Annotated in this window: 49 protein-coding genes and 1 pseudogene (2 of these 50 cut by a window edge); 38 read left to right on the top strand and 12 right to left on the bottom strand. The window is 65.7% G+C overall.

Annotated features, from left to right (window positions below; translation table 11 throughout):
• The 3 genes from FK527_RS05890 to FK527_RS05880 form a co-directional block, all read right to left on the bottom strand.
• On the bottom strand, positions 1–152 hold the 5' end (the start) of the coding sequence (locus FK527_RS05890) for a transglutaminase family protein (RefSeq protein WP_246072685.1). 1123 nt of this gene lie to the left of the window's left edge; the window shows 152 of its 1275 coding nt (coding positions 1–152); it begins with the start codon at positions 150–152; its stop codon lies beyond the left edge, outside the window.
• Between the two features lie 5 nt (positions 153–157).
• Complete coding sequence (locus tag FK527_RS05885; protein ID WP_144731011.1) at positions 158–2791, bottom strand: circularly permuted type 2 ATP-grasp protein; 2634 nt, start codon at positions 2789–2791, stop codon at positions 158–160.
• 241 nt (positions 2792–3032) lie between these two features.
• Positions 3033–6551, bottom strand: a complete 3519-nt coding sequence (locus FK527_RS05880) for a transglutaminase family protein (RefSeq protein ID WP_144731009.1) — start codon at positions 6549–6551, stop codon at positions 3033–3035.
• Between the two features lie 400 nt (positions 6552–6951).
• Between FK527_RS05880 and trpE the strand changes: the two genes are divergently transcribed.
• From trpE to FK527_RS05850, 8 genes and pseudogenes are all read left to right on the top strand, one after another.
• Positions 6952–8460 carry an anthranilate synthase component I gene (gene trpE, locus FK527_RS05875; RefSeq protein WP_144731008.1) on the top strand — a complete coding sequence of 503 codons (1509 nt, stop codon included), beginning with the start codon at positions 6952–6954 and terminating at the stop codon, positions 8458–8460.
• Positions 8388–8729, top strand: a pseudogene (locus FK527_RS17485) (chorismate mutase); the annotation flags it as partial. The gene trpE and the pseudogene FK527_RS17485, both read left to right, overlap by 73 nt.
• A gap of 87 nt (positions 8730–8816) precedes the next feature.
• On the top strand, positions 8817–9407 hold the full coding sequence (locus FK527_RS17480; RefSeq protein WP_246072689.1) for an anthranilate synthase component II: 591 nt from the start codon (positions 8817–8819) through the stop codon (positions 9405–9407).
• Positions 9408–9437: 30 nt separating this feature from the next.
• A complete protein-coding gene (locus tag FK527_RS05865) occupies positions 9438–10166 on the top strand; it encodes a LysE family translocator (RefSeq protein WP_144731004.1) in 729 nt (242 codons plus the stop codon).
• Between the two features lie 37 nt (positions 10167–10203).
• Positions 10204–11232 (top strand): anthranilate phosphoribosyltransferase, encoded by a 1029-nt coding sequence (gene trpD, locus FK527_RS05860; protein WP_144731002.1) that lies wholly within the window; start codon positions 10204–10206, stop codon positions 11230–11232.
• Between the two features lie 232 nt (positions 11233–11464).
• Positions 11465–11617, top strand: a complete 153-nt coding sequence (locus tag FK527_RS17225; protein ID WP_186298392.1) for a hypothetical protein — start codon at positions 11465–11467, stop codon at positions 11615–11617.
• Positions 11610–12422: an indole-3-glycerol phosphate synthase TrpC gene (gene trpC / locus FK527_RS05855; RefSeq protein ID WP_144731000.1), complete on the top strand. Its 813-nt coding sequence runs from the start codon at positions 11610–11612 to the stop codon at positions 12420–12422. Before FK527_RS17225 ends, trpC begins: the two co-directional genes overlap by 8 nt.
• Positions 12423–12497: 75 nt before the next feature.
• The gene (locus FK527_RS05850; RefSeq protein WP_144730998.1) at positions 12498–13226 is read left to right on the top strand and encodes a uracil-DNA glycosylase; all 729 of its coding nucleotides are present in this window, start codon (positions 12498–12500) and stop codon (positions 13224–13226) included.
• 161 nt (positions 13227–13387) lie between these two features.
• Here FK527_RS05850 and FK527_RS05845 read toward each other — a convergent pair whose 3' ends face one another.
• From FK527_RS05845 to rpoH, 3 genes are all read right to left on the bottom strand, one after another.
• Positions 13388–13756 (bottom strand): HepT-like ribonuclease domain-containing protein, encoded by a 369-nt coding sequence (locus FK527_RS05845; RefSeq protein WP_144730996.1) that lies wholly within the window; start codon positions 13754–13756, stop codon positions 13388–13390.
• Positions 13753–14043: a nucleotidyltransferase family protein gene (locus FK527_RS05840; protein WP_144730994.1), complete on the bottom strand. Its 291-nt coding sequence runs from the start codon at positions 14041–14043 to the stop codon at positions 13753–13755. Before FK527_RS05840 ends, FK527_RS05845 begins: the two co-directional genes overlap by 4 nt.
• Before the next feature lie 164 nt (positions 14044–14207).
• Entirely contained in the window at positions 14208–15140 is a 933-nt protein-coding gene (rpoH, locus tag FK527_RS05835; protein WP_144730992.1) for an RNA polymerase sigma factor RpoH, read from the bottom strand.
• Positions 15141–15700: 560 nt separating this feature from the next.
• On the opposite strand from rpoH, the gene FK527_RS05830 reads away from it, so the two are divergent.
• Together FK527_RS05830 and FK527_RS05825 are read left to right on the top strand one after the other, a co-directional pair.
• Positions 15701–16189, top strand: coding sequence for a flavin reductase family protein (locus FK527_RS05830; RefSeq protein WP_281287818.1), 489 nt, complete (start codon positions 15701–15703; stop codon positions 16187–16189).
• 12 nt (positions 16190–16201) lie between these two features.
• Positions 16202–16639, top strand: coding sequence for a DUF1810 domain-containing protein (locus tag FK527_RS05825; RefSeq protein WP_144730988.1), 438 nt, complete (start codon positions 16202–16204; stop codon positions 16637–16639).
• A gap of 72 nt (positions 16640–16711) precedes the next feature.
• On the opposite strand, the gene ftsY is transcribed toward FK527_RS05825, so the two are convergent.
• Positions 16712–18025, bottom strand: coding sequence for a signal recognition particle-docking protein FtsY (gene ftsY, locus FK527_RS05820; protein ID WP_144730986.1), 1314 nt, complete (start codon positions 18023–18025; stop codon positions 16712–16714).
• A 52-nt stretch (positions 18026–18077) separates the two neighbouring features.
• Here ftsY and FK527_RS05815 point away from each other — a divergent pair, with 52 nt between their 5' ends.
• From FK527_RS05815 to coaD, 4 genes are all read left to right on the top strand, one after another.
• On the top strand, positions 18078–19577 hold the full coding sequence (locus FK527_RS05815) for a M16 family metallopeptidase (RefSeq protein WP_144730984.1): 1500 nt from the start codon (positions 18078–18080) through the stop codon (positions 19575–19577).
• 34 nt (positions 19578–19611) lie between these two features.
• The gene (locus FK527_RS05810) at positions 19612–20973 is read left to right on the top strand and encodes a M16 family metallopeptidase (protein ID WP_144730982.1); all 1362 of its coding nucleotides are present in this window, start codon (positions 19612–19614) and stop codon (positions 20971–20973) included.
• Positions 20865–21608, top strand: a complete 744-nt coding sequence (rsmD, locus tag FK527_RS05805) for a 16S rRNA (guanine(966)-N(2))-methyltransferase RsmD (protein WP_425460412.1) — start codon at positions 20865–20867, stop codon at positions 21606–21608. Before FK527_RS05810 ends, rsmD begins: the two co-directional genes overlap by 109 nt.
• Before the next feature lie 142 nt (positions 21609–21750).
• Positions 21751–22251 (top strand): pantetheine-phosphate adenylyltransferase, encoded by a 501-nt coding sequence (gene coaD, locus FK527_RS05800; protein WP_144730978.1) that lies wholly within the window; start codon positions 21751–21753, stop codon positions 22249–22251.
• A 21-nt stretch (positions 22252–22272) separates the two neighbouring features.
• Here coaD and lptM read toward each other — a convergent pair whose 3' ends face one another.
• The gene (gene lptM / locus FK527_RS05795) at positions 22273–22548 is read right to left on the bottom strand and encodes an LPS translocon maturation chaperone LptM (protein WP_144730976.1); all 276 of its coding nucleotides are present in this window, start codon (positions 22546–22548) and stop codon (positions 22273–22275) included.
• A gap of 12 nt (positions 22549–22560) precedes the next feature.
• On the opposite strand from lptM, the gene cyaY reads away from it, so the two are divergent.
• The gene (cyaY, locus tag FK527_RS05790) at positions 22561–22890 is read left to right on the top strand and encodes an iron donor protein CyaY (protein WP_144730975.1); all 330 of its coding nucleotides are present in this window, start codon (positions 22561–22563) and stop codon (positions 22888–22890) included.
• A gap of 61 nt (positions 22891–22951) precedes the next feature.
• On the opposite strand, the gene FK527_RS05785 is transcribed toward cyaY, so the two are convergent.
• Positions 22952–25357, bottom strand: a complete 2406-nt coding sequence (locus tag FK527_RS05785) for a penicillin-binding protein 1A (protein ID WP_144730973.1) — start codon at positions 25355–25357, stop codon at positions 22952–22954.
• A gap of 293 nt (positions 25358–25650) precedes the next feature.
• Between FK527_RS05785 and FK527_RS05780 the strand changes: the two genes are divergently transcribed.
• The 9 genes from FK527_RS05780 to FK527_RS05740 all read left to right on the top strand — a co-directional run bounded on the left by FK527_RS05780 (position 25651) and on the right by FK527_RS05740 (position 34769).
• Complete coding sequence (locus tag FK527_RS05780; RefSeq protein WP_144730971.1) at positions 25651–26730, top strand: pilus assembly protein PilM; 1080 nt, start codon at positions 25651–25653, stop codon at positions 26728–26730.
• Positions 26727–27347, top strand: a complete 621-nt coding sequence (locus tag FK527_RS05775) for a PilN domain-containing protein (protein ID WP_144730969.1) — start codon at positions 26727–26729, stop codon at positions 27345–27347. Before FK527_RS05780 ends, FK527_RS05775 begins: the two co-directional genes overlap by 4 nt.
• A gap of 3 nt (positions 27348–27350) precedes the next feature.
• On the top strand, positions 27351–28019 hold the full coding sequence (locus tag FK527_RS05770; protein WP_144730967.1) for a type IV pilus inner membrane component PilO: 669 nt from the start codon (positions 27351–27353) through the stop codon (positions 28017–28019).
• Positions 28016–28558 (top strand): pilus assembly protein PilP, encoded by a 543-nt coding sequence (locus tag FK527_RS05765; protein WP_144730965.1) that lies wholly within the window; start codon positions 28016–28018, stop codon positions 28556–28558. The genes FK527_RS05770 and FK527_RS05765 overlap by 4 nt, the downstream gene beginning before the upstream one ends.
• Complete coding sequence (locus FK527_RS05760) at positions 28555–30681, top strand: type IV pilus secretin PilQ (protein WP_144730964.1); 2127 nt, start codon at positions 28555–28557, stop codon at positions 30679–30681. Before FK527_RS05765 ends, FK527_RS05760 begins: the two co-directional genes overlap by 4 nt.
• A 13-nt stretch (positions 30682–30694) precedes the next feature.
• Positions 30695–31264, top strand: coding sequence for a shikimate kinase (locus FK527_RS05755; RefSeq protein ID WP_144730962.1), 570 nt, complete (start codon positions 30695–30697; stop codon positions 31262–31264).
• A gap of 173 nt (positions 31265–31437) precedes the next feature.
• Entirely contained in the window at positions 31438–32520 is a 1083-nt protein-coding gene (gene aroB / locus FK527_RS05750; protein ID WP_246072683.1) for a 3-dehydroquinate synthase, read from the top strand.
• Positions 32521–32592: 72 nt separating this feature from the next.
• Entirely contained in the window at positions 32593–33771 is a 1179-nt protein-coding gene (locus FK527_RS05745) for a deoxyguanosinetriphosphate triphosphohydrolase (RefSeq protein WP_144731112.1), read from the top strand.
• Positions 33772–33857: 86 nt separating this feature from the next.
• The gene (locus tag FK527_RS05740; RefSeq protein WP_144730958.1) at positions 33858–34769 is read left to right on the top strand and encodes a class I SAM-dependent methyltransferase; all 912 of its coding nucleotides are present in this window, start codon (positions 33858–33860) and stop codon (positions 34767–34769) included.
• A gap of 69 nt (positions 34770–34838) precedes the next feature.
• Here the strand turns inward: FK527_RS05740 and FK527_RS05735 are convergent, their stop codons facing one another.
• Positions 34839–35951, bottom strand: coding sequence for an S-(hydroxymethyl)glutathione dehydrogenase/class III alcohol dehydrogenase (locus FK527_RS05735; RefSeq protein WP_144730956.1), 1113 nt, complete (start codon positions 35949–35951; stop codon positions 34839–34841).
• Positions 35952–36086: 135 nt separating this feature from the next.
• Between FK527_RS05735 and FK527_RS05730 the strand changes: the two genes are divergently transcribed.
• The 3 genes from FK527_RS05730 to FK527_RS05720 all read left to right on the top strand — a co-directional run bounded on the left by FK527_RS05730 (position 36087) and on the right by FK527_RS05720 (position 43237).
• Complete coding sequence (locus tag FK527_RS05730; protein ID WP_144730954.1) at positions 36087–36824, top strand: transposase; 738 nt, start codon at positions 36087–36089, stop codon at positions 36822–36824.
• A gap of 142 nt (positions 36825–36966) precedes the next feature.
• The gene (locus tag FK527_RS05725) at positions 36967–41697 is read left to right on the top strand and encodes a glutamate synthase-related protein (protein WP_144730952.1); all 4731 of its coding nucleotides are present in this window, start codon (positions 36967–36969) and stop codon (positions 41695–41697) included.
• Between the two features lie 61 nt (positions 41698–41758).
• Positions 41759–43237, top strand: coding sequence for a glutamate synthase subunit beta (locus FK527_RS05720; protein ID WP_144730950.1), 1479 nt, complete (start codon positions 41759–41761; stop codon positions 43235–43237).
• A gap of 492 nt (positions 43238–43729) precedes the next feature.
• Here the strand turns inward: FK527_RS05720 and FK527_RS05715 are convergent, their stop codons facing one another.
• Both FK527_RS05715 and FK527_RS05710 read right to left on the bottom strand, forming a co-directional pair.
• Positions 43730–44257, bottom strand: a complete 528-nt coding sequence (locus FK527_RS05715; protein ID WP_144730948.1) for an RES family NAD+ phosphorylase — start codon at positions 44255–44257, stop codon at positions 43730–43732.
• The gene (locus tag FK527_RS05710) at positions 44254–44622 is read right to left on the bottom strand and encodes a DNA-binding protein (RefSeq protein WP_144730946.1); all 369 of its coding nucleotides are present in this window, start codon (positions 44620–44622) and stop codon (positions 44254–44256) included. The genes FK527_RS05715 and FK527_RS05710 overlap by 4 nt, the downstream gene beginning before the upstream one ends.
• Before the next feature lie 218 nt (positions 44623–44840).
• Here FK527_RS05710 and FK527_RS05705 point away from each other — a divergent pair, with 218 nt between their 5' ends.
• The 11 genes from FK527_RS05705 to FK527_RS05655 all read left to right on the top strand — a co-directional run.
• The gene (locus FK527_RS05705) at positions 44841–48803 is read left to right on the top strand and encodes a DUF3683 domain-containing protein (RefSeq protein ID WP_144730944.1); all 3963 of its coding nucleotides are present in this window, start codon (positions 44841–44843) and stop codon (positions 48801–48803) included.
• Positions 48800–49261 (top strand): HIT family protein, encoded by a 462-nt coding sequence (locus tag FK527_RS05700; protein WP_144730942.1) that lies wholly within the window; start codon positions 48800–48802, stop codon positions 49259–49261. Before FK527_RS05705 ends, FK527_RS05700 begins: the two co-directional genes overlap by 4 nt.
• Before the next feature lie 188 nt (positions 49262–49449).
• Positions 49450–50181 carry a bifunctional demethylmenaquinone methyltransferase/2-methoxy-6-polyprenyl-1,4-benzoquinol methylase UbiE gene (ubiE, locus tag FK527_RS05695; RefSeq protein ID WP_144730940.1) on the top strand — a complete coding sequence of 244 codons (732 nt, stop codon included), beginning with the start codon at positions 49450–49452 and terminating at the stop codon, positions 50179–50181.
• Between the two features lie 56 nt (positions 50182–50237).
• Complete coding sequence (locus tag FK527_RS05690) at positions 50238–51233, top strand: Tim44 domain-containing protein (RefSeq protein WP_144730938.1); 996 nt, start codon at positions 50238–50240, stop codon at positions 51231–51233.
• 62 nt (positions 51234–51295) lie between these two features.
• Entirely contained in the window at positions 51296–51850 is a 555-nt protein-coding gene (locus FK527_RS05685; protein ID WP_144730936.1) for a hypothetical protein, read from the top strand.
• Positions 51847–53412 (top strand): ubiquinone biosynthesis regulatory protein kinase UbiB, encoded by a 1566-nt coding sequence (ubiB, locus tag FK527_RS05680; RefSeq protein ID WP_144730934.1) that lies wholly within the window; start codon positions 51847–51849, stop codon positions 53410–53412. Before FK527_RS05685 ends, ubiB begins: the two co-directional genes overlap by 4 nt.
• 92 nt (positions 53413–53504) lie before the next feature.
• A complete protein-coding gene (locus FK527_RS05675; RefSeq protein ID WP_144730932.1) occupies positions 53505–53837 on the top strand; it encodes an FmdB family zinc ribbon protein in 333 nt (110 codons plus the stop codon).
• A gap of 10 nt (positions 53838–53847) precedes the next feature.
• On the top strand, positions 53848–54471 hold the full coding sequence (locus tag FK527_RS05670) for a DUF502 domain-containing protein (RefSeq protein ID WP_144730930.1): 624 nt from the start codon (positions 53848–53850) through the stop codon (positions 54469–54471).
• Between the two features lie 58 nt (positions 54472–54529).
• Positions 54530–56332: an aspartate--tRNA ligase gene (gene aspS, locus FK527_RS05665; RefSeq protein ID WP_144730928.1), complete on the top strand. Its 1803-nt coding sequence runs from the start codon at positions 54530–54532 to the stop codon at positions 56330–56332.
• 74 nt (positions 56333–56406) lie between these two features.
• A complete protein-coding gene (locus tag FK527_RS05660) occupies positions 56407–56688 on the top strand; it encodes a type II toxin-antitoxin system Phd/YefM family antitoxin (protein ID WP_144730926.1) in 282 nt (93 codons plus the stop codon).
• Positions 56689–56702: 14 nt separating this feature from the next.
• Positions 56703–56921: the 5' portion of a CcdB family protein gene (locus tag FK527_RS05655; protein ID WP_144730925.1), read on the top strand. The gene runs 99 nt beyond the window's last position; only the first 219 of its 318 coding nucleotides appear in the window; its start codon is at positions 56703–56705; the stop codon falls past the right edge of the window.

The following is a 56921-nucleotide window of genomic DNA, read 5'->3' as shown; positions in this document are numbered from 1 at the left end:
GTGATGCGCAGGGTGTGGGAGAGCACCTGCTGCACGGCGGTATCGACGGGGCTCAGGTGCAGCATGTGCTGCGCGTGATCCACCGGGCCTTGGTAGCGGTAGCAGGTGCGGTGCAGGATGCGCAGCAGCATGGGGCGGGGCGATGGATGCATCGGTGTCAGATTTCGAGGCTCTGGCTCGGGCGGTCGGCGTGGCTGAAGTGCAGGCGCGTGATCTCGTCGGAGAGTGTGCCCGCGGCGCCGATGCAGTCGGCCAGCAGCGTGTGCAGCGCGCCAAAGTTGCGTTCGCTGCCGGGCTGCGCGAGCGTGGCGAGCTGCCAGGTCTCGGGCTGCGGCAGCGCGAGCGCCAGGGCTGTGTCCGCGGGCGAGGTGTTTTCGGCGAGGCGCAGCAGGCGCGCGCGCAGCGAGTGCAGCACCCAGGCGAGCGAGCGCGGGTTGTCGCGGTCGAGCACGAGCAGGTCCAGCAGCGCGGCCATGTCGCGGCGCTGCTGGTAGCGTGCGTGGAAGGTGATGGTGCTGTCGAACAGCGCCACCATGGCCTCGAAGCCGTCGATGTCCTGCAGGCTGCGTTGCTCCAGCCCGAGCATGAGCGCGCGCGCCAGGGTGACGAGGCGCTCGATGTGCCGGCCTATGGAGAGCAGGCGCCAGCCGCTGTCGCGCACCATGCGGTCGGTCTGCGCGCCGGTGATGGCGGCGAGCAGCTCGCTCGCGTTCTGCAGGGCCACGAGCGCCTCGGCGGTGGCGTATTCGGCGTTGCCCGAGAGCGCGGCGCAGTCGCGCGCGAAGTCGCCCTCGGTGCGCTTGATGAGGTTCCAGTGCTCTTGCGACAGGCGCTCGCGCACCTGCGCGGCGGCGGATTTGAGCGCGCGCAGGTTGAAGCCCACGCTGTACGACTGCTCGGCCAGCGGCGTGCCCGGCGCGGGCGCGAGTGCGGCGATCAGGCTGCGCGTGAACACGCGCGGCGACTGCTCGGCGCCGGGCACGTCGGGCAGCACCAGCGCGTTTTCGCGTGCCAGCGCCGAGAGCCAGGCGACGAGCGGGCGCGCGCCGGGCTCGTCGCCCGAGAGCTGGCGCAGCATGATCTGGGCCATGCGCACGCTGCTTTCGGCGCGCTCGGTGTAGCGCCCGAGCCAGAACAGGTTTTCTGCCGCGCGGCTGGTCACGGGGCGCTTGGGCTGCGCCTGCGTGGGCACGCCCGTGGCGGGGTTGAGCATGGTGGTGCGGTCCACCGCGCCGTCGGTGAGCACCCAGCAGTCGGCGCTGCTGCCGCCGCGCTGCATGGCCGCGACGAGCTCGCCGCGCGGCGCGAGCCGCACCAGCCCGCCGGGCAGTACGCGCCACGACTGCGGCCCGTCGGCGAGCGCGAACACGCGCAGGATGGCCGAGCGCGGCACCAGGCCGTCCGGCGTCCAGGTGGGCGTTTGCGACAGCGGCAGCCAGGCCTGCACCGTGTAGTCTTCGGGGTGGCGCGCGATGCGGCCCGCCCACTCGTTCAGCGCGCGCTCGTCGAGGCTGCGGCCCATCACCGTGTCCATGCGCGTGTTCGGGTAGGTGGGGCGGATCACGCTCGTGGGCAAAAGCGGCAGCACCTCGCGCAGCGCGGCTTCTTCGCCGCACCACCAGGTAGCGAGCGACGGCAGGCGCAGCGGCTCGCCCAGCAGGTGTTCGCTGATGGCGGGCAAAAAGCCCAGCAGCGCGCTCGACTCGAGCGGCGCCGAGCCCGGCATGTTGGCCATGAGCAGATTCCCCGCGCGCAGCACCTGCAGCAGGCCGGGCACGCCGAGCGTGGAGTCGGCGCGCAGCTCCAGCGGGTCCAGCCATTCGTCGTCGAGGCGCTTGATGAGCGCGTGCACGGGCTCCAGGCCCTGCAGCGTCTTGAGGTACAGGCGCTGGTCGCGCACCGTGAGGTCGCTGCCCTCGACGAGCGTGAGGCCCAGGTAGCGCGCGAGGTAGGCGTGCTCGAAGTAGGTCTCGTTGTACGGGCCGGGCGTGAGCAGCGCGATGCGCGCGTTCTCGCCTTCGGGCAGCCTGCGCTGCAGGCCCTCCATGAGCGCGCGGTAGCTCGCGGCGAGGCGCTGCACCTTCATGCCCGCGAAGGCGTGCGGAAACTGGCGCGAGACGGCGATGCGGTTTTCGAGCAGATAGCCCAGCCCCGAGGGCGCCTGCGTGCGCTGGCCCACCACCGACCAGCGCCCGTCGGGGCCGTGTGCGAGGTCGAGCGCCACGATGGGCAGCCAGGTGTCGCCGGGCGGGCGCACGTCCAGCATGGGGCGCAGGTAGCCGGGGTGGCCCTGCACCAGCGCGGCGGGCAGCAGCGCGCGCTGCAGCAGCGTGCGCGGGCCGTACAGGTCGGCCATCATGGCGTCGAGCAGGCGCGCGCGCTGGCGCACCCCGGCCTCGATCTGCGCCCAGTCCTGCGGACTCACGATCAGCGGCAGCAAGTCCAGCGCCCAGGGCCGCTGCAGGCCCGCAGAGGCGTCGGCATAGACGTTGTAGGTCACGCCGTTGTCGCGCAGCTGGCGCTGCAGGTTGTCGTTGCTGCGCGCGAGGTCGTCCTTGCCCAAATAGGCAAAAAAGCGCGCCCAGGCCGGGTTCAGGCTGCGCGCGGGCGGCGCCGTAGCGGCATCGGCGGCATCGGGGCCGTCGGTGGCGGCGGGCGTGGTAGGCGCGGTGGGCGCGGCGGGCGTGGTGGCGCCGAACAGTTCGTCGAAGTGGCCTGGCGCGGCCGGGGCGCTGCGCAGCGGCAGCGCCGCGGGATCGAGGCCGGGCAGGGTGGAGACAGAGGCGGACATGGGGCCCGAGTATGCCCGCTGGGTGCCCGCATTCGCGCCGCGGCTGGCGCTGGTCAGGTGGGTCAAAGCAGCTTGGGGTGGGCCGTTTGCCGGGGGCGGGCCGTCTGCAGTTTTGGCCGCCGGCCCGCCCGCTGCCGCAGATGCTTTCGAATCAGTAGCTGCTTGCGCAGGTGCAGAGACGTCTGACGGGTCTTTTGGCATGTAAAAAACGGCGGCGCGGTGGGGTGGGCGAGCTGCGCGCTCAGGTGCGTCGCAAGTCCAGCGTGAACGGGAACTCGCGGTTTACCGCGGCCGGCGCGGCGTCGAGCTTGCCCGGCGTGTGCCCCATCTGGAAAAAGCGCGCGAGGCGCCGGCTCTCGGCCTCGTAGGCGTTGACGGGGAAGTTGTCGTAGCTGCGCCCGCCCGGGTGCGTGACGTGGTACTGGCAGCCGCCGAGCGAGCGCTGCATCCAGCGATCGACGATGTCGAACGTGAGCGGCGCGTGCACGCCTATGGTGGGGTGCAGCGCCGAGGGCGGCGCCCAGGCTTTGTAGCGCACGCCGGCCACGTATTCGCCCACGGTGCCGGTGGGCTGCAGCGGCAGCGTCTGGCCGTTGCAGGTGACCACGTAGCGGCTGTCGTTGTAGCCGCTCACGTGCACCTCGAGCCGCTCGAGCGACGAATCGACGTAGCGCACGGTGCCGCCGGGGGCGCCTTCCTCGCCCATGACGTGCCAGGGTTCGAGCGCGTTGCGCAGCGTGAGCTCTATGCCGCGCGCGCGCACCTGCCCGATGAGCGGGAAGCGGAACTCGAAGTGCGGCGCGAACCACGCCATGTCGAACGCGTAGCCGAACTCGGCGAGCTCGCTGAGCACGTCCTCGAAGTCCATGCGCACGAAGGTCGGCAGCATGAAGCGGTCGTGCAGCTCGGTGCCCCAGCGCGTGAGCGTGCCGCTGTAGGGCTGCTGCCAAAAGCGCGCGACCAGGGCGCGCAGCAGCAGTTGCTGCGCGATGCTCATGCGCGCGTGCGGCGGCATCTCGAAGGCGCGCAGCTCCAAGAGCCCCAGGCGCCCCGTGGCAGAGTCGGGCGAATACAGCTTGTCTATGCAAAACTCGCTGCGGTGCGTGTTGCCCGTGACGTCGATGAGGATGTTGCGCAGCGTGCGATCGACCAGCCACGGCGGCATCTCCTGCCCGTGCAGGGCGCGGCTGCGCGCGATTTCGCGCAGCGCGATTTCGAGCTCGTAGAGCTGGTCGTTGCGCGCCTCGTCCACACGCGGGGCCTGGCTCGTGGGGCCTATGAACAGGCCGCTGAACAGGTACGACAGCGAGGGGTGGTTGTGCCAGTACGCCACCAAGCTGCCCAGCAGCTCGGGGCGGCGCAAAAAGGGCGAGTCGGCGGGCGTGGCGCCGCCGAGCACGAAGTGGTTGCCCCCGCCGGTGCCGGTGTGGCGCCCGTCGGTCATGAACTTTTCGGCGCACAGGCGCGTCTCGTGCGCCGCGGCGTAGAGGAATTCGGTGTGCTCGACGAGCTCGGCCCAGTCGTGCGCGGGGTGGATGTTGACCTCGATCACGCCGGGGTCGGGCGTGACCTGCAGCATCTTCAGGCGTGGGTCGCGCGGCGGCGGGTAGCCTTCGAGGATGATCTTCACGCCCAGCGCCTGCGCCGTGGCTTCGACGGCGGCGAGCAGGTCCAGGTAGTCCTCGAGCCGCGCAATCGGCGGCATGAACACGTACAGGTGCTGGCTTTTGCCGCCTTGCGTGCGCTCGGCCAGCGGGCCGTTGGCGCGCTGCGGGTCGCGCGCCTCCACGCACAGCGCAGTGCGCGTGAGCCACGCGGCCGATTCGCCCAGGCGCGGCATGCGTGTGTCGAGCACGCCGGGGGCGACGGCGGGCGGCAGGCCGCTGCCGGTGCCTTCCGCTTGCCCTTCAGCCGGCGCGCCCGCATCCACGCCCTGCACGGCCACCGTGCCGCCCTCGGCAAAGCCGCCGCCGATCTGGTGCGGCGCAATACCGTGCTCTGGCCCAGCGTGGCCGGGGCTTTGCGTGCGCAGCGGCACGGACGCAGGCAGCGGCGCGCGCGGGGCGAACGGGTCTTGTTCGATGAGGTGGGGGTAGTCGGCCTGCGCCACCCAGGGCAGCGAGTCGAGCGGCAGGCGCCAGCCCATGGGCGAGTCGCCAGGCACGAGGTACATGCGCTCGTCGCGCAAAAACCATGGCCCGCTGGCCCAGCGCGTGCGCGTGGCCTTGCCGTCCTCGGCCAGCAGGGCGGGCGCGTAGGGCTGCAGCGGCAGCACGTAGCCCACCACGGCGTCCAGCCCCTGGCTGAACAGGCGGCGCAGGCGCGCGCGCTCCAGCGGGTCGTCGAGCTTGCTGTCGAACGGGTCCACGTTCACGGGCAGGCGCCGTTCACGCCACAGGTAGTACCAGGTGTCTTCGTAGCCGGGTGTGATCCAGTTCGTGCCGATGCGCAGCTGCTCGGCCAGCGTGGCGATGAAGCGCTGCGCGTCTTCGTGCGTGTAGTGCGCGCTCTCGCGCTCGTCGGCCAGCAGCGCCGGGTCGTGCCAGCAGGCTTGGCCGTCGGCGCGCCAGAACACCGACAGCGCCCAGCGCGGCAGCTGCTCGCCCGGGTACCACTTGCCCTGTCCCATGTGGATGAAGCCGCCCGAGCCGTAGTGCGCACGCAGCCGCCCCAGCAGCTCGGTGGCGTAGCCGCGCTTGGTCGGGCCCAGCGCGTCGGTGTTCCATTCGGGCGCGTCGCGGTCGCTCGTGGCCACGAAGGTGGGCTCGCCGCCCTGCGTGAGGCGCACGTCGTGGTGTTGCAGATCGGCGTCCACCCGCTCGCCCAGCGCCAGGATATGCGCCCATTGCTCCTCGGTGTAGGGCTTGGTGACGCGCGGCGACTCGTGCACGCGCGTGACCTGCATGTGGTGGCTGAACGTCACCTCACACTCGTCCACCAGGCCCTCCACGGGCGCGGCGCTCGAGGGCTGCGGCGTGCAGGCCAGCGGAATATGCCCCTCGCCCGCGAGCAGGCCCGAGGTCGGGTCCAGCCCTATCCAGCCCGCGCCGGGCAGAAACACCTCGCACCAGGCGTGCAGGTCGGTAAAGTCTTTTTCGGGGCCGCTCGGGCCGTCGATGGCCTTGACGTCGGGCGCGAGCTGGATCAGATAGCCCGAGACGAAGCGCGCCGCGAGCCCCAGGTGGCGCAGCAGCTGCACCAGCAGCCAGGCGCTGTCGCGGCACGAGCCGCGCGCCAGCTGCAGCGTGGTTTCAGGGCTTTGCACGCCCGGCTCCATGCGGATGGTATAGGCCACGTCGGCGTGCAGGCGCTGGTTGAGCTCGACCAAAAAGTCTATGGTGCGGCGGGGCTTGAGGTCTGTGCGCGCAAGATAGTCGGCAAACAGCGGCGTGAGCGGCTCCTTGGCCAGGTAGGGCGCGAGTTCGAGTGCCAGCGCGCTTTCGTAGCGAAACGGAAACTGCTCGGCGTAGGGCTCGAGAAAAAAGTCGAAGGGGTTATAGACCGCCATTTCCGCGACCAGATCGATGGTGATCTTGAACTCGGTCGTGGGCTCGGGAAACACCAGGCGCGCCTGGTAGTTGGCAAACGGGTCTTGCTGCCAGTTGATGAAATGCTTGGGCGGCTCCACGCGCTGCGAATAGGCGAGGATTTTGGTGCGGCTGTGCGGCGCGGGGCGCAGGCGCACGACCTGCGGGCCCAGCTGCACAGGGCGGTCGTAGCGGTAGTGCGTGATGTGGTTCAGGGCGACGTGGATGGCCATGGGGGCGTCTTTCGCAGAAAGTGAGAATTGCTCGCTCTAAGCCTAGCAAGTCCTGCGCCAAACGCCGATGACAAAACAGCGCCCGTGGGCGCGAAACCACGCGCGGCCCACGCCCGCTCAAGCACGCTTGCATTGGGGGCCGGTGCGCCAAGCCGCTTTGCTACACTTTGCGCCCATGTTCATTCACCGCATGTCCGTGACAGGTCGCAGCGACCGGGGAGCCTGGCCCTGGCGTAAGCCTGCTGCAGCCCGCCCTTGTTGACCGCGTCCGGCGCAGCCGCCGGGCGCACCAGCGTGGCCCAAGCCTCGGGCCGTTTGCATGCAATGAACGAGGCGGCACCCGGCTTTCAGCCAGCCTTGCGATGCGACGCGGTGCCGCTTCCCTCTCCAGGAGTCCCCGGTGATTTCAGAATCAGAATTCCAAGCCCTGGCCGATGCCGGCTACAACCGCATCCCGCTCGTGGCCGAGGCTTTCGCAGACCTCGAAACCCCCCTTTCTTTGTACCTCAAATTGGCCTGTAGTGCAGATGGATCAAGCGCAGGCAGCTATAGTTTTTTGCTCGAATCGGTGGTTGGCGGCGAGCGCTTCGGGCGCTACAGCTTCATCGGCCTGCCGGCGCGCACCTTGCTGCGTGCGCGCGGCTTCGGTGAGCAGGCGCGCACCGAAGTGGTGACCGACGGCCAGGTGGTCGAATCGGCGCCGGGCAATCCGCTGGACTTCATCGCGGCCTACCAGCAGCGCTTCAAGGTCGCGCTGCGCCCCGGCCTGCCGCGCTTTTGCGGCGGGCTCGCGGGCTATTTCGGCTACGACACGGTGCGCCACATCGAGAAAAAGCTCGTGGCCAGCTGCCCGCCCGACACGCTGGGCACGCCCGACATCCTGCTGCTGCAGTGCGAGGAGCTCGCCGTCATCGACAACCTCTCGGGCAAGCTCTCGCTCATCGTCTATGCCGACCCGGCCACGCCGCAGGCCTACGCGCAGGCCTGCGCACGGCTCGACGCCTTGCGCGCCAAGCTGCAAAGCCCCGTGCGCCCGCCCGTGCTGCGCGCGAGCGCCAGCGCGCCTGCGCAGCGCAGCTTCGCCAAGGACGACTACGTGGCCGCGGTGCTGCGCGCCAAGGAGCTGATCGCCGCGGGCGACTTCATGCAGGTGCAGGTGGGCCAGCGCATCCACAAGTCCTACAGCCAAAGCCCGCTCGCGCTGTACCGCGCGCTGCGCTCGCTCAACCCCTCGCCCTACCTGTATTTCTACGACATGGGCGACTTTCAGGTGGTGGGCTCCAGCCCCGAAATCCTCGTGCGCCAGGAGCGCACCGACGCGGGCACCAAGGTCACGATCCGCCCGCTCGCGGGCACGCGCGCGCGCGGCGCCACGCCCGAGGCCGACTTGGCCGCCGAGCGCGAGCTCGTCAACGACCCCAAGGAGCGCGCCGAGCACGTGATGCTGATCGACCTCGCGCGCAACGACATAGGCCGCATCGCAAAAACAGGCAGCGTCAAGGTGACCGAAGCCTTTGCCGTCGAGCGCTACAGCCACGTCATGCACATCGTGAGCAATGTCGAGGGCATGCTGCAAGACGGCATGACCAACATGGACGTGCTGCGCGCCACCTTCCCCGCGGGCACGCTCACGGGCGCGCCCAAGGTGCACGCGATGGAGCTGATCGACCAGCTCGAGCCCGTCAAGCGCGGCATCTACGGCGGCGCCTGCGGGTACCTGAGCTATGCGGGCGACATGGACGTGGCCATCGCCATACGCACCGGCATCGTCAAGGACGGCACGCTCTACGTGCAGGCGGCCGCCGGCGTGGTGGCCGACAGCGTGCCCGAGCTCGAATGGCGCGAAACCGAACACAAGGCGCGCGCGCTGCTGCGCGCCGCCGAACTCGTCGAGGAGGGCTTGGAATGAGCAAGGCGATCGAACAGGTGCTGCACTGCACCACCATGGCCGAAGTGCGCCGCGCCGTCGATGCGCTCGACGACCAGCTCGTGCCCCTGCTCGTGCAGCGCCTGGGCTACATGCTGCAGGCCGCGCGCATCAAACAGGCGCCCGAGCAGGTGCGCGACGAGGCGCGCATCGCCGCCATCGTCGAGCGCGTGCGCGCACGCGCCCAGGCCGAAGGCGGCCCGCCCGAGGTGCTCGAAGCCATCTACCGCGCCCTCATGGAAACCTGCATCGCCTTCGAGCAGCGCGAGTTCGAGCGCCTGCACAGCGCGCCGGCAAACGCCCCGGCGGCGCACGCACCCGCGAGCGTGGGCCGTGGCGTGAAGCTGCTCATGATCGACAACTACGACAGCTTCACCTACAACCTCGTGCAGTATTTCGGCGAGCTTGGCGCGCAGGTGCAGGTGCTGCGCAACGACGAAGTCACGCTCGCAGAGCTCGACGCGATGTTCCGCGCGGGCCGCTTCGAGCGCCTGTGCATCAGCCCCGGCCCGTGCTCGCCCGCCGAGGCCGGCGTGTCGGTGCCCGCGATCCGCCACTTTGCCGGCAAGCTGCCGATCCTGGGCGTGTGCCTGGGCCACCAGGCCATAGGCGCGGCCTTCGGCGGGCGCATCGTGCGCGCACGCACGCTCATGCACGGCAAGACCAGCCCCATCACCACCACGCAGCAAGGCGTGTTCGCCGGCCTGCCGCGCCAGTTCACCGTGAACCGCTACCACTCGCTCGTGATCGAGCGCGCCACATGCCCGCCCGAGCTGCAAATCACCGCCACCAGCGACGACGACGGCGAAATCCAGGGTGTGCGCCACACCGGCTTCGCCGACGCCGTGCGCATCGAAGGCGTGCAATTCCACCCCGAAAGCATCCTGACCGAGCATGGACATGCGATGCTGGCGAACTTTTTGCGCTGAGCGCGAGCGCACGCCAAGGGAATGCTTCCGATGCCCGACGCCCACCACCTCCTGCTCTTTCTCGCCGCCGGCCTGGTGCTCAACCTCACGCCGGGGCCGGATGTGATGTTCATCGTCGCCAACGCGGTGCGCGCCGGGGTGCGCGCCGGCGTGGCGGCGGCGCTGGGGATTGCGGCGGGGTGCCTGGTGCACGTGGCGGCGGCGGCGCTCGGTGTGTCAGCCCTGCTCGCGGCCAGCGCGACGGCGTTTGCGCTGCTCAAATGGGTGGGCGCGGTGTATCTGGTGTGGGTGGGCGTGCAGATGCTGCGCACGGCCTGGCGTGGGAGTCAGCCGCAGGATACTTCTGAAGTGATAGCTGCTAGCGCAGGTGGGACGGGCGCTAGAGGCACTTTTGATGCCAAAAACCCGGCCGCTGCAAGTGCCGCGCCCGCTTCCCCTGTCGCGCTCACCACCGTGCTGCGCCGCGGCTTTCTGACCAACGTGCTCAACCCCAAGGTGGCGCTGTTCTTTCTGGCCTTCGTGCCGCAGTTCATCGCGCCGGGCGCGGCGCACGCGGGCGCGGTGTTTTTGCTGCTGGGCCTGCTGTTCACCGTCAACGGCCTGCTCGTGTGCCTGGGCTGGGCCTGGGTGGCGGCCTGGGCGGCGCGGCGTGCGCGCGCCTTGCAGCGCGCGCTGCGCTGGCTCGACGGCGTGGCGGGCGGCCTGTTCATCGTGTTTGGCGTCAAGCTCGCGCTCACGCAGGCGCCCGGGGCGCGTTGATTTTTCTGGTTTTTCTGACGATTTGGAGACACGGCCCATGCCCATCACCGCGCAAGAGGCGCTGGCGCGCACCATAGAGCACCGCGAGATTTTTCATGACGAAATGCTGCACCTGATGCGCCTGATCATGAACGGCGAGATTTCGCCGCTCATGGTGGCGGCCATCATCACGGGCCTGCGCGTGAAAAAGGAGACGATAGGCGAGATCACCGCCGCCGCGCAGGTGATGCGCGAGCTCTCGACCAAGGTGCAGGTGGCCGACGCGACGCACCTCGTCGACGTGGTGGGCACGGGCGGCGACGGCGCGCATACCTTCAACATCAGCACTTGCAGCATGTTCGTGGCCGCCGCCGCGGGCGCCAAGGTGGCCAAGCACGGCGGGCGCAGCGTGTCGAGCAAATCGGGCAGCGCCGACGTGATGGAGGCGCTGGGCGTGAACATCCACCTCGCGCCCGCGCAGATCGCGCGCTGCGTGGCCGAGACGGGCGTGGGCTTCATGTTCGCGCCCAACCACCACCCGGCAATGAAAAACGTCGCGCCCATCCGCAAAGAAATGGGCGTCAAGACCATTTTCAACATCCTCGGGCCGCTCACCAACCCCGCGGGCGCGCCCAACATCCTCATGGGCGTGTTCCACCCCGACCTCGTGGGCATCCAGGTGCGCGTGCTGCAGCGCCTGGGCGCCAAGCACGCGCTCGTGGTGCATGGCCGCGACGGCATGGACGAAATCAGCCTGGGCGCGGCCACCATGGTGGGCGAGCTCAAAGGCGGTGCAATCCGCGAATACGAGGTTCACCCCGAGGACTTCGGCCTGGCCATGCAAAGCAACCGCAGCCTCAAGGTGAACACGCCCGAAGAATCGCTCGCCATGCTGCGCGGCGTGCTCGAAGGCCGGCCTGGTGCGGCGCGCGACATCGTGCTGCTCAACGCCGGCGCCACGCTCTACGCCGCCGGCGTGGTGCCTGACATCGCCACCGGCATCGCCCGCGCGCGCAGCGCCATCGATTCCGGCGCCGCGCAGGCCAAGCTCGAACAGGTGGTGGCGTTCAGCCGGGCGGCGGGGTGAGAGCGCTGCCGGGCAGTCCCATGCCAAAGGAGGTCACCATGTCGCGATTCCCCACTACGCCAGCAGCGAGAAAAGACGCCGCCGCGCCTGCCCAGACGCTTCAGCCTGCGGCCGCGTCGTGGCGAGAATTTCTGGACTTGCTCGCCACGACTGAGGTGCCCGCAGACTTCCTGACAGAGGCTGATCGGCAGCAAGCGCCGCACTTGCATCCCCTGGTCGGCGAGGATTCGCGATGAGCCCCCTCTGGCACGACGCGGGCCTGTGGATCGCCCTGGGCAGCACACTGGTCACCATCGTGGCGGCGCTGGTGATGCGCCATGTTTTCATCAAAATCCTCAAAGAGCCCGCACCAGATAAGCGCAAGGAGCTATCAGATAATGAGTAACGTCCTCGACAAGATCATCGCCGTGAAGCGCGAAGAAGTGGCCGCCGGGCGCAAGAAGACGCCGCTGGCGGCGATGCGTGCCGACGCCGAAAGCCGCATGATCACGCGCGACTTCGTGGGCGCGCTGCGCGCCAAGATCGCCGCAGGCCAGGCCGCGGTGATCGCCGAAGTCAAAAAAGCCAGCCCGAGCAAGGGCGTGCTGCGCGCCGACTTCATCCCTGCCGACATCGCGCAAAGCTACGCCGTGGGCAACACCGACCGCGGCGGCAAGGTCAGCGCGGCCTGCCTGTCGGTGTTGACCGACAAGCAGTTTTTCCAGGGCAGCATCGATTACCTCAAGCAGGCGCGCGCAAGCTGCACCTTGCCCGTGCTGCGCAAGGACTTCATCATCGACGCCTGGCAGGTCTATGAGGCGCGCGCGATCGGCGCCGACGCGATTTTGCTCATCGGCGCGTGCCTCGACGATGCGCAGATGGCCGAGTTCGAGGCCATCGCGCAAAGCCTGGGCATGGCTGTGCTGGTCGAGGTGCACGACCAGCCCGAGCTCGAACGCGCGCTGCGCCTGCAAACGCCGCTGATCGGCGTGAACAACCGCAACCTGCGCACTTTCGAGGTGTCGCTCGACACCACACTGAGCTTGCTGCCCCAGGTGCCCGCCGAGCGTCTGCTCGTCACCGAAAGCGGCATTGCCACGCGCGCCGACGTTGAGCGCCTGCGCGCCGCGGGCGTGCACGCCTTCCTCGTGGGCGAAGCCTTCATGCGCGCCGCCGAGCCCGGCGAGGCGCTCGCCCAGCTGTTTGCCTGATGGGTGGCAAGTATCAAATACATAGCTGCCAGCCAAGATGCAGTAAGCGCAAAAGCCAATTTTGACCATGAAACCATGAACTGCGTGGCCCCAGCCTCCACCCAGTTGCAAAGCGCCAACCCCGCCGACTGGCCCGTGGCGCCGGGTTGGCGGCCGCTCGTCGATGCGTTTTTTGCGAGCCCCACGGGGCAGAATTTGCTGCGCTTTTTGCAGGCGCGGCTGGACGCCGGCGCAAGCATCTTCCCGCCGCAGCCGCTGCGTGCGCTCGAACTCACGCCGCCCGAGGCGGTGCGCGTGGTGATCTTGGGGCAAGACCCGTACCACGGGCGCGGCCAGGCCGAGGGCTTGGCGTTTTCGGTGGCGCCGGGCGTGCCGCTGCCGCCCTCGCTGCGCAACATTTTCCGCGAGCTGCAGCGCGACCTGGGCGTGCCGCCGCCACCCTTTCCGCAGCCCGGCGGCAGCCTGGCCCAGTGGGCGCGCCACGGCGTGCTGCTGCTCAACGCCTGCCTCACGGTCGAAGAAGGCAAACCCGCGAGCCACGCCGGCAAGGGCTGGGAGCAGCTCACCGACGCCATCATCCGCCACGTCGCGCAGGGGCCGCGGCCCGTGGTCTTCATGCTCTGGGGTGCGCACGCGCAAAACAAGCGCGCGCTGATCGGCCACGACCCGCGCCACCTCGTGCTCATGGCCAACCATCCCTCACCGCTCTCGGCCGAACGCCCGCCGCAGCCCTTCATCGGCTGCGGGCACTTCAGCAAGGCGCGCGAGTTTCGCTTGCGGCAGCAGGGGGCTGAGCGTTGCTAGGAGCCTGTCGGACTTTGGAATCGTCGGCTGCGAATGCGCCGCAGCGGCCCATTTTTTACCGTCTTCTTGCCCCATAGTCCCGCTATGGGGCGGCGAATCCGGCAAAAACTGACCTCGCTGGGGCGCATTCTCGCTTTCGACGCCCAAAGCCGGACAGGCTCCTAGCTTTGATCGCGCAAGAACGTCGCTCGCACTTTGACGACTTGTTCGTGCAGACCGGGCAAATCGCTCTGAATCGTTTTCCAGACGAGTTCCAGGTCCACTTTGTCGTAGCCGTGCGAGATGCGGTTGCGCATCGTGTACATGACCAACCAAGGAATGCGGTGGTGCTGCGCGGCGAATTCAGGGGCCGCGCGTTGAATATTGTTTGCTGCCTCTCCGATGATCTCGATGTTGCGCAGCACGGCGTCTTGCACCAACTCGCTGCTCAGGAATGCCGCCTCATCCATCGCCGCCGTGTAACGAGCGATGCGCTCTATGGCTTTGAGGATGTGACCGAGGTAGTCTGGCACGCGCAGGACCTTGGTCACACCGGCAACGCCTCCGAAAGAACCTGGCTGCGCAAAGCCTCGGGCAAGGCCCTGGGCGTCAGTACATCCACGGCTACGCCAAGCAGGCGTTGTAGTTCTACTTGAATGGCCGCTACGTCCATCAGCGTCGTTTCCGGTGTCGGGTCGATGAGGATGTCCAGATCGCTGCTGTCGGTGTCCTGCCCTCGCAGGACGGAGCCGAAAACCCGGGCATTGCAGGCACGGTGAGACGCGACCACCCGCCGGATCGCGGCACGGTTCGCAGCCAAGGCTTCAGAGGGTTTCATGTCTTCCTCTCCCACAATGGAATTCCGATTCATGATAGATCAACAAGTGCGCGGAAGATAAGAGCAGGAAGAAGAGCAGGAAGATAAGAGCAAAAAGCGCCGCGAGCAGCGGCGCTTTTTTGAATTGGTTTAGCCCCGCAAAGGCGGCTGCGCCATCGCGCTCATCAGGCGTACTGCGCGAGCGCCTTTTTCATCTTCTTCATCGCGGCCGCTTCGATCTGGCGGATGCGCTCGGCGCTCACGCCATAGACAGCGGCCAGATCATGCAGGGTCTTGCCGCCCGAGCCGTCGTCGTTGACCTTGAGCCAGCGCTCTTCGACGATGTGGCGGCTGCGCGGGTCGAGCGTCTGCAGCGCGGTGGCGATGCCATCGGTGGCCAGCATTTCGCGCTGGCGCGACTCGATCATCGCCGTGGGCTCGTGCGCCGCGTCGGCCAGGTAGGCGATGGGGCCGAACGCCTGCTCGCCGTCCTCGCTCGGGGCCGGGTCGAGCAGCACGTCGCCACCGGCCATGCGCGCCTCCATCTCGATGACTTCTTCACGCTTGACGTTGAGCTGCCGGGCCACGGTGTCGATTTCGTGCTCGGTGAGCGTTTCGCGGTAGGTGTCGGCGTCGGCTGCGTCAGCCTTGAAACCTTGCTTGAGCGAGCGCAGATTGAAGAACAGCTTGCGCTGTGCCTTGGTCGTCGCCATTTTGACCATGCGCCAGTTGCGCAGGATGTATTCATGGATCTCGGCCTTGATCCAGTGCATGGCGTAGCTCACCAGGCGCACGCCCTGGTCGGGGTCGAAGCGTTTCACGGCCTTCATCAGGCCCACGTTGCCTTCCTGGATCAGGTCGCCATGCGGCAGGCCGTAGCCGAGGTACTGGCGCGCGATCGAAACCACCAGGCGCAGGTGCGAGAGCACGAGCCGCCCCGCAGCCTCAATGTCGCCGTGTTCTTTGAATTGGCGGGCATAGCGCTGCTCTTCCTCATGAGTGAGCATGGGCAGGCGATTGACTGCGGTGATGTAAGCGTCCAGATTCCCCAGCGGTGGCACCAGCGCCCAGGGGTTGGCGGGGGCCAGTGCCGTAGTGCTTGCAGATGCAGTAGTCATATCAGGAATCCTCTCTTTCGTGTGCCGACAAGGGATGTTAGCACTCGCTTGGATAGAGTGCCAAGGCCGAAGTTCCCGCGCTCTTGCCCTTCGATGTATGGGCGGCTGCGGCGCAGCGCCTATTTTTCTGCGGCACAGCCAACGGCGTGGGTTTGGGCCTTGTCTGAACTCAAGTTTTCCGCCGCGGTGGCGCGGGGGTGAAAATCGCTGCACTACCGGGATGCGACGCGGAGGTGTTTCCATGCAGCCATTGAGTCCGAGAACCTGCTCATGGTCTTTTCATGGGGTACGTTGCCCCGCAAAGGCAGTGAATGCAAGGCGCCCACCGCAAGCCGCACCGATGTGCGGCGAGGATGGGCAACGCCGCAGACGCTGCCTTTGCGGGGCAACCCGAAGGGCATGGCAGCAAACGCCCACGCTCGTCGTTGCCCGCCTTGCCCAGGCCACCCGCATGGGCGGCGGCGGGCGCCTCGATCGTGACCGTTTGTTGCCATGCGTACCCCATGAAAAGACCATGAGCAGGTTCTGAGGCCTTTACCCTGATAGAGCCAGGGCCCGTGGTGCTCGTGAGCACCCATGACGCGGGCAAGGACAACGTCATGACCATCTCCTGGACCATGGTGATGGACTTCAGCCCCCTCTTCGCCATCACCACAGGCGCGTGGAATTACTCCTACCACGCGCTGCGGCACCATCGCGAATGCGTGCTTGCCATCCCCACCGTGGACATGCTCGACACGGTGGTCGGCATAGGCACCTGCTCGGGCCTGGATACCGACAAGTTCTCCCGCTTCGCGCTGACGCGGGCGCCGGCCCGGCATGTTGCGGCGCCTTTGATTCAGGACTGCCTGGCCAACATCGAGTGCAAGGTCGTGGACATCATCGAAAAGCACGACATCGTCGTGCTGCAGGGGCTCGCGGCGTATTTCGACACCGAGCGCAAGGAGCAGCGCATGCTGCACGCGGTGGGCGACGGCACCTTCATCGTGGATGGGCGCAGGATGGACCGCCGCAAGATGATGGCCGCCAAACTGCCGCCGGGAGTCTGAGAAGGAGCCGATATGAACGAATCCGCCATGAATTTGGAACGATTCCTGACGGCGCAGGCGCCCGTCATGGCTCACGTGATGGCCGAGCTGCAGGCCGGCCGCAAGCAGAGCCATTGGATGTGGTTCGTCTTTCCGCAGCTCGCGGCGCTCGGGCGCAGCGCCACGGCCAAGTTTTACGGGCTCCGAGACCTGGCCGAGGCCAAGGCGTATCTCGCGCATCCGGTGCTCGGCGCGCGCCTCGTGGACTGCACGCGGGCCGTGCTCGCGCATGCAGGCAAAAAGACCGCACACGAGATCTTCGGCGCGCCCGACGATCTCAAGTTTCGCTCCTGCATGACGCTGTTCATGCTGGCGGCGCCGCAACTGGACGTGTTTCGCAGCGCTTTGGACGCCTTCTATGCGGGCGAAGCCGATGAGAACACGGTGCGGCTCGTGGGGGCTGATCGATAGGCCAAACGGCAATGAACGGCAATACGCCGTAGTTGCCTTGGGCGGGCAGAACGACCTTGCAAAACGGCCCACTCAACCCAGCAACGCCTGCGCAAACTCGCGCGCGTCGAAGGTTTCGAGGTCTTCGAGCTTTTCGCCCACGCCGATGAAATACACGGGCACGGGGCGCTCCTGCGCGATCGCGGCGAGCACGCCGCCCTTGGCCGTGCCGTCGAGCTTGGTGACGATCAGGCCCGTGAGCTGCAGCGCGTCGTCGAAGGCGCGTACCTGGGCGAGCGCATTCTGGCCGGTGTTGCCGTCGATCACGAGCAGCACCTCGTGCGGCGCGGTCGGCTCGGCCTTGCTGATGACGCGGCGGATTTTCTTGAGCTCTTCCATCAGGTGCAGTTGCGTGGGCAGGCGGCCTGCGGTGTCCACGAGCACCACGTCCTTGCCGCGCGCCTTGCCGGCCTGCACGGCGTCGAAGCTCACGGCGGCCGGGTCGCCGCCTTCCTGGCTCACGATCTCGACCCTGTTGCGGTCGGCCCAGACGCCGAGCTGCTCGCGCGCGGCGGCGCGGAAGGTGTCGGCCGCGGCCAGCAGCACATGCGCGCCTTCGTGCGCGAGGTGCCAGGTGAGCTTGCCGATCGAGGTCGTCTTGCCCGCGCCATTCACGCCCACGACCATGATCACCGTGGGTTGGTGCTCGCCGATCACCAGCGGTTTTTGTAGCGGGCGCAGCAGCTCGGTCAGCGCGTCGGCGAGCAGCGCCTTGACGGCGGCGGGCTCGGTGGCCTTGCTTTCCTTGACGCGCCGGCGCAGGTCGGCCAGCAGGCGCTGCGTGGCCTGCACGCCGGTGTCGGCGAGCAGCAGGGCTTCTTCGAGCTCGTCATAGAGCGCGTCGTCGATCTGTGTGCCCGTGAACACGCTCGCGATGCTCGACCCGGTCTTGCGCAGCCCGGCCTTGAGGCGGTCGAGCCAGCCCGTGCGCGCAGCGGGCGCGGCAGCGGCTTGCGCAGGGGCGGTGGGTTCGGCTGCGGATGCAGCCGGAGCGCTGGCTGGCGCTGGTGCGGGGGCTGATGCCGGCGCTGGTGTGGCCGCAGGTGCTGGGGCCGGCGCCGGCACCGGGATTGGGGCGGCCGCGGGCGCTGGAGCCGGCGCCTCGGGAGGGGTGGGTTGAGGCGCGGGCGGCGTGGCGCTCTTGCCGCCGAAGGGCTTGCGCAGCCAGCCGAAAGCGCCAGCGGCCGGAGCCGGCGCAGCGCTCGCAGCAGGCGTAGAGGCCGGCTCCGCAGGCCGGGCCGGGGCTGGTGCAGCCGGGGCGGGCGCGGGTGCGGGACTGGGCGCTGCATTGGGCGCGGCTGCGTCCGCGGGTGGGGGAGGGGATTTTTTCTTGAAAAAACTGAACATTTGGTGCTACGTAGAATCTTTCGCTCTGGGGCATCCCCCGTTGAGCCAAACCATGAAACGCATTCTGACACTCTCTTCTTCTCTGGCTGCATCGCTGCGCGGTGTTTTCTGCGCGGGGGCGCTGGCTTTGTGCGGGCCCGGTGCGGCCTGGGCTGCCCCTGCTGCGGACACGCAGCCGCCACCCGCCGCCACGCTGGCGCCCATTCCCGCCGTGGCGGGCGCGGCGCAGGCGCAGCAGTTCACGCTTGCCAATGGCATGCAGCTCATCGTGCTGCCCGACCGGCGCGCGCCCACGGCGGTGCATATGGTCTGGGTGCGCGTGGGCGCGCTGGACGAAGTTGACGGCACTTCGGGCGTTGCGCATGTGCTCGAACACATGATGTTCAAGGGCTCCAAAAACGTGCCGCCCGGCGAGTTCTCGCGCCGCGTCGCGGCGCTGGGCGGGCAGGAAAACGCCTTCACCGACCGTGACTTCACGGGTTACTACCAGCAGATTCCGGCCAATCGCCTGGCCGAGGTGATGCGCCTGGAGGCCGACCGTTTTGCCCACAACGCCTGGCCCGACACCGAATTCCGCAAGGAGATCGAGGTCGTCAAGGAAGAGCGCCGCATGCGCACCGAAGACCAGCCGCGCGCCGTGCTCGCCGAGCAATTGTTTGCCACGAGCTTCATGGTCTCGCCCTACCGGCGCCCCGTGATCGGCTGGATGACCGACCTCGACGCCATGACGCCGGACGACGTGCGCGCGTTTCACCGCCAGTGGTACGTGCCCGCGAATGCGGCCGTGGTCGTGGTGGGGGATGTCGATGTGGCGCAGGTGCGCGCGCTGGCCGAAAAGTATTACGGCCGCATCCCCGCGCGCGCCGTACCGCCGCGCAAGCCGCGCGCCGAACCCGTGCAGGCCGGGCTGCGGCGCACAGACGTGAAGGCGCCGGCCGAGCAGGCTTTCGTCGCGCTCGCGTTCCACGCGCCCACGCTGCGGCATGTGGAGGCGCTGACCGACCAAGACCGCGACGCGCTCGCGCTCATGGTCTTGTCGGAGGTGCTCAGTGGCTACGACGGCGCGCGCCTGGAGCGTGCGCTCACGCAGGGCGCGCAGCGCGTGGCCGACAGCGCCCACAGCGCGGCCATGGTGACGGGGCGCGGGCCCGGCCTGTTTTTGCTCATGGGCGTGCCCGCGCAAGGTCGCAGCGCGCCAGAGGTCGAGCAGGCCCTGCGCGCCGAGGTGGCGCGCATCGCGCGCGAGGGCGTGAGCGCGCAGGAGCTCGCGCGCGTGCTCACGCAATGGACGGCGGCGACGATTTACGAGCGCGATTCACTCTTTGCGCGCGCGATGGACTTGGGCAGCAACTGGGTGCTGGGCCTGCCGCTCGACACCGAAGACCGCCTGCTCGCGCTGCTGCGCAGCGTCACGCCGCAGCAATTGCAGCAGGTGGCGGCACGTTACTTTGGCGACGACCAGCTCACCGTGGCCACGCTGCTGCCGCAGCCCGTCGATCCGAACGCGCGGCGCAAGGCCGCGGCGCCCGCGCTGGGCGGGCCGATCCGCTGAGTTCGCTGGCCCACCCGACACCTCGGAGTCCTTCATGCAAAGTATCAAAAGAATAGTTGCTCGCGCTTTATTCATGGGCGCTGTCGCCATTTTTGGCGCAAATCCCGCGTGGGCGCTGCTGCCCATAGAACACTGGACGCAGCCCAGCGGCGCGCAGGTCTGGCTGGTGCAAAGCGCCACGCTGCCCATGCTCGACGTGCGCATAGACTTCGACGCCGGCAAGCGCCGCGACCCGGCGCCGCAAGCCGGGCTGGCCGAGGCCGTGGCGCTGATGGCGTCCAAGGGCGTGCAGGCTGACAAACTGAACGGCCAGGACGAGCCACCGCTCGACGAAAACGCGCTCGGTGCGGCCTGGGCCGATCTGGGCGCGAACTTCGGCGCCGCGGCCGGGGCCGACGCGCTGCACTACAGCTTGCGCGCGCTCACCGAGCCCGCACTGCTCGAGCGCGCCCTGCGCCTGGCCGCGCGGCAGATCGGCACGCCGAGCTGGCCCGAGGACGTCTGGCAGCGCGAGCGCGCACGCTGGAGCGCAAGCATCAAAGAGGCGCACACACGCCCCGGCACCCTGGCCGAAGAAGCCTTCGCCGCCGCGGTCTATGGCAGCCACCCCTACGGTTACCACGCGAGCGAAGAAAGCCTCATGCGCATCGGCGTGGCCGACATGGTCGCGTTCCATGCGCGCTACCTCGCGCCCTGCCGCGCGCGCGTGAGCCTGGTCGGCGCCGTGACGCGCGCGCAGGCCGATGCGCTCGTGGCAACCCTGCTGTCGCGTTTACCGACGCCGCCAGAGGGCTGCGCGCCCCTGCCGCCCGTGCCCGAGGTGGCGCCGCTCACCGCCGCGAAAGAGGTCGAAATCCCCTTCGCCTCGGCGCAGGCGCATGTGCTGATCGGCCAGCCCGGTATCGCACGGCGCGACCCCGATTTCCTTGCGCTGCTCGTGGGCAACCACATCCTCGGCGGCGGCGGGCTGGTCTCGCGCCTGACCGAAGAAGTGCGCGAAAAGCGCGGGCTCAGCTACAGCGTCTATAGCCAGTTCAACCCCGGCCTGCACGCGGGCGCCTTCGTCGTCGGCTTGCAAACGCGCCCCGACCAGGCCGCGCAGGCCGTGCAGGTGGCGCAGGACGTGCTGCGCCGCTACGTCGCCCAAGGCCCGACCGAGCCCGAGCTGCGCGCCGCCAAGGACAACCTCATCGGCGGCTTTGCGCTGCGCATAGACAGCAACGGCAAGCTGCTCGCGAATGTCGCCAACATCGCCTGGCACGACCTGCCGCTCGACTACCTCGAGCAATGGCCGAAAAAAGTCCAGGCCCTCACGGTGGCCGACGTGCGCGCCGCGCTGCAACGCAAGCTGCAGCCCGAGCGCATGGTCACCGTGGTCGTGGGCGGCCAGCCGTGAAGCGCCGCGCCGCGCGCGCGGTCGTGGCTGGGGGCGCGCCAGCGCGCGTACCCGTGGGGCGCGGCGAGGTGCGCATCATCGGCGGGCAATGGAAGCGCACGCGCCTGCCCGTGGCGCAGCAGCCGGGCCTGCGCCCCACGCCCGACCGCGTGCGCGAGACCTTGTTCAACTGGCTCGGTCAGGATTTAACGGGCTGGCGCTGCCTCGACGCCTTCGCGGGCACGGGCGCGCTCGGGCTCGAAGCCGCCTCGCGCGGCGCCAGCGTCGAGCTAGTGGAAAGCGACCCTGCGCTCGTCGCGCGTCTGCGCGCCGTGCTGCAGCGCCTGCAGGTGCCGCCCACGCAGCAAGTGGCGGTGCAGCGTGGCGACGGCATCGCGGCGCTGCGCCAGAGCGCGCCCGCGAGCCTGCAGCTGATCTTCCTCGACCCGCCGTTTGCGAGCGACCTGTTCAGCCCCGCCTTGCAGGCCGCGCGCCGCGCCGTGGCGCCGGGCGGCTTCATCTATCTCGAAGCGCCGCAGCCCTGGGACGCCGCCGCGCTCGCGCCGCTGGGCTTTGCCGCGCAGCGCACGCTGCGCGCCGGCGCCGTGCACGCGCACCTGCTGCGGCCCGTGGTGCCGGCGCAAGATGCTCCTTGATCGATAGCTTCTAGCGCTTGATACATAAGCGCTAACGGCACTTTTTACTTGAAATTCCCAGCAGGCCGCAGGCACGCGACATAATCGGCGCTTGCCGTTTTTTCGCGGCTTTCGCCGCATTCACCGACAGGAGACTCCCGCCATGGCATCCCCGAGCGTGCTCGCCGTCTATCCCGGAACCTTCGACCCGATCACGCTGGGGCATGAAGACCTGGTGCGCCGATCCATCCAGTTGTTCGACCGCGTCATCGTCGCCGTGGCTGCGGGGCACCACAAAAAGACCTTGTTCAGCCTTGAAGAGCGCCTGGACATGGTGCGCGAGGTGTTCGCGCCGTATCCGCAGGTGAGCGTGGAGAGCTTCACGGGCCTGGTGCGCGATTTCGTCGTCGCGCGCGGCGGCAAGGCCATGATCCGGGGCCTGCGCGCCGTGACCGACTTCGACTACGAGTTCCAGCTCGCGGGCATGAACCGTGCGCTCATGCCCGACGTGGAGACGGTGTTCCTCACGCCCGGCGACCAGTACCTGTTCATCAGCAGCACGCTGGTGCGCGAGATCGCGACGCTGGGCGGCGAGGTGGAAAAGTTCGTCTCGCCACCGGTGCTCGCGCGGCTGCAGAAAAAAACGGCCAAAGGGGCTGTGTGAAGCGCTCGGCCTGGTGCAGGTTCAGCGTGCGCCGGGGCCCGGCGCGTTGGCCGGGACGTCTGCAGGGCCGTTGGGGGATGCGGGCGCGGAGGCAGCGGATGCGGGTGCCTGTGCAGCTGCTGGCGCAGCCGGCTTGGTCGAGAGACTCTCGGGCGTGAGCACCTGCGGCAGCGTTGCACGCTCGCGCGCCACGGGCTCCTGGGGCAGGTACAAAGGCCCGCGCTGGCCGCAGCCCATCAAAGCGGCCAGGGCGGCCAACACGCACGGGCTGAGTAGAATTTTTCGCACATTCCGCATGGAAGCATTGTAATGACCGACCTCGAATTCATGGATCACGCCGAACGCCTGCTGCTGGCCGTGGAGCGCAGCTGCGACCGCATCAACGAAACGAGCGACGCCGACCTGGACAGCCAGCGCAGCGGCGGTATGGTGACGATCGCCTTCCCCAACCGCAGCCAGATCGTGATCAACCTGCAAAAACCGCTGCACGAGGTCTGGATGGCGTCGCAGTCGGGCGGCTACCACTACCGTTTCGACGGCACGCGCTGGCAGGACACCAAGGGCGCGGGCGAATTTTTTGCCTGCCTGAGCCGCGAGGCCTCGCGCCAGGCGGGTATGCCGCTCACGTTTGGCGCCTGAATCTCTGCGAACGAGACCGCGCCCGCCCGGATCTGGGGTACGGGGGGTGCGCTCAGTGGCCTCAGTTGCGAAACAGGTCGAGGATGCGGCTGCGTTCTTCGCTCGAGGGTGCCGGGGCCGCTCCAGGCGCAGCAGCCGAGGCCGGCCCCTGGGCATCGCTGAGCCCCAGGCTGGTCACGCCGGCATTGCGCGCGTATTCCTCATAGAACCATTCTCCCCCCACATTCACCACCCCAGGCGGCACCTGAGGCTCTGACACGGGCACGCCACGCAGCGCGTGCTCCATGAAGCGAATCCATATCGGCAGGCTCAGGCCGCCGCCGGTTTCACGGCTGCCCAGGTTGCGCGGCGTGTCGTACCCTACCCACGTGATCGCGGTCAAAGTGGGCTGGAAGCCGGCGAACCAGGCATCCACCGCGTCGTTGGTGGTGCCGGTCTTGCCGTACAAGTCGGGGCGCTTGAGCGTGGCCTGCGCGCGCGCGGCCGTGCCCGAGCGTGTCACCTCTTGCAGCAAGGAGCCCATGACGAAGGCATTGCGCGCCGGGATGGCACGCGCGTCCTCGGTCAGCGCGGGCGGTTTGGTTTCGGTCAGCACGCGGCCCTTGTGGTCGGTCACGCGCGCAATCAGCCACGGGTTGACGCGGTAGCCGCCGTTGGCGAACACCGAATACGCTGTGGCCATCTGCATGGGCGTGACCGAGCCCGCGCCCAGTGCCATGGTCAGGTACGCGGGGTGCTTGTCGGCTTCGAAGCCGAAGTGGGTGATCCATTCCTGCGCCGTTTTGGGCCCCACGGCCTGCAGCACGCGGATGGATACCATGTTCTTGGACTTGGCCAGGGCTGTGCGCAAGGGCATGGGGCCTTCATATTTGCCGTCGTAGTTTTTGGGCTCCCAGGGTTGGGCGCCCGTGGCGCCGGCATCGAAAAACAGCGGTGCATCGTTGACCACCGTCGCGGGGGTGAAGCCCTTTTCGAGCGCGGCTGAATAAATGAAGGGTTTGAAGCTCGAGCCCGGCTGGCGCCACGCCTGCGTCACGTGATTGAACTTGTTCTTTTGAAAGTCGAAGCCACCCACCAGTGCCTTGATGGCGCCATTGAGCGGGTCTATGGCGACGAAGGCGCCCTCGACTTCGGGCAGTTGCGTGATGTCCCAGGTGTTTTTGGGCGTTTTGATGATGCGGATCACCGCGCCACGGCGGATTTTGATATTTGGCGGCGCCTTGTCGCTGAGTCCGGATTCGGCGGGCTTGACCCCTTCGCCCGTGATCTCCACGCGGTCGCCGTTGGCGCGCAATGCCACAATTTTGCGCGGGCTGGCTTCCAGCACCACGGCCGCCAGCACGTCGCCGTTGTCTGGATGATTGGCCAGCGCGTCGTCGATGGCGTCCTCGAGCGCCTGTGCATCGCCGGGCAGGTCCACGAACTGCTCCGGCCCGCGGTAGTGCTGGCGCCGCTCGTAGTCCATGATGCCGCGGCGCAGTGCCTGGTAGGCGGCATTCTGGTCGCCGGCATTCACGGTCGTATAGACATTCAGCCCGCGCGTGTAGGCTTCGTTGCCATACTGGGCGAAGACCAGCTGGCGCACCATTTCGGCCACGTATTCGGCATGCACGCGCGCATCGTCCGTCGCCGTGCGCAATTGGAGCTTCTCTGCCCGCGCCGCAGCCGCTTCCTGAGGCGTGATGAAGCCGTTCTCTTCCATGCGATCGATGATGTAGAGCTGGCGCACCCGGGCACGCTTGGGGTTGCTGATCGGGTTGTAGGCCGACGGCGCCTTGGGCAGACCCGCGAGCATGGCCGCCTCGGCAATCGAAATGGACTTGAGCGGCTTGCCGAAGTACGCCTCCGATGCCGCGGCAAAACCATAGGCGCGGTTGCCCAGGTAGATCTGGTTCATGTAGATCTCGAGAATCTGATTTTTGCTCAGCGAATGCTCGAGTTTGAACGTGAGTAATATTTCGTAAATCTTTCGCGTGAAAGTTTTTTCCGAAGACAGGTACACATTGCGCGCCACTTGCATGGTAATCGTCGAAGCGCCTTGGCTTTTCACGTGTCCCAGATTCGCCAGCGCGGCGCGCAGCATGCCTTTGTAATCGACGCCACCGTGCTCGAAAAACCGCGTGTCTTCGATCGCCAGCACGGCGTCCTTCATGACCTTGGGAATCTCATCGATGGGCGTGAGGGTGCGGCGTTCTTCGCCAAACTCGCCCAGCAGCGCGCCTTCGGACGAATAGACGCGCAGCGGCAGCTTGGGGCGGTAGTCGGCCAGATCGGAAACGTCGGGCAGATTCGGATAGGCCATGGCCAGCGCCACGGCGACCACGCAGCCCAAGGCCACAGCGCCCGCCAGGGCCAGTCCGCCAAGCCACAGCACGAAGCGCACAGACCAGCGCAGCCAGCTTGGGCGCCCTCTCGGAGTCGATGTCGGCCGAGCGGAGGAATCCTTGGGTGAAGAGGGGGCTGGCATGGGGATGCAAAAGCAAAAACGCTCAATTATAAAAATCGGTCGCCCGCTGCTGTAACAAGCTCCGTCACAAGGCTAGATGGGAACAAAAAATGCGGCACCGCCGCGGTGCGCACCTCCTGAGCCTGGGTGCTGTGCAAAGCCGCTTTTGCGGCAAAAGCGTCTGCTTTTGGCAACGAAGCACAGCAGTCAGGGTCTGTAAATACTTTGTTGGCAGACTATCTTGCTGATAGCATCCGTCGCCGATGTGATGTTTTGTTGCGTCAGTGCGGCGCGTTGTTACAGGGAGGACCATCTTGATCTCTTTGGGATCTTTATTCAGTCGAGAGCCGGCGCCATTGCTGGGCATCGACATCAGTTCCTCCAGCGTCAAGCTCGTGGAACTCGATCGCGACAAAACGGGACGTCTGGTGCTGGAGGCTTGCGCCCTCGAAACCCTGGAGCCCGGGTGGGTCAACGAGGGCAATATCGAAAAATTCGACGAAGTTGCCGAGGCCCTGCGGCGTCTGGTCAAAAAAATCGGTAGCCGAGCCAAAAATGCCGCTCTGGCGCTGCCGCCGTCGGCCGTCATCACGAAAAGAATCACACTGCCCGGCGGGATGACGGAGCAGGAGCTCGAGGTTCAGGTGGAGTCCGAGGCCAACCAATACATTCCTTTTTCGCTCGACGAGGTGAGCCTCGACTTTTGCCAGATCGGCCCGAACAAGAACATGCCTGGCGAAGTCGATGTTCTTCTGGCAGCTTCGCGTCGGGAAAAAGTGCAGGATCGCCAAGGCCTGGCCGAGGCCGCAGGCCTCAAGGCCGTGGTCTTGGACATCGAATCGTTCGCGGCCCGGCGGGCGGCTGGGCGCCTGATCGAAGCCTTGCCCGGAAAAGGGGCGGATGCCTTGGTGGCCTTGTTCGAGATCGGGGCGCAGACCACCAGCATGCAGGTGCTGCGCAACGAGGAGGTGCTGTACGAGCGCGACCAGGCCTTCGGCGGCGCGCAGCTGACGCAGCTGATCGTGCGCCAGTATGGTTTTTCGCTGGAAGAGGCAGAAAACAAAAAACGCAATGGCGAGCTACCGGAGGACTCTGCGTCCGTGGTGTTGCGCCCCTTTGTCGACAGCATGGCGCAAGAACTCGGCCGGGCCTTGCAGTTCTTTTTTACCAGCACACCCCATAACCGTGTGGATCACATCCTGCTGGCAGGAGGGTCCGCGCCCTTGCCTGGTTTGACGGATGCAGTGAGCCGGCAAACGGGCTTCTCCTGCAGCGTGGTCAATCCTTTCGAGGGCATGGAGCTCGGTAATTCCGTGCGTTTGAAAAAAATGGCACGTGAAGCACCCTCCTATTTGACGGCATGCGGCTTGGCGATGAGGAGGTTCCTTCTGTGATTTTGATCAATTTGCTCCCGCACCGAGAAGCGGCACGCAAACGCCGGCGTGAGCTTTTCCAGGCGACGATGTTTGCCTCGTTTCTGGCAGGCTTGGTCATGGCCGGCATCATTTATATGTGGCTGCAAAATAGAATTGCAGATCAACAAGGGAGAAACAGCTTCCTGCAAAGCGAAATCAAGGTGCTGGAAGGACAAATCAAGGAGATCGCTACGCTGGAAGACGAAATTACCGCCCTTCGTGCGCGGCAGAAGGCGGTGGAAGACTTGCAGGCAGACCGGAATCTGCCGGTGCATTTGCTCAACGAACTCACGAAGCAATTGCCGGAGGGTGTTTACGTGACCAGTCTCAAGCAGGCGGGGCAAACAATTTCCATGCAGGGCGTGGCGCAATCGAACGAAAGAGTCTCGGAATTGTTGCGCAATCTGAGCGAAAAAACGCCCTGGTTTACAAAGCCCGAGCTCATAGAAATTGTCAGTAGCAATGTGTCGCTAAGCCCAAGAGACCAACGGCGAGTTGCCGCTTTCAATCTGCGCTTTCAATTGCTGCGTGCGAGCGACGTGAAAAACGCCACGAGTCCGGTGAATGCGCCAGCCGGTGCCTCCGTAGGAAAGTGACCCATGGCAAAAAAACAATCTCTAAAAATCGATTTTGCCGCGCTGCAGCAAAATTTGCAGCGGCAGTTCAGCAATCTAGATACCAAAGACCCCTCTGCATGGCCCCTATTGCCTAAAGTGCTGTTGTGTGCCTTTATTGCGATCGCAGTGGTCGTGGTGGCGTGGTACGTGATGTTGACGGACTATCAGTCCGAATTGGAGACAGAGCGCAGCAAAGAAGTCGCGCTGCGCGAAGATTATCAAAGGAAGTTGGTGAAGGCGATCAATCTGGATGCGCTGAAGAAACAGCGTGAACAGATACAGCAATATGTGATGCAGCTGGAAAAGCAGCTCCCCAGCAAGGCAGAGATGGCTGCGCTGCTGTCCGACATCAATCAGGCCGGTTTGGGAAGAAGTCTGCAGTTTGATCTGTTTCGTCCAGGTCAGGTCGTTGCGCGGGATTATTATGCGGAGCTGCCCATTTCTATTCGGGTTAGCGGGAAATATCATGATATGGGCGAATTTGCCGCCGACATAGCACAGCTCCCGCGCATTGTGACTCTGAATGATATTTCTATTGCCCCAGTTGGGAAAGATGCAGGCAGTTTGACTCTGGATGCTACGGCACGTACTTTCCGCTACCTCGATCCAGAGGAAATTCAAGCACAAAAGACTGCGGGAGGGAAAAAATGAAAGATGCCCGCTCTGTAGCGCTGATGGCATGCCTGGCCGTTTTGTCTGGATGCGGTGCTTCCGGTGAAGACGAGTTGCGCCAATGGATGGCCGAATTGCGCGCCTCGACGAAGCCGCACGTGACACCCATAGAAGAGCCCAAAAAATTCCAGCCGCAAAAATACACTGCCGCTGCTGAGCTGGACCCTTTCAATCTCAGCAGATTGACCTTGGCATTGAAAAGGGATTCGGCGCAGAATGCCTCCAATGCAGCGTTGATTGCGCCGGAGTTGGCGCGCAGAAAGGAACCGCTGGAGGCATTCCCACTCGATGCCATGGTAATGGTGGGAAGCATGAATAAAAACGGGAAGCCAGTGGCGCTGTTAAAGGTTGATAATCTGCTCTACCAGGTATATCGCGGTAATTATCTCGGGCCGAATTATGGCAAGGTTGTAGATATATCGGAAACGGCCATAAAAATCCGCGAAATTGTCCAAGATGTAACCGGTGAATGGACTGAGCGCATCACTACGCTCGAATTGCAAGAGGGTAAAAAATGAAAGTCACAAGATTATCGGCGATAAAGCAATGGCGCAATGTTTTCGTGGCGCTGCTTGGTTTCACGCTAGCTGCGCTCGCCATGGCGCAAAATGCCATCACCGCCGTCACAGGAAATGTGCAGGGCGGCGCGGAGGTCGTGCGCATAGACCTGTCCGAGCCGCTGTCAGCAGTTCCCAGTGGCTTCGTCGTCCAGTCGCCAGCGCGCATAGCCCTGGATTTTCCAGGGGTTTCGAATGGGCTAGGCCGCTCCACGGTTGACGTGAGCCAGGGGAACCTGAAGTCGGTCAATGTGGTGCAGGCCGGGGATCGGACGCGCGTGGTTTTGAATCTCAAGCAGGCTACGCCCTATCAAACGGAAATAAAAGGGAAGTCCCTCTACATTTCGCTGACACCTGTTTCAACCAGCACCGTAGCGCCGCAGCAGCCCCCAGCATTTGCCGAAAATCTGAACAGCGACGTGCTCCCCCTCAAAGACGTGGACTTTCGTCGCGCTGCGGATGGCGCCGGGCGCGTCATCATTGGGCTTGCCAACAACCAGGTGGGCGTTGACTTGCGCAAGCAAGGAAAGGGGCTGACCATCGACTTTCTGAAAACCTCGCTGCCCGAGGGGCTGCGCCGGCGCCTGGATGTCACGGATTTCGGAACCCCCGTGCAGTTGGTGACGACCGTTCAGCAGGGCGATCGCGTGCGCATGACGATCGATATCGCGGGCGATTGGGAGCACAGCGCCTACCAAGCCGACAATCAGTTTGTCGTGGAGATCAGGCAGCAAAAGAAAGACTTGTCAAAACTCACCCCTGGACCAGGATATACCGGCGAAAGGCTGTCGCTGAATTTCCAGAACATTGAGGTGCGCTCGCTCCTGCAGGTGATTGCGGATTTCACGAACTTCAATATCGTAACTTCGGACACGGTGACGGGCTCGCTGACCCTGCGCCTCAAGGATGTTCCATGGGATCAGGCATTGCAGATCATCATGGACGCTAAGGGCTTGGGAATGCGCAAGTCCGGGACGGTGCTTTGGATCGCGCCCAAGGATGAGATCGACGCGCGGATGAAAAAGGATTTGCAGGCAGCAGACGGAATCCGGAAGTTGGAGCCGCTCAAAACCCAGGCCTTCCAACTCAATTACGCCAAGGCCAACGATATCGTAAATCAGCTCACCAACACCAACACCGGGGGCACAGGAAATAACGCGCGATTTTTGACCGAGCGAGGGAATGTGATCGCTGAACCAAGAACGAATCAGATCTTCGTGACCGATACGGCGAGCAAGCTGGAGGACGTGCGACAGTTGCTCCTGTCGCTTGACGTGCCCGTGCGCCAGGTATTGATCGAGGCACGCATCGTGGAGGCGCGGGATTCTTTCGGACGGTCTTTGGGTGTCCGACTTGGCGGGGCTGACTTGAGCGGTCAGGGGCAAGCCGGCTACAGCCTTGGTAGGAATAATAGATTTGTTTTCGGTACGAGTTATAACAACGCAGTGGCCTCGACCGGCGCAGGCGGTACGGTCGATACGTCGGGCAGTTTTGTCAATCTGCCAGCGAGTTTGCCTAACGTCAATGGTGCCGCTAGTTTTGCGCTGTCTATTTTCAACTCCGCAGCAGACAGATTTTTGACGCTGGAGCTCTCTGCCATGGAGTCAGATGGAAACGGGCGTATCGTTTCGAGTCCGCGCCTGATTACCGCAGATCAAACCAAGGCGCTCATTGAACAAGGTACAGAATATCCGTATTCTGTAACTGCTCCCAATGGGGCAACGTCGATTGCATTCAAGAAGGCGGTTCTCAAACTGGAAGTTACGCCACAAATCACGCCCGAAGGGAATATCATTCTCGATCTGGACGTCAATAAGGACAGCCGCGGCGAAACGACTACACAAGGCGTGGCCATTGATACCAAGCATGTGAAAACGCAGGTGCTCGTGGAAAATGGGGGTACGGTGGTGATCGGCGGCATTTTTTCGCTGGATGAGAGCGATCAAGTGAACAAGGTGCCGCTTTTGGGGGACATTCCTGTGATGGGGAATTTGTTCAAAAATAAAACGAAGCTATCCACCAAACAGGAAATGCTGGTTTTCATTACGCCCAAGATCATTCAGGACCGTGGCGGGAACAAGTAATCAAATTTCGTCGATGGTTTCCTGTTGTTGCGCCCTCATCGGCCTCCCCGGCTCCGGCAAGTCCACGGTGGGGCGGCAGCTCGCGCGGCGCTTGAAGATCGGTTTTGTCGATTCCGACCAAGTGATCGAGCGGCGCCTGGGTTGCTCAATCCGGGAGTTTTTCGAGCACGTGGGTGAGGAGCGTTTCCGGGACTTGGAGCAGCAGGTGCTCGACGAGTTGACGCGCACGTCAGCGTCCTCCGAGCCTTGCGTGCTTTCCACGGGTGGCGGGGCGGTGCTGCGCGCGGCAAATCGGACGGTGCTGCACCAGCGCTGCACGGTGGTGTATTTGCGCTCGTCGCCCGAAGAGATCTTCCGGCGCCTGCGGCACGACAAGTCGCGGCCGCTGCTGCAGGTGGCGGACCCGCTCGCGCGCTTGCGCGACTTGCATGCGCAGCGCGACCCGCTATACCGGGAGACTGCGCATTTTGTGATCGAGACCGGGCGGCCTTCGGTGGCCACCTTGGTCAACATGATCGTCATGCAATTGGAGTTGGCGGTGCCTCCCGCGGCCCCCGCGGAGGGTGGGGCTGCGCCCACCTGAGGCCTATCTTCGGCGTCGGGCCAGGGCGCACAGGCCAGCGCGGCGGTGCGCGCGGCTGCTCTACACTTGCCGGTATGCAATCTGCACATCGACCCGCGGCGTCCCACGCCCTTCCCAATTTTTCCTCGACCTCATCCGCAAACACTCTGGCGGAGTACGCGCCCAGGCAAGAGGTGCGCATCGACTTGGGCGAGCGCAGCTATCCGATTGTCATAGGCTCTGGTCTGCTCGACGACGCTGCGCTCTATGCCCAGCTGCCTGCAGCTTCGGCGGCGCTGATCGTGAGCAACACCACGGTCGCGCCCTTGTACGCCGAGCGCCTGTGCGCCGCCTTGCAGGGTATCTATCCTGCGGTGCACCTGCTCGCCCTGCCAGACGGCGAGCAGTACAAGGACTGGCAGACGCTGAACCTGATTTTCGACGCGCTGCTGCAGCACGGCTGCGACCGCAAGACGGTGCTTTTTGCGCTCGGCGGTGGCGTGGTGGGCGACATGACGGGGTTTGCCGCAGCCTGCTACATGCGCGGCGTGCCGTTCGTGCAGGTGCCGACGACCTTGCTCGCGCAGGTCGATTCGTCGGTGGGCGGCAAGACCGGCATCAACCACCCGCTGGGCAAGAACATGATTGGCGCGTTCTACCAGCCGCGCCTGGTGGTGTGCGATCTCGAGACGCTGGACACGTTGCCCGCGCGCGAGTTCAGCGCGGGGCTCGCCGAAGTCATCAAATACGGGCCCATCGCCGATATGGCGTTCATGGAGTGGCTCGAAGCCTCCATGGACGCGCTGCGCGCACGCGAACGCGGCGCAGCTGCGCATGCGGTGCGGCGCAGCTGCGAGATCAAAGCCGCGGTGGTGGGGCAGGACGAGCGCGAATCGGGCTTGCGCGCGATCCTCAACTTCGGCCACACCTTCGGCCACGCGATCGAAGCGGGCCTGGGCTACGGCCAATGGCTGCACGGCGAGGCCGTGGGCGCGGGCATGGTGCTCGCGGCAGAGCTGTCGCGCGCGCTGGGCCTGGTTGATGCGGCATTCACCGCGCGGCTCGTGCGCCTGATAGCGCGCGCCGGGCTGCCGGTGCGCGCGCCGGTGCTCGACAGCAAGGACAACGCGGGGCGTTACCTCGAGCTCATGCGCGTGGACAAAAAGGCCGAAGGCGGGGCGATTCGCTTCGTGCTGATCGACGGGCCAGGGCGCGCGGTGCTGCGTGCCGTGCCCGACGCGCAGGTGCGCGCCGTCATCGATGCCTGTTGCGCCTGAGCATCGCTGGTGCGAATACTTCATTATCGATAGCTGCTTGCGCTTGCTACATAAGGGCTAGAGGCCGATTTGATTCAAAATTCAGCGCTTGCCCCCTACGCCTGCGACCCGGCGCATTCGCGCGGGCGGCGTTACCCGCAGCCCGCCGCACCCACGCGCAACGAGTACCAGCGCGACCGCGACCGCATCGTGCACTCGACGGCGTTCCGGCGCCTGGTTTACAAGACGCAGGTGTTTTTGAACCACGAGGGCGACTTGTTTCGCACGCGGCTCACGCATTCGCTCGAAGTGGCGCAGCTCGGGCGTTCGATTGCGCGTTCTTTGCGCCTGCACGAAGACCTGGTGGAGGCGATCTCGCTCGCGCACGACCTGGGCCACACGCCTTTCGGGCACGCGGGGCAGGATGCGCTGCACCGCTGCATGCAAGCCTGGGGCGGCTTCGAGCACAACCTGCAGAGCCTGCGCGTGGTCGATTGGCTCGAAGAACGCTACCCCGACTACGACGGGCTCAACCTGACGTTCGAGACGCGCGAGGGCATCCTCAAGCACTGCTCGCTAGAGCATGCGCAGCAGCTCGAAGCGCAGGAGCCCGGCGGCGTGGGCGCGCGCTTTTTGCGCCGTGCGCAGCCCAGCCTCGAAGCGCAGCTGTGCAACCTGGCCGACGAGATCGCCTACAACGCACACGACATCGACGACGGGGTGCGCTCGGGCCTGATCACGCTCGCGCAGGTGGCCGAGGTGCCGTTATTCGCGCAGTTCATGGCGCAGGCGCTCGCCGAACACCCGCAGCTGCAGGCGCCCGCGCGCCAGCGGCGTCTGCTCTACGAAGCCACACGCCGCATGCTGAGCGCGCAGGTGTACGACGTGATCGACGCGACGCAGTCCGCGCTGGCCAGCGCAGGAGTGGCGAGCGTGCAAGAAGTGCGCGCCCAGGCCACGCCGCTCGTGCGCTTCAGCGCAGACATGCGCGCGCAGTCGGCGGCGCTCAAGCGCTTTTTGTTCCAAAACCTGTACCGCCACCCGCAAGTCGTCGAAACCACGGGGCGCGCGCAGCGCGTGGTGCAGGGGCTCTTTGCTGCCTATTTGGAGCGCCCCGCAGAGATGAAGCCCGGCTTTGCGCAGCGCGCCCTGCAAGGCGACGCGGCGGCGCGGGCGCGTGCCGTGGCCGACTTCATCGCCGGCATGACAGACCGTTTCGCGCTGCGCGAGCACCGGCGCCTGACCGGGGAGCGCTGGCTTGTGGCGGATTAGGAGTCTGTCGAACTTTGGCATCGCCGGCTGCGCATGCGCGGCGTCGGCGCGACTGCCGCCGCATGTGCACGGTGCAGAATCACGCCATGAACATACCAAGGTCGCAACGCAAACCCCCTGCGCCGCCAACCCAGCGCCGGGGCACCACAGACACAGCCCTCGATGCGTCCGAACTGCGCCCCGGGCAGTCGATCGCGCTGCTGCATGAGCTGCACATCCTCACGCGCGAAGGGCGGCTCAACCAGGACGCGCGGCGCAAGCTCAAGCAGGTCTATCACCTGTTCCACTTCATCGAGCCGCTGCTGCAAGACTGCGCCGAGCACGGCTACGACCCCGTGCACGGCCCCACGCTGGCCGACCATGGCGCGGGCAAGTCGTACCTGGGCTTCATCCTCTATGACCTGTATTTCAAAGAGCTTGGGCGGGGGTGGATTTATGGCATAGAAACGCGCCCCGAACTCGTCGAAAAATCGCGCGCCCTTGCGCAGCGGCTGGGCTTCGAGCGCATGCGCTTTTTGAACCTCTCGGCGGCTGCGTCGGCGCAGGCTGCCGAACTGCCAGAGCGCATCGACATCGTCACGGCGCTGCATGCCTGCGACACCGCCACCGACGACGCGATCGACTTCGGCCTGCAAAAAAAGGCGCGCGCCATGGTGCTCGTGCCCTGCTGCCAGGCCGAGCTGGCCGCCTGCCTGCGCCACGACAAGGCGCTGCACCTGGCGCGCACGCCCTTGGCAGAACTCTGGCGCCACCCGCTGCACACGCGCGAATTCGGCAGCCAGCTCACCAACGTGCTGCGCTGCCTGCGCCTTGAAGCCAGCGGCTACCAGGTCACCGTGACCGAACTCGTAGGCTGGGAGCACAGCCTGAAAAACGAACTCATCATCGCGCGCTACACCGGGCAGAAAAAACGCAGCGCCGCCGAACGCCTGCACGCCATCCTGGCCGAATTCGGGCTCGAGCCGACGCTGGGCGCGCGCTTTCGCATCCCTGATTGACGGCAGCGAAATGGCCCGAAAGGGTGGTGCCGCGTGGCCTCGCGCCGCCCGAAAGCCTCGCCGTCAGCGTCAGTCGTAGTGCACCACGCTGCGGATCGACTTGCCCTCGTGCATGAGCTCGAACGCGTGGTTGATCTCGGTCAGCGGCATGGTGTGGGTGACGAAAGGAGCGAGCCGGATCTTGCCGGCCATCGCGTCCTCGACCATGCCCGGCAACTCTGAGCGGCCCTTGACGCCGCCGAAGGCCGTGCCCATCCACTTGCGGCCGGTCACGAGCTGGAAGGGGCGGGTGCTGATTTCCTGCCCCGCGCCGGCCACGCCGATGATCACGCTCTGACCCCAGCCGCGGTGTGCGCATTCGAGCGCCGCGCGCATCACCTGCACGTTGCCTATGCACTCGAAGCTATGGTCCACGCCCCAGCCGGTCATCTCGACGATGACCTGCTGGATGGGCTTGTCGTAATCCCTGGGGTTGACGAAGTCGGTTGCGCCGAAGGTGCGCGCCAGCTCGAACTTGGCCGGGTTTGCGTCCACCGCGATGATGCGCCCCGCACCCGCGAGCTGCGCCCCGTGGACCACCGCGAGGCCGATGCCGCCCAGGCCGAACACCGCCACGCTGTCGCCGGGCTGCACCTTGGCCGTGTTTTTCACGGCGCCCAGCCCCGTGGTCACGCCGCAGCCCAGCAGGCACACCTGCTCGGGGTTGGCCGCGGGGTTGATCTTGGCAAGCGACACCTCGGCCACTACGGTGTATTCGCTGAACGTGGAGCAGCCCATGTAGTGATAGACGGGCTGGCCGTTGTAGGAAAAGCGCGCCGTGCCGTCGGGCATCAGGCCCTTGCCCTGCGTGGCGCGCACGGCCACGCACAGGTTGGTTTTTCCGCTCTTGCAAAACAGGCACTCGCCGCATTCGGCGGTGTAGAGCGGAATCACGTGGTCGCCCGGCTTGACGCTGGTCACGCCTTCGCCCACCTCGACCACGATGCCCGCGCCCTCGTGGCCCAGCACGGCAGGAAACACGCCTTCAGGATCATCGCCCGAGAGCGTGAAGGCATCGGTGTGGCACACGCCGGTATGGGTGATCTTGACCAGCACCTCGCCCTTGCGGGGCGGGGCGACATCGATCTCTACGATTTGCAGCGGCTTGCCCGCTTCAAAGGCCACGGCGGCACGGGATTTCATGGGCGTTTCTCCTCGGAGGACATGGGGAGGGGCATTGTAATCAGCACCCAAAATAATTGGGGTCAGATTCCAATTTCCGGACGGACTCCGAAGTTCTGATTTAATTGGGGTCAGATTCCAATTTTCGGACACGCCATGGCCCGCCTTCCCCGTCTGACCTTGCCCGGTTACCCGCACCACGTGATCCAGCGCGGCAACAACCGCCAGCGCATTTTTGTCGATCGCAGCGATTTCGAGCACATGCTCGGTTTGCTGGCCGAGAACGCGCAGAAATTCGGCGTCGAGCTCCACGCCTATGTGCTCATGGACAACCACTTTCACCTGCTGGCCACGCCTGCGACCGAGCAGGCGCTGCCGCTGATGATGCAAGCCCTGGGCCGCAGCTACGTGCGCTACTTCAACCGGCGCCACGGTCGCACGGGTACCTTGTGGGAGGGCCGCTACCGCAGCACCATGATCGAGTCGGAACGCTATTTGCTTGCCTGCATGGCGTACATAGACCTGAACCCCGTGCGCGCGGGCATGGCGGCACAGCCAGGTGAGTGGCCCTGGTCAAGTTACGCGCATTACGTGGGCTTGCGCCAGGACAGGCTGGTGACGCCGCACGCCCTCTATTGGGAACTTGGCAACACGCCATTTGCGCGCGAGGCGGCTTATGCCGAACTGGTGCAGGCCGGCATCAGTGCGGCGCAGCAAAGCGCGCTCACGGATGCCACGCTGCGCGGCTGGGCGCTGGGGGAGGGTGATTTTTTGGCCGAGTTGCAAAAAAAATCGCCGCGGCGCGTCGTTCGCTCCAAGGCGGGGCGCCCGGTGCGCATGCACGAGGGTGTGCGTAGAAATGGCTTGAATGGGCCATCTGATGAGCGCTCGTAGCTATTGTTTTGATGTGTCCCCAAATAAATCGAAGATAAAAAAATCGCCAGATAATTGGAATCTGACCCCAATTATTCTTGTTGCCGCGATTGCTGCAATGCACTAATCTTGCAGCCCTTGCTAAAAATTTGAGGAGTGCGCCATGACTTCGGCTGCCGAGGCACTGCATTTGCAACAACAGGGTTTGTATTCATCCGTGCACGAGCACGATGCCTGTGGCGTCGGCTTCGTGGCGCACATCAAGGGCGAGAAGAGCCATGGGCTCGTGACCCAGGCGCTCAAGATTCTGGAAAACCTCGACCATCGCGGCGCCGTGGGCGCGGACAAGCTCATGGGCGACGGCGCGGGCATCTTGATCCAGATCCCCGACGCGCTGTACCGCGAGGAGATGGCCAAGCAGGGTGTGAACCTGCCGCCCGCGGGCGAATACGGCGTGGGCATGGTTTTTCTGCCCAAAGAGCACGCCTCGCGCCTCGCGTGCGAGCAGGAAATGGAGCGCGCCATCAAGGCCGAAGGCCAGGTGCTGCTGGGCTGGCGCGACGTGCCGTTGAACCACGACATGCCCATGTCGCCCACGGTGCGCGCCAAGGAGCCGGTGCTGCGCCAAGTGTTCATAGGGCGCGGCAGCGATGTGATCGTGCAGGATGCGCTCGAGCGCAAGCTCTACGTGATCCGCAAGACCGCGAGCGCGGCCATCCAGGCGCTGGGCCTCAAGCACAGCAAAGAGTATTACGTGCCCAGCATGAGCAGCCGTACCGTGATCTACAAGGGTCTGCTGCTGGCCGATCAGGTGGGCACCTACTACCTTGATTTGCAAGACGAGCGCTGCATCTCGGCGCTGGGCCTGGTGCACCAGCGCTTTTCGACCAACACCTTTCCCGAGTGGCCGCTCGCGCACCCGTACCGTTACGTAGCGCACAACGGCGAGATCAACACCGTCAAGGGCAACTACAACTGGATGAAGGCACGCGAGGGCGTGATGGCTTCGCCCGTGCTCGGCCCCGACCTCAAAAAGCTTTACCCGATCAGCTTTGCGGGCCAGTCCGACACCGCCACCTTTGACAACTGCCTGGAGCTGCTGACCATGGCCGGCTATCCGATCAGCCAGGCCGTGATGATGATGATTCCCGAGCCCTGGGAGCAGCACACGACCATGGACGAGCGCCGGCGCGCCTTTTACGAATACCACGCGGCGATGCTCGAGCCCTGGGACGGCCCGGCTTCCATCGTGTTCACCGACGGGCGCCAGATCGGCGCCACGCTGGACCGCAACGGCCTGCGCCCTTCGCGCTACTGCATCACCGAGGACGACCTGGTCATCATGGCCTCGGAGTCGGGCGTGCTGCCCGTGCCCGAGAACAAAATCGTGCGCAAATGGCGCTTGCAGCCGGGCAAGATGTTCATGATCGACCTCGAGCAGGGCCGCATGATCGACGACGAGGAGCTCAAGGCCAACATCGTCAACACCAAGCCCTACAAGCAGTGGATCGAAAACCTGCGCATCAAGCTCGACAACGTGGGCGGTGGCGTAGCGGCGAAGCCGCCGGTGTCGAATGTCGCGCTGCTTGACCGCCAGCAGGCTTTCGGCTACACGCAGGAAGACCTCAAATTCCTGCTCGCGCCCATGGCGCAAAACGGTGAGGAGGGCGTGGGCTCCATGGGCAACGACAGCCCGCTGCCCGTGCTCTCCGACAAGAACAAGCCGCTCTACAGCTACTTCAAGCAGCTGTTCGCGCAGGTGACAAACCCGCCGATCGACCCGATCCGCGAAGCCATCGTGATGTCGCTCGTGAGCTTCATCGGCCCCAAGCCCAACCTGCTCGACATCAACCAGGTCAACCCGCCCATGCGCCTTGAGGTGAGCCAGCCCGTGCTCGACTTCGCCGGCATGGCCAAGCTGCGCGACATCGAAAAGCACACGCAGGGCAAGTTCAAGAGCCGCGTCATAGACATCAGCTACCCGCTGGCCTGGGGGCGCGAGGGCGTCGAAGCCAAGCTCGCCTCGCTGTGCGCGCAGGCCGTCGATGCGATCCAGGGCGGTGCCAACATCCTCATCATCAGCGACCGCGCCGTGGGTCCCACGCAGGTGGCCATCCCGGCCTTGCTCGCGCTCTCTGCCATCCATCAGCACCTGGTGCGCGAGGGCCTGCGCACCTCGGCGGGTCTGGTGGTGGAAACCGGCTCGGCACGCGAAGTGCACCACTTTGCCGTGCTTGGCGGCTACGGCGCCGAAGCCGTGCACCCCTACCTCGCGCTCGAAACCCTGGCCGAGATGCACAAAGAGCTGCCGGGCGAGCTCTCGGCCGAAAAGGCCATCGCCAACTACATCAAGGCCGTGGGCAAGGGGCTGTCCAAGATCATGTCCAAGATGGGCGTTTCCACCTACATGAGCTACTGCGGCGCGCAGCTCTTCGAGGCCATTGGCATCAACAGCGAAACCATAGACAAATACTTCACAGGGACGGCGAGCCGTGTCGAAGGCATAGGCGTGTTCGAGATCGCCGAAGAAGCCATCCGCATGCACAAGGCCGCCTTCGGCGACGACCCGGTGCTGGCCGACATGCTCGACGCGGGCGGCGAATACGCCTGGCGCGCGCGTGGCGAAGAGCACATGTGGACGCCCGACACCATCGCCAAGCTGCAGCACAGCACGCGCGCGAACAACTTCAACACCTACAAGGAATACGCGCAGCTCGTGAACGACCAGAGCCGGCGCCACATGACGCTGCGTGGCTTGTTCGAGTTCAAGATCGACCCGGCCAAGGCCATCCCCATCGACGAGGTCGAACCCGCGAGCGAGATCGTCAAGCGCTTTGCCACCGGCGCGATGTCGCTGGGCTCGATCAGCACCGAGGCGCACGCCACGCTGGCCATCGCCATGAACCGCATCGGCGGCAAGAGCAACACTGGTGAGGGCGGCGAAGACCCGGCGCGCTACCGCAACGAGCTCAAGGGCATCCCGATCAAGAAGGGCGACACGCTCAAGAGCATCATCGGCGCCGAGAACGTCGAAGTCGATCTGCCGCTGCAGGACGGCGACAGCCTGCGCAGCCGCATCAAGCAGGTGGCCTCGGGGCGCTTCGGCGTCACGGTGGAATACCTCACGAGTGCCGATCAGATTCAGATCAAGATGGCGCAGGGCGCCAAGCCCGGCGAAGGCGGCCAGCTGCCCGGCGGCAAGGTGAGTGACTACATCGGCAAGCTGCGCCACAGCGTGCCCGGTGTGGGCCTGATCTCGCCGCCGCCGCACCACGACATCTATTCGATCGAGGACTTGGCGCAGCTCATCCACGACCTCAAAAACGTCGCCCCGCACGCGAGCATCAGCGTCAAGCTGGTCAGCGAAACCGGCGTGGGCACGATCGCCGCGGGCGTGGCCAAGTGTAAGGCCGACCACGTGGTCATCGCCGGACACGACGGCGGCACGGGCGCCTCGCCCTGGTCTTCGATCAAGCACGCGGGCAGTCCGTGGGAAATCGGCCTGGCCGAGACGCAGCAGACGCTGGTGCTCAACCGCCTGCGCGCACGCATCCGCGTACAGGCCGACGGCCAGATGAAGACCGGGCGCGACGTGGTCATAGGCGCGCTGCTCGGCGCCGACGAGTTCGGCTTTGCCACCGCGCCGCTGGTCGTCGAGGGCTGCATCATGATGCGCAAGTGCCACCTCAACACCTGCCCCGTGGGCGTCGCCACGCAAGACCCGGTGCTGCGCAAAAAGTTCTCGGGCAAGCCCGAGCACGTGGTCAATTACTTTTTCTTCGTCGCTGAAGAAGCACGCCAGATCATGGCGCAGCTCGGCATTCGTACCTTCGACGAACTCGTGGGCCGCACCGACCTGCTCGACATGCGCCAGGGCATTGCGCACTGGAAGGCGCGCGGTTTGGACTTCAGCCGCCTGTTCGCGCAGCCGCCCGTTGATGCCGCGGTGCCGCGCCGCCATTGCGAGGTACAAGACCACAACATCGAGCACACGCTGGATCGCCGCCTCATCGAGCGCAGCCGCCCGGCCATCGACAAAGGCGAGCGCGTGCAGTTCATCGAGGCCGTGCGCAACGTCAACCGCAGCGTGGGTGCAATGCTCTCGGGCGCCGTCACGCGCGTGCACCCCGAGGGCCTGCCCGACGACACCATCCGCATCCAGCTCGAAGGCACGGGCGGGCAATCGTTCGGCGCCTTCCTCACGAACGGCATCACGCTGTACCTGATCGGCGACGCCAACGACTACACGGGCAAGGGCCTCTCGGGCGGGCGCGTGGTCGTGCGCCCGAGCCTGGACTTCCGCGGCGAGGCCACGCGCAACATCATCGTCGGCAACACCGTGCTCTACGGCGCCACGAGCGGCGAGGCTTTCTTCAGCGGTGTCGCGGGTGAGCGCTTTGCCGTACGCCTGTCGGGCGCCACCGCCGTGGTCGAAGGCACGGGCGACCACGGCTGCGAATACATGACCGGCGGCACCGTGGCGGTGCTTGGCAAGACCGGGCGCAACTTTGCGGCCGGCATGAGCGGCGGCGTGGCCTATGTCTATGACGAGGATGGCCAGTTTGCCAGCCGCTGCAACCTGGCCATGGTCACGCTCGAGCGCGTGCTGCCCAGCGAGGAGCAGCTCGCGACCATGCCGCGCGCCATCTGGCACCGCGGCCAGACCGACGAGGCGCAGCTCAAGAAGCTGCTCGAAGAGCACAACCGCTGGACCGGCAGCAAGCGCGCACGCGAACTGCTCGACCAGTGGAGCGTCGCACGCGGCAAGTTCGTCAAGGTCTTCCCGACCGAGTACCGCCGCGCGCTGGCTGAAATTCATGAGCGAAAAGCGTTCGAAGAGACCGCAAAGCAAGCGCAAGCAGCTACTAAAAAGGAAGCGGTGAGCGCCAAGTGACTGCAACCGGCCCGCACGTTCGGGCCGGTTCGCACCCCACCCTCTGCACAAGGACACCAACATGGGAAAAATCACCGGCTTCATGGAATACGAGCGGCTCGAAGAAGGCTACCGCCCCGTTGCCGAGCGCTTGAAGCACTACCGCGAATTCGTCATCGGCCTCAATGAAGAAGAAGCCAAGGTGCAAGGCGCACGCTGCATGGACTGCGGCACACCGTTTTGCAACAGCGGCTGTCCGGTCAACAACATCATCCCGGACTTCAACGACCTGGTCTATCGCGGCCAATGGCAGCGCGCGATCGAGGTGCTGCACAGCACCAACAACTTCCCCGAGTTCACCGGCCGCATCTGCCCCGCGCCTTGCGAGGCTGCGTGCGTGCTCAACATCAACAATGACCCTGTCGGCATCAAGAGCATAGAGCACGCCATCATCGACCGCGCCTGGGCCGAGGGCTGGGTGCAGCCGCAGCCACCCGCGCGCAAGACGGGCAAAAAAGTCGCCGTCGTAGGCTCAGGCCCCGCGGGCCTCGCCGCCGCACAGCAGCTCGCGCGCGCCGGGCACGATGTCACCCTGTTCGAAAAGAACGACCGCGTGGGCGGCCTGCTGCGCTACGGCATCCCCGACTTCAAGCTCGAAAAATCGCACATCGACCGGCGTGTGCAACAAATGCAGGCCGAGGGCGTGCAGGTGCGCACCAGCGTGTTCGTGGGCGCGCCCAAGGACGGGCTGGGCAAGGGCGCCAAAATTCTCAACTGCGCCAAAGAAACGGTGACGCCCGAGCAGTTGCGCCAAGACTTCGACGCCATCTTGCTCACCGGCGGCGCCGAACAGTCGCGCGACCTGCCCGTGCCCGGGCGCGAGCTCGACGGCATCCATTTCGCGATGGAGTTTTTGCCGCAGCAAAACAAGGTCAACGCAGGCGACAAGCTCAAGCACCAGATCCGCGCCGACGGCAAGCACGTGATCGTGATCGGCGGCGGCGACACCGGCAGCGACTGCGTGGGCACCAGCAACCGCCACGGCGCTGCGAGCGTGACGCAGTTCGAGCTCATGCCCATGCCGCCCGAACAAGAAAACAAACCCTTGGTTTGGCCCTACTGGCCGATCAAGCTGCGCACGAGCTCCAGCCACGAAGAAGGCTGCACGCGCGAATTCGCCATCGCCACCAAGGAATTCCTCGGTGAAAAGGGCAAGGTCACGGGCGTCAAGACGGTGCACGTCGAATGGAAAGACGGCAAGATGGTCGAAGTGCCCGGCACCGAAAAGGTCTATCCCGCCGACCTCGTGCTGCTCGCCATGGGCTTTATGGGCCCCGTGTCCACCGTGCTCGACGCCTTCGGTGTGGAAAAAGACGCCCGCGGCAACGCCAAGGCCACGACCGACGAGCAGGGCGGCTACGCGACCAACGTCCCCAAGGTGTTCGCCGCGGGCGACATGCGGCGGGGGCAGAGTTTGGTGGTGTGGGCGATTCGCGAGGGCCGCCAGGCCGCACGTGCCGTTGATGCGTATCTGATGGGTTCGAGCGACTTGCCGCGTTGATGCGGTCGGACTCGGCCCTCGCAAATCGCCCATTCGGGCGTGATGGGAAGTCGCAGGCTCGCCGCCTGCGACGCGCGAGGGCCGCCAGGCCGCCCGCGCCATCGATGCCTATCTGATGGGTTCGAGCGACTTGCCACGTTGATACGGTCGGACTCGGCCCTCGCAAATCGCCCATTCGGGCGTGATGGGAAGTCGCAGGCTCGCCGCCTGCGACGCGCGAGGGCCGCCAGGCCGCACGCGCCATCGATGCCTATCTGATGGGTTCGAGCGACTTGCCACGTTGATACGGTCTGGCTCGGCCCTCGCAAATCGCCCATTCGGGCGTGATGGGAGGTCGCAGGCTGGCCGCCTGCGACGCGCGAGGGCCGCCAGGCGGCACGTGCCGTTGATGCCTATCTGATGGGTTCGAGCGACTTGCCGCGTTGATACGGCCGGGCTCGGCCCCCGCAAATCGCCCATTCGGGCGCTACGCGGCATTGTTTGCGCCGGGTGTCAGCGCGTCCAACTGGATTGGTTTTGGGGCAGTCGGCGATCAGGGTCGTTGACTTCAATGGTGTTCGCGCCTTGAAGCCGGTCTATATACACCATGACGTTGACCCCGCCGTCATGCACTTGGCTCGGAAACAGAATGCCAGTGTGGCCGCGGGCCAGCACGAGATCGCCGAGCACCCAGGTTGGCGGCTCGATGTGTTGCTCCAGCTTCAAGAGTCGCCAATCCTCGCGCCAGTCGTGCCACAGGTCGTCCCACGGATCACCACGGTGAAGTTGGCGCAGATCAACCAAGTCGCGCAACGCCACCGTGTACGAACACATCGTGCAGGGCGGCAGGAACGGCGACGTCTGTTGGTATTCGCGCAGCGCCGTCAATTCGTCCAGCGACAGGTACAAGCTTGCAACCCCAGGCCGATTGAAGCGCCCGCCCTTGCGCGCCGCACCTTCGCCGCTCACGGGCCGGCTGGCCCATTGCGGCGCGTGCGCCCGGAACAGCGGGGTTCCGGGTGGTAGGTCGTGAAGAATCATCCGACGAACCCAGCGCTGACCGACTCCAGGTAGTCGATCGCGTCCTCCGCCCGGCCTTCCTGCACCAATTGCAGCAGGGTCTTGTGGCGGAAGGCGGGGATGGGTTCGTTCTTGATGAGAAAGATGGCTCGCTGCGGGTCTGGCTCCATCGCCGTGGCGGCGGAGAGCACCCGCATCAGATCGCGTAGCACGGATTGCAGCCGTGGCGATTCGGGATGAATGCGCAGTGTGTTGCGATGCACCCCGGCCAGCTCGGCCAGTTCCTGCTGCTGTAGACCGAGAATGCTGGCAATGCGCGAGGCGGAAAACCGCGACGTACCGGGCTCGCGCGCCGATTCGAGAATGTCGGAGAGGATAGCTGTCATGGGGAATTTCTGTGAGATGTGGGCATATTGAACATTTTAAGCACAATCTATGCACAAAATACCCCGCGGCCCTCTTTCTCTACCCCGCGGCCCTCTTTCTCGACAACCCCACAAGCCCTACGGCGGCTGCGCTGCCGCCGGCGCCGGCAAACCCCCTCGCATAGAATTTGCACCCCGAAGCTCATGGGCGCTTGGCGTCCGCTCCAGGTCTATCCTCCATGAACGTTCCGATTGCGTTGACGCAACTGCAGGCGCAGGCTGGCGAGGCCGTTCGCTTGCGTGAAATCCCCTACAACTACACCTCGTTCTCTGATCGCGAGATCGTGATCCGGCTGCTCGGCTCGGCAGCCTGGGGCTTGCTCGATCAGCTGCGCAAGGAACGGCGCACGGGGCGCTCTGCGCGCATGCTCTACGAGGTGCTCGGTGACATCTGGGTGGTGCAGCGCAATCCCTACCTGCAAGACGACCTGATGGACAACCCGGCGCGGCGCAAGCTGCTCGTGGATGCGCTGCGGCACCGCCTGGCCGAGGTCGAAAAGCGCCGCACGCCGGGCGAGGACGCCGAGCGCGACCGTATGGTGGGCGAGCTCGTGCAGGCGGCGGCGCAGGCCGTGGTGCGCTTCGATGCGCAGCTTGCGCAGGCGGTGCAGTTGCGCCGCAAGGTGCTGCGCACGCTGGGGCGCTATACGGCGCGCGACAACATCAAGTTCGACGGGCTCTCGCGCGTGAGCCATGTGACCGACGCGACCGACTGGCGCGTCGAATATCCGTTCGTCGTGCTCACGCCCGACACCGAGGCCGAGATGGCCGCGCTGGTGCAAGGCTGCATAGCGCTGGGCCTGACCATCATTGCGCGTGGCGGCGGCACGGGCTACACCGGCGGCGCGGTGCCGCTCACGCCGCTGAGTGCGGTGATCAACACAGAAAAGCTCGAGGCCATGTCAGGCGTGGAGATGCTGCGCCTGCCGGGGCTGGAGCGCGAGGTGCCCACGGTGTGGACCGAGGCCGGCGTGGTCACGCAGCGCGTGGCCGATCTGGCTGAGCGTGCGGGGCTGGTGTTTGCGGTCGATCCGACCAGCGCCGAGGCTTCGTGCATAGGCGGCAACATCGCGATGAACGCGGGCGGCAAGAAGGCCGTGCTGTGGGGCACGGCGCTCGACAACCTGGTGAGCTGGCGCATGGTGACGCCGCAGGCGCAGTGGCTGGAAGTCACGCGCGTTGGGCACAGCCTGGGCAAGATCCACGACGTGGACGTGGCGTGCTTCGAGCTGCGTTACTTCGCGGCCGACGGCAAGACGCCCGTGCGCACCGAGCAGCTCGAAATTCCCGGCGCGGTGTTCCGCAAGGAGGGGCTGGGCAAGGACGTGACGGACAAGTTCCTCGCGGGCCTGCCGGGCGTGCAGAAAGAAGGCTGCGACGGGCTGATTACGAGTGCACGCTGGGTGCTGCACCGTATGCCGGCGCATACGCGCACGGTGTGCCTGGAGTTTTTTGGCCATGCGCACGACGCCGTGCCCAGCATCGTCGAGATCAAGGACTTCATGTTCGCCGAGCAAAAGCGCTCGGGCGTGGTGCTCGCGGGGCTGGAGCACCTCGACGACCGGTATCTGAAGGCCGTGGGCTACGCCACCAAGAGCAAGAAGCACGGCGGGCGGCTGCCCAAGATGGTGCTGTTCGGCGACATCGCAGGTGACGACCCGGACGCCGTGGCGCGCGCCACCAGCGAGGTCGTGCGCATCGCCAATTCGCGCGCGGGCGAGGGCTTTGTCGCCGTAAGCCCCGAGGCGCGCAAGAAGTTCTGGCTCGACCGCAAGCGCACGGCCGCGATCAGCCGCCACACCAACGCCTTCAAGATCAACGAAGACGTGGTGATTCCGCTGCCGCGTATGGCCGAATACACCGACGGCATAGAGCGCATCAATATCGAGCTGTCGCTGCGCAACAAGATCAAGCTGTGCGACGCGCTCGAAGCCTTTTTTGCGCGCGGCGACCTGCCGTTGGGCCGCAGCGACGAGGCGGGCGAGATTCCGCCCGCCGAGCTGCTCGAAGACCGCGTGGCGCAGGCGCTCGCGCTGATCGCCGAGGTGCGCGCGCAGTGGCAGCAGTGGCTGCGCGACATCGATACCTTGTTTGCGCAGCTGCAAGACCACAGCCTGCGCGCGAGCTGGAAAAAGCAGCTGCGCGCACCGCTGCGGGCGATTTTCACGGGTGCAGCGTTCCAGCCCATCCTCGACGAAGTCGAGGCCATTCACAGTCGCGTGCTCAAGGGCCGCGTGTGGGTGGCGTTGCACATGCACGCGGGCGATGGCAACGTGCACACCAACATCCCCGTGAACAGCGACGACTACGAGATGCTGCAGACCGCGCACGAGGCCGTTGCGCGCATCATGCGGCTTGCGCGCAGCCTGGGCGGTGTGATCTCGGGTGAGCATGGCATAGGCATCACCAAGATCGAGTTCCTGACCGACGAGGAGCTGCGCCCGTTTGCCGAATACAAGCGAAAGGTCGATCCGCAAGGGCATTTCAACCGCGGCAAGCTGCTTCGTAATCAGGAGCTGCTAGCGCAGGATGGACGGGCGCTATATGCCAATTTTGCTCAGAATTCTGCGCAAAATCCGGCGCCCGCCGAGGTGCTGCATTCCGACCTGACCAACGCCTACACGCCGAGCTTCGGCCTCATGGGCTACGAGTCGCTGATCATGCAGCAAAGCGACATCGGCGCGATCGCCGACAGCGTCAAGGACTGCCTGCGCTGCGGCAAGTGCAAGCCCGTGTGCTCCACGCACGTGCCGCGCGCCAATCTGCTCTACAGCCCGCGCAACAAAATCCTTGCAACCTCGCTGCTGATCGAAGCCTTTTTGTACGAGGAGCAGACGCGCCGCGGCATTTCGATCAAGCACTGGCAGGAGTTCGAGGACGTGGCCGACCATTGCACCGTATGCCACAAGTGCCTCGCGCCGTGTCCGGTGAAGATCGACTTCGGCGACGTCACCATGAACATGCGCAACCTGCTGCGCAAAATGGGACAAAAAAGCTGGCGCCCCGGCAATGCGCTGGCCATGGCCATGCTCAACGCCACCAACCCCGACACCATCAAGCTGCTGCGCGGCGCCATGGTGAACTGGGGCTTCAAGGCGCAGCGCCTGGCCGTCGATGCGCTGCGCAGCCTGGGGCGCAAGCAGACCGCGCGCCCGCCCGCCACCGTGGGCACGGCGCCGCTGCGCGAGCAGGTGATCCATTTCGTGAACAAGAAGCTGCCCGGCAACCTGCCCACGAGGACGGCGCGCGCGCTGCTCGACATCGAGGACAAGAACTACGTCCCCATCATTCGCGACCCGGCTGCCACCACGGCGGATACCGAGGCGGTGTTTTACTTCCCCGGCTGCGGCTCCGAACGCCTGTTCAGCCAGGTGGGCCTGGCCACGCAGGCCATGCTGTGGCACGCAGGCGTGCAGACCGTGCTGCCGCCCGGCTACCTGTGCTGCGGCTATCCGCAGCGCGGCAGCGGCCAGTTCGACCGCGCCGAGAAGATGATCACCGACAACCGCGTGCTGTTCCACCGCGTAGCCAACACGCTCAACTACCTTGACATCAAAACCGTGGTGGTGAGCTGCGGCACCTGCTACGACCAGCTGCAGGGTTACCAGTTCGACATGATCTTCCCCGGCTGCCGCATCATCGACATCCACGAGTTCCTGCTCGAAAAAGGCATCACCCTGCCGGGCGGCAACGCCTACCTCTACCACGAGCCCTGCCACAACCCGATGAAGCTGCAGGATTCGCTCAAGACCGTCAAGTCGCTGCTTGGCGAACAGGTGCTCAAGAGCGAGCGCTGCTGCGGCGAATCGGGCACGCTGGGCGTGACGCGCCCCGACGTGGCCACACAGGTGCGCTTTCGCAAACAGGAAGAAATTCAAAAAGGCGAAGCTCAGTTGCGTGCGCGCATGCAGGAGTCGGGCGCCGGCGCCGGCGCCGTGACCCAGAGCGGCAACCTCAAAATCCTCACGAGCTGCCCGAGCTGCCTGCAGGGCCTGAGCCGCTACCAGGACGATCTGCAAAACGGCCTGCTCGAGGCGGACTACATCGTGATCGAGATGGCGCGCGCCATCCTCGGCGAAAACTGGCTGCCCGAGTACGTGGAGCGCGCGAACCAGGGCGGGATCGAGCGGGTGCTGGTATGAGCAGCCATGCTGCGTCCGATGCCGCCCGCGCGGCCTGCGGCTTGTGCACAGAGGAGGGCGGTGCGCTTGTCTGGCGCGGCGCGCAGCTACGCGTGATCCGCGCCGACGAACCGGGCTTTCCGGCCTTTTACCGTGTGGTCTGGAATGCGCACGTGGCCGAGTTCACCGACCTCCAGCCCCCGCAGCGCGCGCACTGCATGCAGGCCGTGGCCCTGGTCGAGGAAGCCTTGCGCGCGCACCTTGCGCCCACCAAGATCAACCTGGCCGCGCTCGGCAACCAGGTGCCGCACCTGCACTGGCACGTGATCGCGCGCTTCGCCTGGGACAGCCACTTCCCTGGCCCCGTCTGGGCGCAGCCGCTGCGTGCGCGTGCGCCCGAGCACGAGGCCGCGCTGCTGGCACGGCGCGCGGCGCTCGAGCAGGACATGGCGGCGCGGCTGGCGCAGTGCCTAGCCTGACGTGCCGGGCGCCGCATTGGTTTTGCGCGGAATTTCCTGCGCTGCCCATCCGCATCGAAATCAATAGCTGCCAGCGCTTGCCACTCGCGCTCTATGGCCCCTTTTTGCAACGAATTGTCGCTATGTCCGGTGCCGGTGCAGGGTTGTCTCTGTACGCGGCGCGGCAGAGCGCCTAACATGCCCGTCCCATGAGCACTACCCATTTTGGATTCGAATCGGTCGAGGAGCAGGAAAAGGCGCGCCGCGTGCGTGGCGTGTTCGACGCGGTCGCGCCGCGCTACGACCTCATGAACGACCTCATGTCCGTGGGCCTGCACCGCGCCTGGAAGGCCTACACCGTGATGGTGGCCAACCCGCGCCCCGGCCAGCAGGTGCTGGACATCGCGGGTGGCACGGGCGACCTGGCGCTGGCGTTCGCCAAAAAAGTGGGGCCCACGGGCCGCGTGGTGCACACCGACATCAACGAAGCCATGCTGCGCACCGGGCGCGACCGCCTGCTCGACGCCGGCGTGGTGCTGCCCACGCTGGTCTGCGATGCCGAGCAGTTGCCCTTTGCCGACGCGCAGTTCGATTGCGTGAGTGTTGCCTTCGGCCTGCGCAACATGACGCACAAGGAGCGCGCCCTGGCCGAGATGTGCCGCGTGCTCAAGCCGCGCGGCAAGCTGCTGGTGCTGGAGTTTTCCAAGGTGGCGCAACCGCTCGAAAAGCTCTACGACTGGTATTCGTTCCAGGTGCTGCCGCGCCTGGGCAAGTGGGTGGCGGGCGACGAGGCCAGCTACCGCTATCTGGCCGAATCGATCCGCATGCACCCGGGGCAAGAGGAGCTCAAAGCCCTGATGCAACAAAATGGCTTTGGCCATGTGGACTATCACAACCTCACGGGCGGCATCGTGGCCTTGCATGTTGGAATCAAGTGCTGAGAGGCTGAACCATTTTTACGACTGCCGCAACGACGCAACCGATGGAGACGATGAACATGAAACTCTGGTCCTGGATTCTGGTGCTGGCCCTGGCTGCCGCACATGCCAACGCCGACGCCGCACGCCTGGGTGGCGGGCGTTCGGCGGGCAAACAGTCGAGCAATGTCACGCAGCGCTACGCCGCGCCGCAAAGCCCCGGCCAAGCTGCGCCCGCCAAGCCTGCAGCGGCGCCCAACGCTGCGCCGAACACCGCCCCGACTCCGGCCGCCGCTCCCAAGAGGCCCTGGGGCGCGATGCTCGGCGGCCTCGCAGCGGGCCTGGGCCTTGCCTGGCTCGCGCACTCGCTCGGGCTCGGGGCCGAGATGGGGCAATTTCTGTTGATCGCGCTGCTCGTGCTCGTGGCCTTCGCGGTGCTGCGCATGTTCATGCGCCCGCGCCCGGCCGGCAACCCCTCGCGCTGGGCCTTGCAGGGTGCGGGCTCGCCCGCGGCTGCGCAAGCGCCGGCGCAATACAACCCCGCCAAGGTCGGCAACGATGCCTCGGCGCGCCCCTGGGAGCGCAGCGGCACGGCTTTCGAGGCGGCGAATGCGCCCCAAGCTGCGCAAAATTCGGGCGTGGTCATAGGCTCGGCGCTTTCCGGTTCACAGAACTGGGGCGTTCCTGAGGGCTTCGACGTCGCGGGCTTTCTGGCCGCGGCCAAGCGCAATTTCACCACCTTGCAGGCCGCGTGGGATCGCGCCGACATTGCCACGCTGCGCTCCATGATGACCGACGAAATGCTCGCCGAAATCCGCGCCCAGCTCGCCGAACGCGAGGCACATCGCAACAGCCAATCCAGCCAGCCCAACCAGACCGACGTGCTCATGCTCGAGGCGCAGTTGCTGGGCATCGAAGACTTGGGTGACGGCTACATGGCCAGCGTGGAGTTCTCGGGCATGATCCGCGAGGAGCCCTCGGCCGGCCCCAGCCCGTTCCGCGAAGTCTGGAACATGACCAAGCCCAAGTCGGGCACTACCGGCTGGCTGGTCGCGGGAGTGCAGGCGCTGCAGTGATTCTTGCCGCTATGCGCCTGCTGTAGCGCTTGTGCGCGGCGGCGCAGCCATAATCGCCAGCCATGGCAATACCTTCTCCATCTTCTGTGCTCGATGGTTTGTTCGAGCGTTTCGCCGCCGGCCCACAGGCGCCGCAGTGGTTCGTGCATGAGGTGCAGCACCGCGTGGTGCTGCTGCTCAACCACGTGCTCATGCAGGAGCCCGAGGCCATGGAGCGCCTCGTGCGCCAGCGCGGGCGCGTGGCGCAGCTGCGCTGGCGTGCGTATGTGCTCGCGCTCGGCGTCACGCCCGCAGGGCTGCTCGACCTCGCACCCGCGCAGGCCGAGCCCGATTTGCACCTGGAAATCACCGAGCCCTCGCCGCTCGTGCTCGCGCAGACGGCGCTGCGCGGCGACAAGCCGCCGCTGCGCATAGAGGGTGACGTGCAGCTCGCGGCGGAGATCAACTGGCTCGTCGATCACGTGCGCTGGGACCTCGAAGAAGACCTCGCACGCTTCATCGGCGACGCGCCCGCGCATGTCGTGGGCGATGTCGCGCGCCGCGCGGCGCAGGCGCTGCGCCAGTTTGCCGCGGCGCGCAGCGCGCCGGCGGCCGTTTCTTCGCCCACCAACCCATGAAACACTGGGCGCGCGGCGCGACCATCGTCTGGGTGGTATGGCGCCATGGCCTCGACCAGCTGTTGCTCGATGGTCTGCAAAAGCCCTGGTTGCGCGGGCTCGCGCGGGCGTTGACGCTGGGGCGGCAGCTGGACAGGCCGCGCGGCCAGCGCCTGCGCGAAGCGCTCGAACAGCTGGGGCCGATCTTCGTCAAGTTCGGCCAGGTGCTCTCGACGCGGCGCGACCTGCTGCCGCCCGACATCGCCGACGAGCTCGCGCTCTTGCAGGATCGCGTACCGCCGTTCGACGCCGACGTCGCCGTGGCGACCATAGAGCGCGCGTTCCGCCGCCCCATCGCCGAGGTGTTTGAGCAGTTCGAGCGCGTTCCCGTGGCCAGCGCCTCGATCGCGCAGGTGCACTTTGCCACGTTGCGCGACCGCACCGGCCAGCAGCGCGAGGTGGCTGTGAAGGTGCTGCGTCCCGGCATGCTGCCGGTGATCGAAAAAGACCTGAGCCTCATGCGCATGATGGCTGGCTGGGTCGAGCGCCTGTCGGCCGACGGCCGGCGCCTCAAGCCGCGCGAGGTGGTGGCCGAGTTCGACAACTACCTGCACGACGAGCTCGACCTCGTGCGCGAGGCCGCCAACGCCGCGCAGCTGCGGCGCAACATGGCCGGGCTCGATTTGGTGCTGATCCCCGAGATTGTCTGGGACTACTGCCACCCCGAGGTGATGGTGATGCAGCGCATGCATGGCGTGCCCATCAGCCAGGTCGAACGCCTGCGCGCGGCGGGCGTGGACATCCCCAAATTGGCGCGCGACGGCGTGACGATTTTCTTCACGCAGGTGTTTCGCGACGGCTTTTTTCACGCCGACATGCACCCCGGCAACATCCAGGTCAGCCTCGATCCGGCGAGCTTTGGGCGCTACATCTCGCTCGACTTCGGCATCGTCGGCACGCTCACCGAATTCGACAAGGAATACCTCGCGCAGAACTTCACAGCCTTTTTCCGGCGCGACTACAAGCGCGTGGCCGAGCTGCACATCGAAAGCGGCTGGGTGCCGCCCGAGACGCGCGTGAACGAGCTCGAGGCGGCGATCCGCACCGTGTGCGAGCCGTATTTCGACCGCCCGCTCAAGGAAATCTCGCTCGGCATGGTGCTGATGCGCCTGTTTCAGACCTCGCGGCGCTTCAACGTCGAAATCCAGCCGCAGCTCGTGCTGCTGCAAAAAACCCTGCTCAACATCGAGGGCCTGGGGCGCCAGCTTGACCCCGACCTCGACTTGTGGAGCACGGCCAAGCCTTTCCTCGAAAAATGGATGCTCGAGCAAATGGGCCCGCAGCGCCTGTGGCGCGAGCTGCGCGCGCAAGCGCCGCACTACGCGCAGCTGCTGCCCGAGCTGCCGCTGCTGCTGCACCAATACTTGCGCCAGCGCCGCACCGAGCCGACGCCCTTGGTGCGCGAACTGCTCGAAGCGCAAAAGCGCACGAACCGCCTGCTGCAAAGCCTGATCTACGGCGGGCTCGGTTTCGTGCTGGGGCTGCTGCTGATGCAGTGGCTGGTGCGGATGCGCCTGTTTTGAGCCGCGTGCGGCGGCTGGCATCGCACGGATATTGCAAAAAGCACCCCTGCCTATAATTGGGAGTTTTGCATTCCACTTCCTCCAACAACGCTATGCCTATCTACGCCTACAAATGCGGCACTTGTGGCCATACCAAGGACGTGCTGCAAAAAATCTCCGATGCGCCGCTCACCGTGTGCCCGGAATGCGGCGCGGCTACTCTCACCAAGCAGGTGACGGCGGCGGGCTTTCAGCTCAAGGGCTCGGGCTGGTACGCGACCGACTTCCGTGACAGCGGCAAGGGCGCGGGCAAATCTGCGCCGGCGAGCGAACCCGCGGCAGAGGGCGCGGCCTGCGCGACTGCCGAGTCTGGCAAAGACGGTGCTTCTGCCGGGGCAGCCTGCGCAGGCTGCACTGCACCCGCCGCTGCCGCGCCGCAAGCCTGAAGACCCGCGCATGGCTGCCTTGCGCAAATGGTTTTTGACCGGCCTGCTGGTCATCGTGCCGGCCGCGATTACGCTGGCCGTGCTGCACTGGATCGTAGGCACGCTCGACCAGACCTTGCTGATCCTGCCCGAGACCTGGCAGCCCGACCGGCTGATCGGTCTGCACATTCCGGGCTTCGGTGTGCTGCTCACGCTGCTGATTCTGCTGCTCGTCGGCGCCGCGACGAGCAATTTCGCCGGGCGCAAGCTGGTGCAATGGGGCGACGCCATCGTGAGCCGCATCCCCGTCGTGCGCTCCATCTATTCGAGCGTCAAGCAGGTGTCGGACACGGTGTTTTCCGAAAGCGGCAACGCCTTTCGCACCGCGGCGCTGGTGCAGTGGCCGCGCGAAGGCGTGTGGACGCTGGCTTTCATCACCGGTGCGCCCAGCGGCGAGGTGGCGGCCTATCTGCGTGACGAGTATGTGAGCGTTTATGTGCCCACCACGCCCAACCCCACGGGCGGCTACTTCGTGATGGTGCGCAAGAGCGAGTGCATCGAGCTCGACATGAGCATAGACGTGGCGCTCAAATACATCATCTCCATGGGCGTGGTCGCGCCGCCGACCGATCCTGCGCTCGAAGCGCCCCACTGATCCGTTTTCCTTTTCCCGATGTCTTTAATGCGCCCGCTGCGGCGCCGGAAGTTTTGTCATGGCCATGCGTTCCCATTATTGCGGTCTCGTGACCGAAGCCCTGCTGGGCCAAACTGTCACCCTGTGCGGCTGGGTGAACCGCCGCCGTGACCATGGCGGCGTGATCTTCATCGACCTGCGCGACCGCGAAGGCACGGTGCAGGTGGTATGCGACCCCGATCGCCCCGAGATGTTCCACACGGCCGAGGAAGTGCGCAACGAGTATTGCGTGCAAATCACGGGCCTGGTGCGCGCGCGCCCGGCCGGCACCACGAACGACAAGCTCAAGAGCGGCCAGATCGAGGTGCTGTGCCACGAGCTCAAAGTGCTCAACCCCTCGGTCACGCCGCCGTTCCAGCTCGACGAGGAAAACCTCTCCGAGACCACGCGCCTCACGCACCGCGTGCTCGACCTGCGCCGCCCCTACATGCAGCACAACCTGATGCTGCGCTACCGCGTCGCGATGGAGGTGCGCAAGTTCCTCGACGCGAACGGCTTCGTGGACATCGAAACGCCCATGCTGACCAAGAGCACGCCCGAAGGCGCGCGCGACTACCTCGTGCCCAGCCGCGTGCATCCGGGCATGTTCTTCGCGCTGCCGCAGTCGCCGCAGCTCTTCAAGCAGTTGCTGATGGTCGCGGGTTTTGACCGTTATTACCAGATCACCAAGTGCTTTCGCGACGAAGACCTGCGCGCCGACCGCCAGCCTGAATTCACGCAGATCGACATCGAGACCTCGTTCATGGACGAGCAGGACATCCGCGCGCTGTTCGAGCACATGGTGCGCAGCGTGTTCCAGAACACATTGGGCGTCGATCTGGGGAGCTTCCCGGTCATGAGCTACCAGGAGGCGGCGCGGCGCTTTGGCTCGGACAAGCCCGATCTGCGCGTGTTGCTCGAGTTCACCGAACTCACCGACGTGATGAAAGAAGTCGATTTCAAGGTCTTCAGCGCCGCGGCGAACATGGCCGGCGGCCGCGTGGTGGCCCTGCGCGTTCCTGGCGGCGCCGAGATCAGCCGCAGCGAGATCGACGGCTACACCGAGTTCGTCAAAATCTACGGCGCCAAGGGCTTGGCCTGGATCAAGGTCAACGAGCTTGCCAAGGGGCGCGAGGGCCTGCAGTCGCCCATCGTCAAGAACCTGCACGATGCGGCGCTCGATGCCATCCTTGCGCGCAGTGGGGCGCAGGACGGCGACCTGATTTTCTTCGGCGCCGACAAGGAAAAGGTGGTCAACGACGCCATCGGTGCGCTGCGCATCAAGATCGGCCACAGCGAGTTCGGCAAGAAGAACGGCCTGTTCGAAGACCGCTGGGCGCCGCTGTGGGTGGTGGACTTTCCGATGTTCGAATTCGACGAGGACGAGCAGCGCTGGAACGCCGTGCACCACCCGTTCACGGCGCCCAAGGACGGGCACGAGGACTGGATGGTAAGCGCGCCCGAAAAATGCCTCTCCAAGGCCTACGACATGGTGCTCAACGGTTGGGAGCTCGGCGGCGGTTCGGTGCGTATCCACCGCGCCGACGTGCAGCAAAAGGTGTTCGATGCGCTCAAAATTTCGCCAGCAGAGGCGCAGCTCAAGTTCGGCTTCCTGCTCGACGCGCTGCAGTACGGCGCGCCGCCGCACGGTGGCCTGGCCTTCGGTCTCGACCGCATGATCACGCTGATGACCGGCGCCGAGTCGATCCGCGACGTGATCGCCTTCCCCAAGACCCAGCGCGCCCAGTGTCTGCTGACCCACGCACCGTCGCCCGTCGATGAAAAGCAGCTGCGCGAGCTGCATATCCGCTTGCGCAACGTCGAGGCGCCCAAGGCGGCTTGAGCGCCTCGCGCGGCTGCTGCATGGGTAATTCGGAGCGAATGGCTAAAATGGCCATTCACCCGCAGGAGATCACCATGCACGTCACCGCCACCGAAGCCAAGAACCGGTTTGGCCAGATTTGCGCCCAGGCCAAGCGCGCGCCGGTGTTCGTGGAAAAGGGCGGGCGCGTCGATTCGGTCATTCTCTCGGTCGAGCAGTTCGAAGCGCTCAGGGCAGCGGCGCCGCCCAAATCTTTGGCGCAGCGGCGCCAGGAGTTCAACGAAACTTATAAAGAGTGGATTGCCGCGCAGAACCGGCATTTCGAGGAGCATGGGCTCTGGTGCGAGGGCTTCGTCGCCTGGCAAGACCAGGCCTGAGTCCGGGCTTGAGCATGGCGCAGTTCGATGTCTATGTGAATCCCAATCCGGCCTCGCGCCCGTCGGTGCCTTTCGTGCTGGATGTGCAAAGCGGCTTGATCGACAGCCTGCCGACGCGCTTGGTGATGCCTTTGTCGCGTGTGGGTGCTGGGCTGGCAAAGTTGCCGACCAATCTGTGCCCAGTGCTCGAAGTCGAGGGTGAAGCCTTGATTTTGATGCCGCATCTGGCGGCG

It is taken from the genome of Extensimonas perlucida (assembly GCF_007655255.1).
Classification (GTDB): Bacteria; Pseudomonadota; Gammaproteobacteria; order Burkholderiales; family Burkholderiaceae_C; genus Extensimonas; species Extensimonas perlucida.
Note: the sequence above shows the minus strand (reverse complement) of the source record. Positions and strands in the feature narration are given on the sequence as shown.

Excerpts from the sequence above, each read along its gene's own strand:
- FK527_RS05885 (WP_144731011.1), bottom strand. The coding sequence starts at position 2,791 with ATGTCCGCCTCTGTCTCCACCCTGCCCGGCCTCGATCCCGCGGCGCTG.
- FK527_RS05880 (WP_144731009.1), bottom strand. The coding sequence starts at position 6,551 with ATGGCCATCCACGTCGCCCTGAACCACATCACGCACTACCGCTACGAC.
- FK527_RS05865 (WP_144731004.1), top strand. The coding sequence starts at position 9,438 with ATGCCCGACGCCCACCACCTCCTGCTCTTTCTCGCCGCCGGCCTGGTG.
- trpD (WP_144731002.1), top strand. The coding sequence starts at position 10,204 with ATGCCCATCACCGCGCAAGAGGCGCTGGCGCGCACCATAGAGCACCGC.
- FK527_RS17225 (WP_186298392.1), top strand. The coding sequence starts at position 11,465 with ATGAGCCCCCTCTGGCACGACGCGGGCCTGTGGATCGCCCTGGGCAGC.
- trpC (WP_144731000.1), top strand. The coding sequence starts at position 11,610 with ATGAGTAACGTCCTCGACAAGATCATCGCCGTGAAGCGCGAAGAAGTG.
- FK527_RS05850 (WP_144730998.1), top strand. The coding sequence starts at position 12,498 with ATGAACTGCGTGGCCCCAGCCTCCACCCAGTTGCAAAGCGCCAACCCC.
- FK527_RS05840 (WP_144730994.1), bottom strand. The coding sequence starts at position 14,043 with ATGAAACCCTCTGAAGCCTTGGCTGCGAACCGTGCCGCGATCCGGCGG.
- rpoH (WP_144730992.1), bottom strand. The coding sequence starts at position 15,140 with ATGACTACTGCATCTGCAAGCACTACGGCACTGGCCCCCGCCAACCCC.
- FK527_RS05825 (WP_144730988.1), top strand. The coding sequence starts at position 16,202 with ATGAACGAATCCGCCATGAATTTGGAACGATTCCTGACGGCGCAGGCG.
- ftsY (WP_144730986.1), bottom strand. The coding sequence starts at position 18,025 with ATGTTCAGTTTTTTCAAGAAAAAATCCCCTCCCCCACCCGCGGACGCA.
- FK527_RS05815 (WP_144730984.1), top strand. The coding sequence starts at position 18,078 with ATGAAACGCATTCTGACACTCTCTTCTTCTCTGGCTGCATCGCTGCGC.
- FK527_RS05810 (WP_144730982.1), top strand. The coding sequence starts at position 19,612 with ATGCAAAGTATCAAAAGAATAGTTGCTCGCGCTTTATTCATGGGCGCT.
- rsmD (WP_425460412.1), top strand. The coding sequence starts at position 20,865 with ATGGCCGAAAAAAGTCCAGGCCCTCACGGTGGCCGACGTGCGCGCCGC.
- coaD (WP_144730978.1), top strand. The coding sequence starts at position 21,751 with ATGGCATCCCCGAGCGTGCTCGCCGTCTATCCCGGAACCTTCGACCCG.
- lptM (WP_144730976.1), bottom strand. The coding sequence starts at position 22,548 with ATGCGGAATGTGCGAAAAATTCTACTCAGCCCGTGCGTGTTGGCCGCC.
- cyaY (WP_144730975.1), top strand. The coding sequence starts at position 22,561 with ATGACCGACCTCGAATTCATGGATCACGCCGAACGCCTGCTGCTGGCC.
- FK527_RS05785 (WP_144730973.1), bottom strand. The coding sequence starts at position 25,357 with ATGCCAGCCCCCTCTTCACCCAAGGATTCCTCCGCTCGGCCGACATCG.
- FK527_RS05770 (WP_144730967.1), top strand. The coding sequence starts at position 27,351 with ATGGCAAAAAAACAATCTCTAAAAATCGATTTTGCCGCGCTGCAGCAA.
- FK527_RS05765 (WP_144730965.1), top strand. The coding sequence starts at position 28,016 with ATGAAAGATGCCCGCTCTGTAGCGCTGATGGCATGCCTGGCCGTTTTG.
- FK527_RS05760 (WP_144730964.1), top strand. The coding sequence starts at position 28,555 with ATGAAAGTCACAAGATTATCGGCGATAAAGCAATGGCGCAATGTTTTC.
- FK527_RS05755 (WP_144730962.1), top strand. The coding sequence starts at position 30,695 with ATGGTTTCCTGTTGTTGCGCCCTCATCGGCCTCCCCGGCTCCGGCAAG.
- FK527_RS05740 (WP_144730958.1), top strand. The coding sequence starts at position 33,858 with ATGAACATACCAAGGTCGCAACGCAAACCCCCTGCGCCGCCAACCCAG.
- FK527_RS05735 (WP_144730956.1), bottom strand. The coding sequence starts at position 35,951 with ATGAAATCCCGTGCCGCCGTGGCCTTTGAAGCGGGCAAGCCGCTGCAA.
- FK527_RS05730 (WP_144730954.1), top strand. The coding sequence starts at position 36,087 with ATGGCCCGCCTTCCCCGTCTGACCTTGCCCGGTTACCCGCACCACGTG.
- FK527_RS05725 (WP_144730952.1), top strand. The coding sequence starts at position 36,967 with ATGACTTCGGCTGCCGAGGCACTGCATTTGCAACAACAGGGTTTGTAT.
- FK527_RS05720 (WP_144730950.1), top strand. The coding sequence starts at position 41,759 with ATGGGAAAAATCACCGGCTTCATGGAATACGAGCGGCTCGAAGAAGGC.
- FK527_RS05715 (WP_144730948.1), bottom strand. The coding sequence starts at position 44,257 with ATGATTCTTCACGACCTACCACCCGGAACCCCGCTGTTCCGGGCGCAC.
- FK527_RS05710 (WP_144730946.1), bottom strand. The coding sequence starts at position 44,622 with ATGACAGCTATCCTCTCCGACATTCTCGAATCGGCGCGCGAGCCCGGT.
- FK527_RS05705 (WP_144730944.1), top strand. The coding sequence starts at position 44,841 with ATGAACGTTCCGATTGCGTTGACGCAACTGCAGGCGCAGGCTGGCGAG.
- FK527_RS05700 (WP_144730942.1), top strand. The coding sequence starts at position 48,800 with ATGAGCAGCCATGCTGCGTCCGATGCCGCCCGCGCGGCCTGCGGCTTG.
- ubiE (WP_144730940.1), top strand. The coding sequence starts at position 49,450 with ATGAGCACTACCCATTTTGGATTCGAATCGGTCGAGGAGCAGGAAAAG.
- FK527_RS05690 (WP_144730938.1), top strand. The coding sequence starts at position 50,238 with ATGAAACTCTGGTCCTGGATTCTGGTGCTGGCCCTGGCTGCCGCACAT.
- FK527_RS05685 (WP_144730936.1), top strand. The coding sequence starts at position 51,296 with ATGGCAATACCTTCTCCATCTTCTGTGCTCGATGGTTTGTTCGAGCGT.
- ubiB (WP_144730934.1), top strand. The coding sequence starts at position 51,847 with ATGAAACACTGGGCGCGCGGCGCGACCATCGTCTGGGTGGTATGGCGC.
- FK527_RS05675 (WP_144730932.1), top strand. The coding sequence starts at position 53,505 with ATGCCTATCTACGCCTACAAATGCGGCACTTGTGGCCATACCAAGGAC.
- FK527_RS05670 (WP_144730930.1), top strand. The coding sequence starts at position 53,848 with ATGGCTGCCTTGCGCAAATGGTTTTTGACCGGCCTGCTGGTCATCGTG.
- aspS (WP_144730928.1), top strand. The coding sequence starts at position 54,530 with ATGGCCATGCGTTCCCATTATTGCGGTCTCGTGACCGAAGCCCTGCTG.
- FK527_RS05660 (WP_144730926.1), top strand. The coding sequence starts at position 56,407 with ATGCACGTCACCGCCACCGAAGCCAAGAACCGGTTTGGCCAGATTTGC.